Source organism: Kibdelosporangium banguiense (genome assembly GCF_017876405.1).
GTDB lineage: Bacteria > Actinomycetota > Actinomycetes > Mycobacteriales > Pseudonocardiaceae > Kibdelosporangium > Kibdelosporangium banguiense.
In genome coordinates this window covers 8893700-8950907 of the sequence record NZ_JAGINW010000001.1, presented here as the reverse complement: position 1 = coordinate 8950907, position 57208 = coordinate 8893700, and the positions used below count along the sequence as shown (strand labels likewise).

The 57208-nt window shown below is 66.2% G+C and carries 52 protein-coding genes (2 of these 52 cut by a window edge); 23 read left to right on the top strand and 29 right to left on the bottom strand.

Annotated features, from left to right (window positions below; translation table 11 throughout):
- Positions 1-526 carry the 3' portion of a CPBP family intramembrane glutamic endopeptidase gene (locus JOF56_RS40670; RefSeq protein WP_209644894.1) on the top strand. It extends 398 nt beyond the left edge of the window, so only the last 526 of its 924 coding nucleotides appear in the window; its start codon lies beyond the left edge, outside the window; the stop codon is at positions 524-526.
- Between the two features lie 261 nt (positions 527-787).
- Here the strand turns inward: JOF56_RS40670 and JOF56_RS40665 are convergent, their stop codons facing one another.
- Both JOF56_RS40665 and JOF56_RS40660 read right to left on the bottom strand, forming a co-directional pair.
- On the bottom strand, positions 788-1219 hold the full coding sequence (locus JOF56_RS40665; protein ID WP_245378579.1) for an MDR/zinc-dependent alcohol dehydrogenase-like family protein: 432 nt from the start codon (positions 1217-1219) through the stop codon (positions 788-790).
- 211 nt (positions 1220-1430) lie between these two features.
- Positions 1431-1865 (bottom strand): hypothetical protein, encoded by a 435-nt coding sequence (locus tag JOF56_RS40660; RefSeq protein ID WP_209644892.1) that lies wholly within the window; start codon positions 1863-1865, stop codon positions 1431-1433.
- A 518-nt stretch (positions 1866-2383) separates the two neighbouring features.
- Between JOF56_RS40660 and JOF56_RS40655 the strand changes: the two genes are divergently transcribed.
- The gene (locus JOF56_RS40655) at positions 2384-3349 is read left to right on the top strand and encodes an ArsR/SmtB family transcription factor (protein ID WP_209644890.1); all 966 of its coding nucleotides are present in this window, start codon (positions 2384-2386) and stop codon (positions 3347-3349) included.
- Between the two features lie 184 nt (positions 3350-3533).
- On the opposite strand, the gene JOF56_RS40650 is transcribed toward JOF56_RS40655, so the two are convergent.
- On the bottom strand, positions 3534-3989 hold the full coding sequence (locus tag JOF56_RS40650; protein ID WP_209644888.1) for a peptidase inhibitor family I36 protein: 456 nt from the start codon (positions 3987-3989) through the stop codon (positions 3534-3536).
- 210 nt (positions 3990-4199) lie between these two features.
- Here JOF56_RS40650 and JOF56_RS40645 point away from each other — a divergent pair, with 210 nt between their 5' ends.
- Together JOF56_RS40645 and JOF56_RS60870 are read left to right on the top strand one after the other, a co-directional pair.
- Positions 4200-5057: an ArsR family transcriptional regulator gene (locus tag JOF56_RS40645; RefSeq protein ID WP_209644886.1), complete on the top strand. Its 858-nt coding sequence runs from the start codon at positions 4200-4202 to the stop codon at positions 5055-5057.
- Complete coding sequence (locus JOF56_RS60870; RefSeq protein WP_209644884.1) at positions 5003-5200, top strand: ArsR/SmtB family transcription factor; 198 nt, start codon at positions 5003-5005, stop codon at positions 5198-5200. The genes JOF56_RS40645 and JOF56_RS60870 overlap by 55 nt, the downstream gene beginning before the upstream one ends.
- Positions 5201-5405: 205 nt before the next feature.
- On the opposite strand, the gene JOF56_RS40635 is transcribed toward JOF56_RS60870, so the two are convergent.
- Entirely contained in the window at positions 5406-6041 is a 636-nt protein-coding gene (locus JOF56_RS40635) for a TetR/AcrR family transcriptional regulator (RefSeq protein ID WP_209644883.1), read from the bottom strand.
- Positions 6042-6045: 4 nt separating this feature from the next.
- Positions 6046-6612, bottom strand: coding sequence for a D,D-peptidase/D,D-carboxypeptidase VanY-N (gene vanY-N, locus JOF56_RS40630; protein WP_209644882.1), 567 nt, complete (start codon positions 6610-6612; stop codon positions 6046-6048).
- Positions 6613-6808: 196 nt separating this feature from the next.
- Between vanY-N and JOF56_RS40625 the strand changes: the two genes are divergently transcribed.
- Both JOF56_RS40625 and JOF56_RS40620 read left to right on the top strand, forming a co-directional pair.
- Complete coding sequence (locus JOF56_RS40625) at positions 6809-7048, top strand: hypothetical protein (protein WP_209644880.1); 240 nt, start codon at positions 6809-6811, stop codon at positions 7046-7048.
- Positions 7049-7496: 448 nt separating this feature from the next.
- A complete protein-coding gene (locus tag JOF56_RS40620) occupies positions 7497-8270 on the top strand; it encodes a maleylpyruvate isomerase family mycothiol-dependent enzyme (RefSeq protein WP_209644878.1) in 774 nt (257 codons plus the stop codon).
- Positions 8271-8345: 75 nt separating this feature from the next.
- Here JOF56_RS40620 and JOF56_RS40615 read toward each other — a convergent pair whose 3' ends face one another.
- The 7 genes from JOF56_RS40615 to JOF56_RS40585 form a co-directional block, all read right to left on the bottom strand.
- A complete protein-coding gene (locus tag JOF56_RS40615; RefSeq protein WP_209644877.1) occupies positions 8346-8738 on the bottom strand; it encodes a hypothetical protein in 393 nt (130 codons plus the stop codon).
- A complete protein-coding gene (locus JOF56_RS40610) occupies positions 8738-9295 on the bottom strand; it encodes a MarR family winged helix-turn-helix transcriptional regulator (protein ID WP_209644875.1) in 558 nt (185 codons plus the stop codon). The genes JOF56_RS40615 and JOF56_RS40610 overlap by 1 nt, the downstream gene beginning before the upstream one ends.
- Positions 9296-9383: 88 nt before the next feature.
- Positions 9384-9521: a hypothetical protein gene (locus JOF56_RS40605; protein WP_209644873.1), complete on the bottom strand. Its 138-nt coding sequence runs from the start codon at positions 9519-9521 to the stop codon at positions 9384-9386.
- Between the two features lie 68 nt (positions 9522-9589).
- The gene (locus JOF56_RS40600; RefSeq protein WP_209644871.1) at positions 9590-10507 is read right to left on the bottom strand and encodes an alpha/beta hydrolase fold domain-containing protein; all 918 of its coding nucleotides are present in this window, start codon (positions 10505-10507) and stop codon (positions 9590-9592) included.
- A gap of 12 nt (positions 10508-10519) precedes the next feature.
- Positions 10520-11092 (bottom strand): TetR/AcrR family transcriptional regulator, encoded by a 573-nt coding sequence (locus JOF56_RS40595; protein ID WP_209644870.1) that lies wholly within the window; start codon positions 11090-11092, stop codon positions 10520-10522.
- A 102-nt stretch (positions 11093-11194) separates the two neighbouring features.
- Complete coding sequence (locus JOF56_RS40590; RefSeq protein ID WP_209644868.1) at positions 11195-11731, bottom strand: tyrosine-type recombinase/integrase; 537 nt, start codon at positions 11729-11731, stop codon at positions 11195-11197.
- A gap of 518 nt (positions 11732-12249) precedes the next feature.
- Positions 12250-12720 carry a nitroreductase/quinone reductase family protein gene (locus JOF56_RS40585; protein ID WP_209644866.1) on the bottom strand — a complete coding sequence of 157 codons (471 nt, stop codon included), beginning with the start codon at positions 12718-12720 and terminating at the stop codon, positions 12250-12252.
- An 82-nt stretch (positions 12721-12802) separates the two neighbouring features.
- Between JOF56_RS40585 and JOF56_RS40580 the strand changes: the two genes are divergently transcribed.
- On the top strand, positions 12803-13420 hold the full coding sequence (locus JOF56_RS40580) for a TetR family transcriptional regulator (RefSeq protein WP_209644864.1): 618 nt from the start codon (positions 12803-12805) through the stop codon (positions 13418-13420).
- A 184-nt stretch (positions 13421-13604) separates the two neighbouring features.
- Here JOF56_RS40580 and JOF56_RS40575 read toward each other — a convergent pair whose 3' ends face one another.
- Positions 13605-14462 carry a TIGR03619 family F420-dependent LLM class oxidoreductase gene (locus JOF56_RS40575; protein ID WP_209644862.1) on the bottom strand — a complete coding sequence of 286 codons (858 nt, stop codon included), beginning with the start codon at positions 14460-14462 and terminating at the stop codon, positions 13605-13607.
- A 79-nt stretch (positions 14463-14541) separates the two neighbouring features.
- Here JOF56_RS40575 and JOF56_RS40570 point away from each other — a divergent pair, with 79 nt between their 5' ends.
- Entirely contained in the window at positions 14542-14682 is a 141-nt protein-coding gene (locus tag JOF56_RS40570) for a hypothetical protein (protein WP_209644860.1), read from the top strand.
- A 164-nt stretch (positions 14683-14846) separates the two neighbouring features.
- Here the strand turns inward: JOF56_RS40570 and JOF56_RS40565 are convergent, their stop codons facing one another.
- Genes JOF56_RS40565 through JOF56_RS40555 form a run of 3 tightly spaced genes read right to left on the bottom strand, consistent with a single transcriptional unit; the run spans position 14847 to position 18060 of the window.
- Positions 14847-16331 (bottom strand): CoA-acylating methylmalonate-semialdehyde dehydrogenase, encoded by a 1485-nt coding sequence (locus JOF56_RS40565; protein WP_209644858.1) that lies wholly within the window; start codon positions 16329-16331, stop codon positions 14847-14849.
- An 8-nt stretch (positions 16332-16339) separates the two neighbouring features.
- Positions 16340-17194 carry a 5-deoxy-glucuronate isomerase gene (gene iolB, locus JOF56_RS40560; protein ID WP_209644856.1) on the bottom strand — a complete coding sequence of 285 codons (855 nt, stop codon included), beginning with the start codon at positions 17192-17194 and terminating at the stop codon, positions 16340-16342.
- Entirely contained in the window at positions 17191-18060 is an 870-nt protein-coding gene (locus tag JOF56_RS40555; protein ID WP_209644854.1) for a Cgl0159 family (beta/alpha)8-fold protein, read from the bottom strand. Before JOF56_RS40555 ends, iolB begins: the two co-directional genes overlap by 4 nt.
- A gap of 127 nt (positions 18061-18187) precedes the next feature.
- Here JOF56_RS40555 and JOF56_RS40550 point away from each other — a divergent pair, with 127 nt between their 5' ends.
- Complete coding sequence (locus tag JOF56_RS40550) at positions 18188-18952, top strand: GntR family transcriptional regulator (RefSeq protein ID WP_209644852.1); 765 nt, start codon at positions 18188-18190, stop codon at positions 18950-18952.
- Here the strand turns inward: JOF56_RS40550 and JOF56_RS40545 are convergent.
- From JOF56_RS40545 to JOF56_RS40535, 3 genes are all read right to left on the bottom strand, one after another.
- Positions 18949-20739: a fibronectin type III domain-containing protein gene (locus JOF56_RS40545; protein WP_209644850.1), complete on the bottom strand. Its 1791-nt coding sequence runs from the start codon at positions 20737-20739 to the stop codon at positions 18949-18951. The genes JOF56_RS40550 and JOF56_RS40545 overlap by 4 nt on opposite strands.
- Positions 20740-20827: 88 nt before the next feature.
- Positions 20828-23242, bottom strand: a complete 2415-nt coding sequence (locus JOF56_RS40540; protein WP_209644849.1) for a carbohydrate binding domain-containing protein — start codon at positions 23240-23242, stop codon at positions 20828-20830.
- A 15-nt stretch (positions 23243-23257) separates the two neighbouring features.
- Positions 23258-26758 carry an RICIN domain-containing protein gene (locus JOF56_RS40535; protein ID WP_209644847.1) on the bottom strand — a complete coding sequence of 1167 codons (3501 nt, stop codon included), beginning with the start codon at positions 26756-26758 and terminating at the stop codon, positions 23258-23260.
- A gap of 166 nt (positions 26759-26924) precedes the next feature.
- Here JOF56_RS40535 and JOF56_RS40530 point away from each other — a divergent pair, with 166 nt between their 5' ends.
- Positions 26925-33068, top strand: a complete 6144-nt coding sequence (locus JOF56_RS40530; RefSeq protein ID WP_209644845.1) for an RHS repeat domain-containing protein — start codon at positions 26925-26927, stop codon at positions 33066-33068.
- Between the two features lie 6 nt (positions 33069-33074).
- On the opposite strand, the gene JOF56_RS40525 is transcribed toward JOF56_RS40530, so the two are convergent.
- From JOF56_RS40525 to JOF56_RS40505, 5 genes are all read right to left on the bottom strand, one after another.
- Complete coding sequence (locus JOF56_RS40525; protein WP_209644843.1) at positions 33075-34043, bottom strand: ArsR/SmtB family transcription factor; 969 nt, start codon at positions 34041-34043, stop codon at positions 33075-33077.
- Positions 34044-34231: 188 nt separating this feature from the next.
- The gene (locus tag JOF56_RS40520; protein ID WP_209644841.1) at positions 34232-36493 is read right to left on the bottom strand and encodes a sialidase family protein; all 2262 of its coding nucleotides are present in this window, start codon (positions 36491-36493) and stop codon (positions 34232-34234) included.
- A 73-nt stretch (positions 36494-36566) separates the two neighbouring features.
- Positions 36567-38693 (bottom strand): MMPL family transporter, encoded by a 2127-nt coding sequence (locus JOF56_RS40515; protein WP_307855473.1) that lies wholly within the window; start codon positions 38691-38693, stop codon positions 36567-36569.
- A 17-nt stretch (positions 38694-38710) separates the two neighbouring features.
- Entirely contained in the window at positions 38711-39670 is a 960-nt protein-coding gene (gene sigJ / locus JOF56_RS40510; RefSeq protein ID WP_209644840.1) for an RNA polymerase sigma factor SigJ, read from the bottom strand.
- A gap of 112 nt (positions 39671-39782) precedes the next feature.
- Complete coding sequence (locus JOF56_RS40505; RefSeq protein ID WP_209644838.1) at positions 39783-41360, bottom strand: acyl-CoA synthetase; 1578 nt, start codon at positions 41358-41360, stop codon at positions 39783-39785.
- Between the two features lie 61 nt (positions 41361-41421).
- Between JOF56_RS40505 and JOF56_RS40500 the strand changes: the two genes are divergently transcribed.
- Both JOF56_RS40500 and JOF56_RS40495 read left to right on the top strand, forming a co-directional pair.
- The gene (locus JOF56_RS40500; RefSeq protein ID WP_209644836.1) at positions 41422-42030 is read left to right on the top strand and encodes a TetR family transcriptional regulator; all 609 of its coding nucleotides are present in this window, start codon (positions 41422-41424) and stop codon (positions 42028-42030) included.
- A gap of 279 nt (positions 42031-42309) precedes the next feature.
- Positions 42310-43122 (top strand): alpha/beta hydrolase family protein, encoded by an 813-nt coding sequence (locus JOF56_RS40495; RefSeq protein ID WP_209644835.1) that lies wholly within the window; start codon positions 42310-42312, stop codon positions 43120-43122.
- Here the strand turns inward: JOF56_RS40495 and JOF56_RS40490 are convergent.
- Positions 43117-43779, bottom strand: coding sequence for a GntR family transcriptional regulator (locus tag JOF56_RS40490; RefSeq protein WP_209644833.1), 663 nt, complete (start codon positions 43777-43779; stop codon positions 43117-43119). The genes JOF56_RS40495 and JOF56_RS40490 overlap by 6 nt on opposite strands.
- Positions 43780-43895: 116 nt before the next feature.
- On the opposite strand from JOF56_RS40490, the gene JOF56_RS40485 reads away from it, so the two are divergent.
- From JOF56_RS40485 to JOF56_RS40450, 8 genes are read left to right on the top strand one after another with little or no spacing between them, the layout of a single operon-like run.
- On the top strand, positions 43896-44678 hold the full coding sequence (locus JOF56_RS40485; RefSeq protein WP_209644831.1) for an FAD binding domain-containing protein: 783 nt from the start codon (positions 43896-43898) through the stop codon (positions 44676-44678).
- A 14-nt stretch (positions 44679-44692) separates the two neighbouring features.
- Positions 44693-45187: a (2Fe-2S)-binding protein gene (locus tag JOF56_RS40480; RefSeq protein WP_209644830.1), complete on the top strand. Its 495-nt coding sequence runs from the start codon at positions 44693-44695 to the stop codon at positions 45185-45187.
- Positions 45187-46572, top strand: a complete 1386-nt coding sequence (locus JOF56_RS59720; protein ID WP_209644828.1) for a xanthine dehydrogenase family protein molybdopterin-binding subunit — start codon at positions 45187-45189, stop codon at positions 46570-46572. The genes JOF56_RS40480 and JOF56_RS59720 overlap by 1 nt, the downstream gene beginning before the upstream one ends.
- Positions 46572-47576, top strand: coding sequence for a xanthine dehydrogenase family protein molybdopterin-binding subunit (locus tag JOF56_RS59715; RefSeq protein WP_209644826.1), 1005 nt, complete (start codon positions 46572-46574; stop codon positions 47574-47576). The genes JOF56_RS59720 and JOF56_RS59715 overlap by 1 nt, the downstream gene beginning before the upstream one ends.
- Positions 47573-48421: an AAA family ATPase gene (locus JOF56_RS40465; RefSeq protein WP_209644825.1), complete on the top strand. Its 849-nt coding sequence runs from the start codon at positions 47573-47575 to the stop codon at positions 48419-48421. The genes JOF56_RS59715 and JOF56_RS40465 overlap by 4 nt, the downstream gene beginning before the upstream one ends.
- A gap of 1 nt (position 48422) precedes the next feature.
- Positions 48423-49514 (top strand): vWA domain-containing protein, encoded by a 1092-nt coding sequence (locus tag JOF56_RS40460; protein ID WP_209644823.1) that lies wholly within the window; start codon positions 48423-48425, stop codon positions 49512-49514.
- Positions 49505-50383: an amidohydrolase family protein gene (locus tag JOF56_RS40455; RefSeq protein WP_209644821.1), complete on the top strand. Its 879-nt coding sequence runs from the start codon at positions 49505-49507 to the stop codon at positions 50381-50383. Before JOF56_RS40460 ends, JOF56_RS40455 begins: the two co-directional genes overlap by 10 nt.
- A gap of 17 nt (positions 50384-50400) precedes the next feature.
- Positions 50401-50679: a YciI family protein gene (locus JOF56_RS40450; RefSeq protein ID WP_209644819.1), complete on the top strand. Its 279-nt coding sequence runs from the start codon at positions 50401-50403 to the stop codon at positions 50677-50679.
- A 68-nt stretch (positions 50680-50747) separates the two neighbouring features.
- On the opposite strand, the gene JOF56_RS40445 is transcribed toward JOF56_RS40450, so the two are convergent.
- Positions 50748-51842: a hypothetical protein gene (locus JOF56_RS40445; protein WP_209644817.1), complete on the bottom strand. Its 1095-nt coding sequence runs from the start codon at positions 51840-51842 to the stop codon at positions 50748-50750.
- Between the two features lie 245 nt (positions 51843-52087).
- Between JOF56_RS40445 and JOF56_RS40440 the strand changes: the two genes are divergently transcribed.
- Positions 52088-52963, top strand: a complete 876-nt coding sequence (locus JOF56_RS40440) for a hypothetical protein (protein ID WP_209644815.1) — start codon at positions 52088-52090, stop codon at positions 52961-52963.
- 5 nt (positions 52964-52968) lie between these two features.
- Here JOF56_RS40440 and JOF56_RS40435 read toward each other — a convergent pair whose 3' ends face one another.
- Positions 52969-54066, bottom strand: coding sequence for an epoxide hydrolase family protein (locus JOF56_RS40435; protein WP_209644813.1), 1098 nt, complete (start codon positions 54064-54066; stop codon positions 52969-52971).
- 62 nt (positions 54067-54128) lie between these two features.
- Here JOF56_RS40435 and JOF56_RS40430 point away from each other — a divergent pair, with 62 nt between their 5' ends.
- Positions 54129-55094 (top strand): helix-turn-helix transcriptional regulator, encoded by a 966-nt coding sequence (locus tag JOF56_RS40430; RefSeq protein WP_209644811.1) that lies wholly within the window; start codon positions 54129-54131, stop codon positions 55092-55094.
- Here JOF56_RS40430 and JOF56_RS40425 read toward each other — a convergent pair.
- Together JOF56_RS40425 and JOF56_RS40420 are read right to left on the bottom strand one after the other, a co-directional pair.
- Positions 55091-55789, bottom strand: coding sequence for a transporter substrate-binding domain-containing protein (locus JOF56_RS40425; RefSeq protein WP_209644809.1), 699 nt, complete (start codon positions 55787-55789; stop codon positions 55091-55093). The two genes, JOF56_RS40430 and JOF56_RS40425, sit on opposite strands and share 4 nt — an antisense overlap.
- Before the next feature lie 586 nt (positions 55790-56375).
- Positions 56376-56738 carry a histone-like nucleoid-structuring protein Lsr2 gene (locus JOF56_RS40420; RefSeq protein WP_209644807.1) on the bottom strand — a complete coding sequence of 121 codons (363 nt, stop codon included), beginning with the start codon at positions 56736-56738 and terminating at the stop codon, positions 56376-56378.
- Between the two features lie 237 nt (positions 56739-56975).
- Between JOF56_RS40420 and JOF56_RS40415 the strand changes: the two genes are divergently transcribed.
- Positions 56976-57208, top strand: the beginning of a protein-coding gene (locus tag JOF56_RS40415) for a dienelactone hydrolase family protein (protein WP_209644805.1). The gene runs 628 nt beyond the window's last position; 233 of the gene's 861 nt are visible here — the first part of the coding sequence; the start codon lies at positions 56976-56978; its stop codon lies off the right edge, out of view.

The window sequence follows — 57208 nt, the reverse complement described above, 5'->3', positions numbered from 1 at the left end:
GGTCACCGGGTTGGCGTTCTCCGGTGGGCAGATCGCCGCGCCCTCGATGATGGCGCTCGCCGCCTACGTGCCTGCCCTGTTGCTCCAGATGATGACTACCGGCCTTGCCGAGGAACCGGGCTGGCGGGATTTCGCGCTGCCGCGCATGCAGCGCAAGTTCGGCCCGCTGGCCGGAACGATGATCCTCGGTCCATTGTGGGCGGTCTGGCACCTGCCGTTGTTCCTGACCGAGTGGGGTGGCTGGCCGGACGCGGACTGGACCCGCCCGGTCGCGTTCGCGGTGTTCTGCGTCGCGTTCAACGTGGTGATGACGTGGGTGTTCAATCGCACCGGGGAGAGCCTGCCGCTGGCGATGCTGCTGCACGTCAGTGCCAACAACTTCGCCTCGGTCATGTGGTCGGAGACGTTCCCCGGCATCGACACTGACAAGGCGATGCAGGCCATGGCCGCAGGCGCGGCCGTCACCGCGGTACTGGTCCTGATCGGCACCCGCGGACGGCTCGGCTACCGCCAGCCAGCGGAATAACCACCCGGGATGTCCGGTTCGGTCTTCGCTCGCGGCCCCTGCGGCGTGAGTGAGACATGGTCCGCCGCCCACGACGCGACGGGTGTGAGTACTGCCCGGCGACACGGAAACTCCGCTCGATGCCGCGGATCCGTTTGCGGTAGCCATTGCGCGGCCCGGTACCAGTCCGGATCCGGCCAGAAGTCCATGGCGAGCCTGGGTTTTGTTGTGCACATCCGTCTGTTGTGGACGGTTGACGGGCGTCGGGCGGCCGGGCGCTCCTCATGCCACCTTGATGATCACCTTGCCTGAGGTGTGGCCGTTCTCGACGGTGGCGAGGGCAGCCGGGGCGTCGGAGAGCGGGTGGACCGCGGTGATCACGGGGGGCGAGGAGTCCGCCGAGGGCCAGCCGGGCGGATCGCTCCAGGTTCTCGCGGACGAGGCAGCGCTCGACGAAACGCCCACCGAGATCGGGCACCGCATCTCACCCACGGCGATGACGTTACGGGGATCCCGGGCCAGCGGAGCGACCGTCCGCAGCGAGGTGCCGCCGACCAGGTCGACGATCCCGTCGAAGCCGTCGGCGGGTGTTGGTGGCCAGTTGGAACTCCCCGCCGGCGGCCAGTTGGCGGGGAGTTGTCTGGCCGCGCGCCCGGTTACGTAGCGTGGCCCTCGACAGACGTGGCCGTAGCCCGTGGAGAGCTGACCGCCCATCGGCTGGAGTGGCTTCGATCTGTCGTTTGATAAGACCGAGGGACCACCATGTCGCCAGTCGTGGGACCACCGACACCAGCGCAGACGTGAAACGGGTTATTACGCGGTTCGTTGGGCCGCTGCCGCGTTCCTGAACTACCGCTCGGCGGCATGAGCGGACATCTGGTGGAGACCTCCGGAGCGCGCCGCGTTCCTGCCCCTTGCCCGTGCGTCACCGCATGTACACCACCGGTTGGCGGCACCAGTCCGGCCCCCACGCCGACTCGCACACCGTGATGTACCTGTACGCCCCCTTCGAGCTGATGTTGTGGGTCGTGCAGCCCTTGGTGTTGTCGTAGAGGACATCGGCGTCCAGGTCGTTGCGGTGCCTCAGGTACGCGTAGACCGCGCGATCGTCGTTTTCTTTGTCGCAGACCTTCACCGTCTTTTTCTCAAAGTTGAAGTATGCCCAGTCGTCGCCCTGGAAGACGGTGGCGTGCTTCCCCTCGAGAACGTCCCTCTTGACGGTCGGTGCCTCTGATGCAGCCGGTCCGGTCGACGACGTCTCAGCAGGCGATGCCTGGGCGGCAGACATCGTCATCAGCCCTACCCCGGCCGTGCTGAGCGTGACGGCGGCGAGCATCGCGGCGGCTTTTGACTTTTTCATGTGCGCCTTCCCCTGTGAGAGTGATTTACGTTGCCGGGGAAGCTAAAAGCACAAGCCGGGGCCGGTCCACCAGTTTCGGAGCTGGCCGAAACTAGGTCTGGCTCCAGGTGCACGGGGTGCTTGACGACCGCGGTTCGGTCGCGGGCCAGCGCAGGCCCACACCAGGTCGAGCGCCCGCCATACGGACCTCGCCACCGTCCACGAGGCCACTGATAGAGAGCCAGCCGCCTCAGCGGCACCCCCGCTGTGTCGCGGCGTCACTGCGTGGACGCTATAGGTATAGAACAATGCATCGGGGACCGCGACCACATGAGCGCGTATTGGGTCAGGCATGGTCTTTCCTCGTCCAACACCCGTGTCTGGAAAACGGTTTCAGCATCCGCCTCGCCCACACCGCTTGAGAATTGCAGTTCTCACCACTATGGTCCCAGAAAAGGGGCAGTAATGCTCCGGCTCGTCAGAACGGCCGGGGCATGCATTGGTCGCAGAAACGCCGTGGCGGACAATAGGGGGAAGCCGTGCTGCGTATCCATTTCAGCGCCGGAGACTTGGCCCGCACCAGGGTCGCCGAGGACCCGGATCCATTGTGGGAAACCGTCTTGAGCCTGCACCAACTCCGCGAGACGAGGCGGGAACCGGTGCTCAACGAGTGGCGGCGCCGCAGGTGCGCGCGCGGTGCCCGCGTGCTGCGGATGCTGTCACCGCTGATGCCATCGCGCGGCTACTTCCCGGACTTCCTCACTCCCGCCGAGGCGTCGGGCGGGCTGGAGTGCGGGATCGACGCTGTGCTCGCCACTCCGCGTCGCCAACTGCGCACCGAACTCGGGCTGCTGTCGACCCACAATCGGTTGCCTCCCTGGGCCCGGCAACTGGCCGACGGCGAAGTGAGCATCCTGCACCGCTTGGGGCGGGCCCTGCGCGAATACCACGCTTCCGTCCTTGAGCCCGCCTGGCCGGACATCGCCTCCCGTATCGAGTGCGACCGGCGGCACCGGACCGAAACCCAGAGCCGCCTCGGCACCGAAGAGATGCTGCGTACTTACGCGCCCGTGCTGCGCTGGCAGTCCCCGGTCCTGTCCGCCGATTACCCCGTCGAACGAGACGTGCACCTGGAGGGGCGCGGACTGCTGCTCGTGCCTTCGTACTTCTGCCGCGACACGCCGGTGGCCCTTCTGGACGAGGACCTGTGGCCGGTCTTGGTCTACCCCGCCCGACTGCCCCGTCACGAGGCTCCCGCTGCACCGGGTGCCAGGCTGGCGCCGCTACTCGGCCACTCCCGGGCGGCAGTCCTGCAGGCACTCCTAGAGCCCCGTACCACCAGCGAGTTGGCACGCTGTGCAGGAGTGTCCCTGTCCTCCGCGAGCGAGCACGCCTCCGTGCTGCGCCGCGCCGGACTCATAGCCAGCACCAGGGAACGTCACCGCATGCACCACACGCTCACCCAACTTGGGAGCCATCTGCTCACCGGGCCGGTAATGGGCTGAGTTGGCGTCATACGCCTCTCGGCAGAAGAGTGCATCTTGATACGTAGCATGATCGACCTTCGGCGCACTCCGCTTCGAGACGGTTGATGTGATCCTGTAACCGCCGGGCTTGTGACGACTGCTCCACTGATCGCCACCCGCCGCGACCGGAGGTGCCAGCTCGCGGCGGGTGCAGTCACGGATGTCAGGGACCACAGGTGTTGGGGACCCAGTTGCCCCACTGGTGCGACCGTAGGAAGGTCCCGCCATCGAGTACGTTCCATGACGTTCCCTGCGGGGCGCAGTAAGCCAAGTCGTTGTGGTTGACGCTCAGGTACAGTTTGACGCCACGGAAACTGGTGTTGGTCCCACGGTTCCAGTAGGACTGCACACGCGATGTACCGGCCCACGAACACCTGACGGATCCACCAAGCCAGTCCGAATCCGCGTTTGTCCAGGCACAGCGGGAACCGGTCCCGTCCAGGCCAGTCCACGCACAGAAGTCACCGACACTGCACTCCCACGCCGCCGGCGCGACAACCTGAGTCGCGACGACCTGGACCGCGGCAGGCGGCTTCGAGTCTGCCGATGCGGTCCCCGCCGCCAGGACGAACGACCCCAGCAGCATGAGCACGGCAGCCATGAGTCTCTTCATTCGCATTGTTGCTCCTCCCCACAAGATTTGATGCGAACCTGGGCATCAGGATTCTTCACATGCCGACGCTGCCGGACATGCCCTTTGCGCACCAGCGAAAAAGTGCTGGTCTCGGCCCTGTTCCTCGATGTGGCAAACGAAAACACACGCCGGCCCGGAACGGCCGATTGCGCCACTGCGATGTCAGCAGCGGGAGAGCAGGTGCAAGGGGGCGCAGTGCTGCGAATTCACTTCAGCGCCGAGGATCTACGGCGCACATGTGTGGCCAGGTCGGCGGATCCGCTCTGGGAGATGGTGTTCAGCCGGCTCAGGCTGCGCGAGCGAGACAAAGCCCTGGTGTTCCTGCCGTGGGCACGACGGGTCCGGCACGACATCGCAGACCCGGCCATTGCATCCGGCTTACGAGTTCTCACGGTGCTCAGCCCGCTGGGTCCCTACTTCCCGGACTTCCTCACACCACCCGAGGGTGCGCTCGGACTCGTACCGGCCGTCGAGGCGATCCGCGCCACTCCATCCGGCAGGATCCGGCACGAACTTCACCTCCTGTCGCAGACCGCGCGTCTGCCCAGTTGGACTCGGTCTCTGGCCGAGGGGGATCGGGAGTTGTTGGGGGACATAGGACACTCGTTGATCGACTACTACCGGAACGCGATCGAGCCCTACACCGACACCATCGAGGCGGCTGTCGACATGGACTGCGCCTACCGGGCCAGAACAATGCTTGACAGCGGGGTGGACGGGCTACTGCACGGCATGCGACCGCTGATGCAGTGGCAGCCGCCTGTGCTCAAGGTCCAGTACGACGTCCACCGCGACCTGCACCTGCGCGGCCGTGGCCTGCGATTTGTGCCGTCCTACTTCTGTCGGCGAGTGCCCGTAGCGTTGGCCGACCCCGATCTGCCACCGACCCTGGTTTATCCGGTCAACCACGACTATGCGGGCAAGCGCCAGGTCGACGCTACAGTAACTGCATTCCCGGGAGGGCTCTATCAGCGCTGCTGGGAGGTACGCGCTTCGCTGTGCTCGCCGCGATCCGAGAAGGCGCGACGACCACTGAGCTCGCCAAGCGGCTAGGTGTCGCACCGTCGTCTGTCAGCCGTCATACCAATGTGTTGCGGGAAGCCGGAATCATCGCCACGTATCGGCAAGGAAGCTCAGTCCTGCACAGCGCGACGTCGCTGGGCATCGCGCTCCTGCGAGCAAATCGCCGCACCTGAGATCAACGACGTGATCCAAGAACGAGCTGCTTATCGATCACTTCGCGGCACGCGATCAGTGGCATGTGCGGATGTTGAGCGGACATGATCAATTCGAGCGCTCGATCAGCGGCATGTGCGGACGTTGTAGGTGATCAACAGCGGCATCACGAGCACTGATGGGGTGCTGCGAGGTCACGACGAAGTCTGTGGTCCTTTGCTCGCACTACCGCACGTTCGTCGTTGTTCTGCGGAGTTTGCTGCGCAGTGCGCGGCGTGCGACCGGCCCGAGGTCGTCTACCACCTCGATGAGTGCGGCCAGCCGGTCGAGTGCGTCCAGGGCAGCGTGGGCCCCGTCCGGGTCGACGCCCTCGTAAAGTTCCAGTCCGACGAACCCGGCACTCGCCGCACGTGCGAGGCCCGCCGTGTCGATCACCTCGGCCACCGGGGAGTCGGCCAACAACCTCGTCAGGGCGTGCTCGACCGGGTTGATCCACAGCTGCAGGGCCGCCGCGGTGGCTTCGGCGAGCTTGGGGTCGGCTTGGGCGCTGGCAAGCATCTGGGCCAGCACGGTGACGTTGCCCTCGGCGCGTTCCTCGGTGTGCAGGGTACGGCCGAGCGCGAGCAACTGCCGCAGGTCGGTGATCTGGTCGAGGCGTTCGACAAACGGTGCGACCCTGGCCTGGGTCGCGGCGAGGCACGCGGCCTGGAGCAGGTCATGGACGGTGCCGGAGTGGTAGAAGACCAGCGCCTGGTTGACCCCGGCGGTGGCCGCGATACTCCGCGCTGAGGTGCCGGTGAAGCCGTGTGTGCGGATCGTCTCGATCGCGCCGTCGATCAGGCGTTGTCGGGTGTCGGCCACGGCATCACCGTAGAGGCTCCTGGTGGTCGGCGAGCACCGCGCCGGGATGAGGCAGGCGCTGCGGCGGGCCGTCGGGCCGATACTCGAAATGCCACCACTCGTTGTCGTACACCCGGTAGAGGTGATATCGCGGCCCGTGGTTCTCCAGCCAGCGCGCGCCCTCGGCTGGCCGCACGTCAAGTGCGGTCCCCGTGACGTGCCGGGACTCGTGTGGCGGCAGCGCCCGCAACCTGGCCGCCGCTGGTGATCCGCTCCGGCGGACTTCCTCGGCGAACAGACGTTCCTGCTCCCCGGTGTTCCGGTATCCGGAGGTGAGCCCGATCAACTCACCGCCCCGCCACAACGCCTGGGTACGCGCTGCCGTGAACGCCGCACGGGTCGCCGGCGTCAGACCGGTGAGATCTTCGGCGGGGAAACGCGCCGCCAGAGCCCACTGACAGGCCGCATGCCGAGCTCGACGCGGCGCGATCACGAAGGCCACCGGTAACAGCGCCACTGCCAGCATCCGGGTGACCACCTTGTACCCGCGGTCACGAAGGCGACGGAGACGATTGGGAAGGACGGCGGTCATGACACCCCCACTCTCTCTTGAGCACTCGCTCAAATCCGAGGATAGTCCAGAGATTGAGCAGCCGCTCAAGAGGTGTCGCGCAGGCTCATAGACCTGCGATCAACGACATCACAACGTCATCGGCATGTGAGGACGTTCGCTGAATTCCACAAGTGCCAGTGTTGGCTACCTGTCTGATGGGGTGGAGGATGGAGCCATGGACGGAGACGATGCAAGCCCGTCCACGGCTGAGGACCTGCCGGACCGTCAACGCGAACGCGCCCGCCGGTCGCATCGCACCGAACCGGACGTCGTCGTGGAGATCGAGATCGTCGACGGTGAAGACGCCGCTCGCCTCGCCCGACAACAGACAAAAGCGATCTTGGACATCCTGACCTGGCAACAAGCACAGCCGTCTTCTGGCCGCCACGGAGACCCGCCGCGCACCGTCAATTAGAACGCGATCGACCAGTGGCCGCGACCACGAATCCGGCCTCCACAACCAACGTCCCTGTAGAAAACCGCTGGTTAGCCCAGTTCCCATCCTTTGGTGCTCCCGCCGGGGGCACTCACCTGATCAAGCATTTCCGCAGGTCAGGCCAGGTCCTCTCGTGAGGTCGACCTGAGCACAGAACACCAATCCCCAGGTCAGTCCAGGTCCGGTACGTGCCCTACGGGTGCTCCGGAGGGTTCGCGAGGTTGCCACAGGTGCCGGGTCAGCTGTAGCCGAGCACATCCTCATCACCCGCATATCAAGCATGAGCGCGCGTCGACCGCGACCGTCGACGCATCCGGTGGAGACATCTGGCCGCTCTGGAGATCGGCGGCGATGCGACCTGCGCTGGACGGGCCAGTGAGGCATTGATCAGGGGAACAGATGCGTCCGTTCGGAAGTTGGCCGTGGCATGAGCCAACTCGTAGACCGCACGATCACCGCACTCCGCTCTGAGCATGACACGCTTGCCGATCTCGTCCGCACCCTGACCGACGACCAGCTGGCCACCACGAGCGGCGCCGCGGAATGGACCGTCGCCCAGGCCCTTTCCCACCTTGGTAGCGGCGCGGAGATCGGCCGCGCGCCGATTGCCCGGGCGGCCGGAGAGACCGTGGCGGCCGAGGACAACCAGACGATCTGGGCACGGTGGGACGCGTCCGCGCCGCAAGCGCAGGCCGAGGGCTTCCTGGAGTACAACAGCCGCTGGCTCGACACCGTTGAGGCGCTCACGCCCGAGCAGCGCCCGTCGCTGACCGTCGATCTCGGCTTCCTGCCGGAGCCGGTTCCGTTGGTGACCGCCCTGGGCATGCGGCTCAACGAGGTGGCCAACCATTCGTGGGACGTGCGCGTGGCCTTCGACGCCCACGCCGGAGTGGACGCCGACTCGGCCGCGGTGCTCGTCGACCTGCTGACCGGGCCGGTGAGTTTCATGCTGGGTTTCCTCGCGAAGCCGGCCGAACTCGCCGGCCCGGTGTCCGTCGCGATCCCAGGCGCCGGTCTGGTGATCGACGACGCGGTCACCGTGGTCGACCACCTGGAGTCACCTTCCGCGACGTTCAACGGGCCGCCAGAAGCGTTTGTCCGGCTGATCAGCGGCCGTCTCAAGGCCCCTTACGACAGCGGCGTCACCATCGACGGCAGCATCACGCTCGACGATCTGCGTCGCGTTTTCGCCGGCTTCTGACGGAATTATTCCTCGTCGATGTGGTTGTCGCAGCGAGCGCTCTATGCGGCAGAAGAGGATGTGTCACCAACTTGATCAGGATGCGGACTCTGCTTGTGCGGCTGCCGCCATGATCGGGTGCCAGCGTGTGGCATCGAAGATCAGAGTGATGGACTCGATCCGGCCGTCCCGCAGCCGGAAGTGTTCGGCGGTGCGCTGGATACCCACCGGCGTGGCGGTGTGCACGTCATAGACGAGCGTGGCCTCCGACTCGCCGTACAACTCGCTGATCATCTCCACGCCGGTGACCACCTGGAGGAACCCGGTGAGCCCGGCCAAGTGGCCGTTGGCGTCGCCAGAGCTGATCAGCGGGCTCTGGAAGGTGAACGTGCCGGCGAGTCGGACAGCCGCGGCGGCTACGTCCCCGGCGAACCTCGCCTGGTGATAGGCCTGGACGGCCTCCCGAGTCCGGGTTGTCGCGCTGGTCATCATGTCTGTTCCTCCACATAGCGGGCCAACTGGTGCTGGTTTTCCACAACACGCAGGCACAGGTGCCGCAGCAGGGTCGTCTCTGCGGGGGTGAACCCACGGAAGACGGCCGCCATGGCCGCCTGGGTGGGCCGTCGGAACTCCTCGAGCCACGTCCGCCCGGACGGTGTGATCCGGGCGAGCACGGAACGCCGGTCCTGTGGGTCGGGGACCCGTACGGCGAGCCCCCCTCGTTCCAGGGTGTCAACCAGGCCGGTCACATTCCTCGAGCTCACCCCGGCGGAGCCGGCCAGGTCCTTGATACTGATTCCGTCCTCGGTCCCACTGAGGCGAATCAGGATGTCCAGCGCGCCCGGACTGAGCCCACGACTGTCCGTCCCCCGAGACCGCAGCCGTTCCAGGCCCCGGGCGGCTGCACGGATGGCCGCGGCCGCCTCCAGCACGCCGGTGTCATCGCCGAGGGCGAACTGGGCAAGCGCGTTCCTGACCCGCGGGTCGAACAGGAGGTCGTCCGGATCCCGACCGAACTCCTCCGCATCGTTGTCTACGTGCTTCATAATGAAGCATGACTTTAGTACGTACTTCTCTATCTGTCATTAGAGCAGTGATGCGGACGTTCAACGTGCACGACGCGAGTGGCCAGTCTCACGCGCGGCTGACGGTGAACTGCGGCACGTAGTGCCCTGGAGTCTCGACGGCGTCCCCGTCGGCGACAGCCCGAAGCAGGCGCGGACCTTTGACGGACGCCGAACACACGCTCGTCGGCAGAAGAGTGCGTTCCATAACCAGCGTAGAACCATGGAAGCATCTGCTGATCGGCGGACCGGTTGCCTGGCCGGGCCGGTGGCCACCTACGGCTGGATGCTTGTCTCGGCTGGCTCGGTGATGAAGGTGGTGATCTGATCGAGGGCGCGGGATGCCTCCGGCAGCGGGAACAACGGCCAGACGTGGAGCATGCCTGGGTACTCGTGCCAGATCAGCGGGATGCCTGACTCGGCTGCAAGCTGCTTCAGCCGATGGGCGTCGGCGTTGAGGATGTCTCGGGTGCCGGTGAAGATCGCGATCGGTGCCAGGCCGTCCAGCGATCCGAACAACGGACTGACCACCGGGTCGCTCAGGTCGTAGTCTCCGGCGTACATGCGACCCAGTTCTCGTGCACCGCGGGCGGGCGAGATCGGGTCCTTGCGGTCCAGCGCGTCGGTGGCGGGATCGGTGAAGCCGACGTCCAGGCAGGGCGAAATCAAAACGAGCCGGTCGGGCTGGGGAAGTCCTTGCGCCCTGGCTTGCATCACCAAGGAGAGGGCCAGATTGCCACCGGTCGAGTCGCCCATCACGGTCAGGCCGCCCACGCTCGCCTCGGCTACGAGCTTGGCGTAGAGCGGCAGCAGCATGGCGAACATCTCGCGGGCATGATGCTCGGGCGCCAACGGGAACATCGGCACGGTGACCGAGCAGTCCAGCCGCTCGGCCAGTTTTCCCACCATGCCCCAGTGCGGGTCGGAGATCGACAGCACCCAGCCGCCGCCGTGGAGGTAGAGCACTCGCCGACGGACATGGCCGCTGCGGGGACCGACGACGTGGACCCGGCGGCCGGCGAACTCGGTTTCCCGCACCGAGAAACGCGCCATGAACTTCGCAGATGGTGTGGCTGGGCCCTTCGTGCGATCGGAGGCGACGGACCGGCCGATCCGTTCGGCGCCGTCGAACGTGTTGCGCACACGACCCATCCTGACCAAGACCGACAGCAGATGCGCTCTCACACTGGGCATACCGACAGCTCCTCAGTCATGCTCGAAACGGCGGGTCAACAACGGAACAAGCAGGTCATCCACCAGACCGGCCAGGTAGTCGTCGTCCAGGGGCTCGCCCAGCAGCATTCGTCGCAGGAGCTGTCCCTCGGCTACCTGGTGCGCCAAGTGCGAGGTGGTGCCGGCAGGCAGTTCGCCACGCCCCACAGCCCGGTCGACGATCGTCTTGAGCGGGGACAGCTCCTCGTCAGCCACGTGCGCCCGCAGGAGATCGGCCAGTTCCGGTTCGACTCGCATGGCATGCAGCAAGCCGGTCATCATGACCGCGTACCGGTCATCCACCCGCGCGCCGGACGCCTGCAGCGCCGTCAGTAGGTCACCGCGCAGTGTGCCGGTGTCCGGCGCGTCGGCCGGACCGGTGTCATAGGCGTCCAAAGCTGCTCTGACCAGTTCGGGTTTGCCGCTCCACCGACGGTAGATCGTGGTCTTGCTGGCACAGGCCCGCGCGGCCACCGCATCCATGGTCAGCGCCGCGTACCCGACCTCGCCGAGCAACGCGATCGTCGCGTCCAGGATCGCCTGCTCCCGCTCGATACCGCGAACCATCGGACCTCCTCAAGGTACGATACAGTATCGTACATATCCTCCTATGAACACCCACCGTCGTCATCGCAATGTGGGCTCATCGGCAGGACAGTGCATCGGGTGTCAGGTTGCAGATGCCATGTATGCCGCGAGGATGTAGTTCGGGTATCGGTCAAGGTTCTTGCGTGCTCGGTCGTAGCGCATGGTCGTGCGCGGGTCGACATGCTGAGCCGCAATCTGCATGTCCCGCAGGTCGACGCCCGCGTCGAGCATGGTGGTCACGAAGGTATGGCGCAGCATGTGCGGATGCATCCGCGGATGCATCCGCGGCAGCCGCACCACCGACACCTCGGCCAGTCTGCGTAGCCGCCGGGTTGCGCAGTGCCGGTCCATCCGCACGCCTCGCCGGTTGAGCAGGATCGGGCCGTGATCGCGTTTGCCGACGGCCCGGTCGATCGCCCGCCCGACCGCCGCACATACTCCGCCGGCGAGTGCTCGAGCACTGTGTCGATGACGCAGGTGCGGTAGAAGCCGGTAACGACCGATATCCTGCGCGACACCGTGGAAGGCTTGAACCGCCGGACTTCCTGCATCCAGCGCACGTACAGCTCGATCTGCGCTCGCTCTGCTGCCAGCGGTGTGAGCTCGCGCTCCTGGCACCAGGCGAAGAAGATCCGCAGGTCCGATTCCGAATGCGTCCGCGAGACACCGGTGTAGCGGCCGAGGTATGCCAGGGCCGCCAGTCGCAACACCGTGTCGTTCAGGTCTGAGGGCTTCATGGCCTCTCAGGCTGGGCACGGACGCGCCGAACACCAACCCAGATGGCGGAGTGGGGACGGCGTTGTGCGCGTCTCCAACGACCGGACAGGCTTGCTGACATGACGGACACGGACCGGCTGCACGAGATGATCGACGACCTAGCCAAAGAGAACCGAGCCTGAATCCATTCGAGGTGACGGATTCAGTCACACCGCCCGTCGCGGCATGAGAGCGCGTTCACGGTGTGGTGTGTGAGTATGTGGCGAAGCTCGTCGAGGTGAGCGCGGAGGGGCACCCAGTGCTCGACGTCGCCTTCGGGCTGTTCGCCGTGGCGGGGTCGGGCTTGCGGTAGGTGCATCAGAGCCCGTTGGTGTTGGTGCGGGATGGCCGGTTCGGTGATCGACGTGGCCGGGGCGTGCCTATTCGGTCGGCGTGGCCTCGGCGAGTTCGAGTACGACTACGGGAATCGTCCGCTCGGTGTAGGTCGCATAGGTCGCGTAAGGCTTGTAGATCGCCACCGCTCGCTCCCACAAGCGGGCCCGCTCCGCGCCCTCGGCGACGCGCGGACGGACCCGCCGACGTTCGCCGCCGGGCAGCTCCACCTCGGTGGTCGCCATCGCCATCAGATTGTGGAACCACGCCGGATGTGCGTCCACGCCGCCTTTCGATGCGACGACGACCAGCCGTGGCGAGTCGTCGAGGTAGATCAAGGGGCTGATCCGGGCCTCGCCGGACTTGCGGCCGACATGGTGGAGCAGCAGCACGGGTGCGCCGCCGAAGAACGAGCCGCCCACCTTGCCGCCGGTTTTGTGGAACAGGAACGTGTTGAGCCGCGTCAGCTGTCGCTGCAGCTGCCAGTAACGAGACGTCGGCGGGGGAGGCTTTGGCATGACCAAAATACTGTCAAACAGTGACAACTGTCGTCAACTGACAAATGCCTGCCGATGACGTGATTGCCGTATGCTGGCCGGCATGGAGAAGCTTGGCCTGCGGGAACGGAAGAAGCAGCGGACGCGGGAGGCGCTGATCGACGCGGCCCAGGCGCTGTTCTGCACCCACGGCTTCGAGGCCACGACCATCGACCAGATCGCCGAATCGGTCGAAGTCTCATCGCGAACCTTCTTCCGGTACTTCACTTCGAAGGAGGACGTCGCGCTGGCCCTCGCGGACGAACAGATCACGGCGGTGCTCGAGGCGTTCGCCGCGCAACCGGCTGACCTGCCGGTGCTGACCGCGATGCAGACGGCCGCGGTCGAAGTCATGCGGACGTACGAGACCGACACGCGCTTCCATAGCCTGCAGAACGTGATCTCGGTCAACCCCGCGCTGACGGCCGCGCGTATCGAGCGGGCGACCACCCGGTTCGACGAGGTGGCACGCCTGATCGGCGCCCGAATGGGAGTCGACCCGGCCGCGGACCCCCGGCCCTACCTGGTGGCCTCGGTAGCGCTTTGCGCGGTACAGACGGCAGTCGTCGCTTGGCGAGCGGCCGGCCAACAAGCACCGGAATCCGAGCTGACCAGGCAAGCGTTCGACCTGCTGACCATCGGCCTCGACTACCCCGCGGGGCCGACGGCCACCGGTCACTAGTCAGCGGCGGCACCACGCTGTCGCCAGCCGCTGAGTTCCAGCTCCGTCCAGCATCGTCCGCTCATCAAGCATGACAGTGTGGGTCGAGCACGCCGCTGCAGGATCGACATCTCCGCACGTGGCCGGCTCCGGGTTCGGCTGGATCAGTACGTCAGACCGGGGGTTCGTGCGATCTGCCTGGTAGTCATCGAGTCAGGGCGAATCGCTCGGCGAACGCGGACATCTCATCGCGCTGCCGGTCGCGGTCGGCGGTGGTGGCGCTCACGACGATGCGTGTGACGCCCTGCTCGGCGAGTGCCTCGACTGCGTCGGTGGACATGTCGATGGATCCCCAACGGGTGTACTCCAGTGTGTCCGCGCTATTGCCTGCCTCGGTCGCGGTCGCCCTGGCAAGTTCGATCTGGATGCGGCGTTCGTCCGGGGCGAGCGCCCCGCCTGGGAAGTAGCCGTTGCCGCGTCGCCCGGCACGGCGCGCGGCTGCCCGGCTCGAACCGCCAACGTGGATCGGAAGGTGTGCGACCCCGTAGGGCTTCGGGAAGCTGTATAGACCGTCAAAACTGAAGAACTCCCCGTCGAAGCTGACGCCGTCTTCGCCACCTGCCCACAGCAGCCGCATCACGTCGATCGCCTCGTCGGCACGACGGCCGCGTGTGCTGAAGTCGACCCCCACCGCCTGAGCCTCGCCAGGCAGGGCGCCGACACCCACGGTCAGCAGCCGCATGCGTCCCTTGGACAGCACATCGATGGTCGCCAGGCGCTTGGCCAGGACCACCGGGTGGTGGTAAGGCAGGAGCAACACCGCGGTTCCAAGCAGGATGCGTTGCGTGGAAGCAGCGACGAAGTTCAGACAATCCAGCGGATCACCGTACGGCAGCGACGGAGGCAGCTCCATGGGCCCGATTTTCGCGCCGCGGTACAGCGCGATGTGTTCTGGCATGTACAACGACTCGAAGCCACAGTCCTCGGCGTGCTGCGCATAGGCCACGACTTTGTCGGGGTCGACGCCGAAATAGGGCGTGCTGTAACTGATCCCGAACTTCATTGTGATTGCTCCTGCCGACTGGTGACCGACGTGCTGTTGACCCGACGGGCCGCCGTGGCCACGCTAGCCCTTGACGTCGATGTCAAGGCAACGTTTGCGAATCGCCCACTCCGTGCCGTTGTCGATTCTCGGCGGCGACTTCAACATTGCCAGCACCAGCACGCTCTATCCGCACATCATCGACCATGGCGCGTGGCAGGAACCCGTTCGCGTGCACTGATCGCCCGACCTATCGAGCCGAGTATCTGCCCGCCGGACGGCCGGCCAACCGCATCGACTACCTGCTGGTGTCCGGCCATCCGGTGACAAGTGCCGACCTGATACTCGCCGAACCGGCACACGGCGGCATCGGCTTCTTATCCGATCATCTCGCGCTGTGGATTCCTAGTTCGAGGTGGGGAAGTTGAAGGCGGCTTCGGTGTGGGGCCAGCGGGTGGTGACGACTTTGGCGCGGGTGTAGAAGCGGACGCCTTCGGGGCCGTGGATGGGGGAGTCGCCGATGAGACTGTCCTTCCAGCCGCCGAAGGAGTAGTAGGACATCGGCACCGGGATGGGCACGTTGACGCCGATCATGCCGACCTTGACCTCGCGCTGGAATTTGCGGGCGGCTTCGCCGCTGGAGGTGAAGACGGCGGTGCCGTTGCCGTAGGGGTTGGCGTTGATGACGGCGATTGCCTCGTCGATGGTGTCCACTCGGACGATGGCGAGGACGGGGCCGAAGATCTCTTCCCGGTAGGCGTCCATCTCAGTGGTCACATTGTCCAGAAGGGACGGTCCGACGAAGAAGCCGTTCTCGTGGCCGTCGACTGTCAGGCCGCGGCCGTCGACCACGACTGTGGCGCCTTGGTCCGCGCCGGATGCGACGGCCTTGATGACGCGTTCACGTGCGGCTTCGGTGACGACGGGGCCCATGTCGTTGGTTGCGTCGTCGCCGGGGCCGACCTTGACCTCGTTGGCCTTGCGTTCCAGGGTTTTGACCAGTTTGTCGGCGGCTGTGCCGACTGCGACGCCGACGGAGATTGCCATGCAGCGCTGGCCGGCGGAGCCGAACGCGGCCGCGGTGAGGTGGTTTGCGGCGTATTCGATGTCGGCGTCGGGCAGGACGACGGCGTGGTTCTTCGCGCCGCCGAGGGCCTGGACGCGTTTGCCGGATGCGGTGCCGCGCTCGTGCACGTAGCGGGCGATGGGGGTGGAGCCGACGAAGGACACGGCTGCGATGTCGGGGTGGTCGAGGATCGCGTCTACTGCAACCTTGTCGCCGTTGACCACGTTGAACACGCCGTCGGGCAGTCCGGCCTTGGCATAGAGCTCGGCGACCAGGCGAGAGGCGGACGGGTCACGCTCGCTGGGCTTGAGCACGAATGTGTTGCCGGTGGCGATGGCGATGGGGTGCATCCACAGCGGCACCATGATCGGGAAGTTGAACGGGGTGATGCCCGCGACCACACCGAGCGGCTGGCGGAAGTTGTGCACGTCCACGTCGCGGGAGACCTGGTCGGAGAAGCTGCCTTTGAGCGCGTCGGCGATGCCGCAGGCGTACTCGACGACCTCACGGCCGCGCACGATCTCGCCGCGGGCGTCGTCGATGACCTTGCCGTGCTCGCTGGAGATGATGCGGGCCAGCTCGTCCTCGTGTGCCACGAGCAACTCGCGGAAGGCGAACATCACCTTGACGCGCTGGGACAGTGAGGATTCTCCCCAGGCTTCGAACGCCTTGGCCGCGGCCGCCACCGCGATGTCCACATCGGACGTCTCGGCGAGCAGTACCCGAGCCTGCTCCTGGCCGGTGGCCGGGTTGAAGACCGGTGCGGTCCGGGTGGATCCGGCCGGGGTGGCGGCGCCGTTGATCCAGTGTTCGACCGTGTACACGCCTGCTCCTAGAGGTAGTGCCGCTGGGTCCGCCCGAGCGGGAGGCGGGGGTCGATGTCCTGGGACTCCCAGGTCTGGCGGACCCAGCCGTGAGCGGGGTCGTCGCAGATCAGCCAGGCACGCTCCTGACCAGGACCAGCCATGACGTTGAGGTAGTACAAGTCGTAGCCCGGGACAGCCATGGACGGCCCATGCCAGCCGTGCGGGATCAGCACGACATCGCCACTGCGGACCTCGGCGAGCACGTCGATCGGACGCTGTTCGGTGCCGTAGACCCGCTGATAGCCCATGCCGCCGTCGGCGACCTCGAAGTAGTAGATCTCCTCGAGTTCGGACTCGCCGTCTCGTGCCTCGTCATGCTTGTGCGGTGGGTAGGACGACCAGTTCCCGCCCGGCGTGAGGACCTCGCACACCAGCAGCTGGTCGGCGTCGAAGGTGTGCGGCAGGCAGTAGTTGTGGATCTGACGGCTGCAGTTGCCCGCGCCACGCAGCTCCAGCGGCACATTCTCTGCAGGGCCGTACCGGGCAGGAAGCCGTTTCCCGGTTTTCGCGGAAGGCAGCGCGAACCGGCCTGTGCCGGTGATCGTCACCTCCGCATCCCTTGGCAGATAAGCGAAATCAGTGATGCCGTCGAACACGCCGGTACGGCCGGTGAGCTCGAACGTCTCACCGTCGACCTCGACTGTGCAGCTGCCGGAGAGCGGCAGGACCAGGGCTTCACTATCCCCTGTGGACAGTTGCTGGGTGCTGCCGTCAAGGGACAGCACGCGCAGACCGGAGAAACCCCAGCCCGCGGACTCCGGCGTGACCACGAGATCGAACGGTCCTTCGGCGGTGCTGCCCGCCGGTCGATAGAGATTCACATTAACCCCACTGCGGTGTTGACGGCCTTGGCGACGTCTCCGTCGTGCGGATACAGCAAGGAACGGCCTACTACCAGCCCTTGCACGGTCGGCAGCGCAAGAGCCTCCTGCCAGGCGGCGAAGGCGGCGTCGGGATCTTTGACCTCGCCGCCCAGCAGGACTGCCGGCAGGGTCGATGAGGCGAGTACGCGTTCCATGTCGGCCACCACGGGCAGCTTCAGCCAGGTGTAGGCCGAGGTACGGCCTAGTCCGGAGGCGATCGTGATGGACTTGATGACGGCCTCGGGGGAGAGGTCGTTCTTCAAGCGGCCGTCGTCCCAGGTCGACAGGAACGGTTCGACCATCGCGATCAGCTTGCGCTCGGCCAGTTCGTTGACCGCCTTCGCGGAGTTCTCCAGCACGCTCGGGGTGGCTGGGTCGGAGAGCGCGATGCGGGTGAGCATCTTGCCGCCGTCGAAACCCATGCGGGCGATGGATTCGGCGTCGTAGCAGGCGAACCGGTCGTCGATCTCGAATGCCGAGCCCGCGAGCCCGGTGCGGTTCATCGAGCCGAACACGGTCTTGCCGTCGAGCACACCGAGCAACAGCAGGTCGTCGATGATGTCCGCGGTCGCCAGCACTCCGGTCACACCCGGGTGTTCCAGGGCGATGCAGAGACGGTCGAGCAGCCGGCCGCGGTCGGCCATTGCCAGCGGGTCGCCGCCGACGGCGTTCGCGCCGCGGGCCGGGTGATCCGCGGCGATGATCATCGTGCGGCCCTTGCTGTTGAACAGTGATTTCGCCCGTACCCGGTTCGCGGCCGCCTCGGCGATCGCCTCGGGGTCCCGTACCCGCTTGTCGACGATTCGCCGCACTGTGTCAGACACTCTGTGGTTCTCCCAGCTTGCGCAGTCCTCCCCGCCGGTACGACTCCGACGCTGCCACCCGCGAGCGAGTATGTCAAGACATATGGACATTAGGTCATTGTTGCTGGATGGCGGTAGGCTGCCCGGGATGAGCGCCAGCCCCGCCTGGGATCCGGCCCGCGAGATCGTGGTCGATCCGGGCAGTCCCGAGCCGATGTACTTCCAGGTCGCCAGGCAACTGCACGCCGCGATCGAGGACGGCAGGCTGCCCGCGGGCACGCGGCTGGACAACGAGGTGGATCTCGCGGCCAGCCTGCGGATGTCGCGCCCGACCGTCCGGCAGGCGATTCAGTCCCTGGTCAACCAGGGGCTGCTGGTGCGCAAACGCGGAGTCGGCACCCAGGTCGTGCGGACCAAGGTCTCCCGGCCGCTGCGGCTGAGCAGCCTGTTCGACGACCTCGCCACACTCGGCGGCACGCCGGAGTCCGTCGTTCTGCTCAACCAGGTCGAGCACGCCGGCTCCGACGTGGCAGACCTGCTCGAAGCACCCGGCCTCACGAGTGTCAGGAGACTCAAGAGGGTGCGATCGAGCGACGGCGAGCCGCTCGCGGTGATGAACAACTACCTACCCGACGGCATCATCGACCCGACTGACGACGAGTTGCGCGAAAAGGGCCTGTACCAGCTGTTGCGGTCCGCAGGCGTGCGGTTGCACGCGGCCCAGCAGAACATTGGTGCACGGCTGGCCACCGAACAAGACGCGGAACTGCTCGACGAGAAGCCAGGAGCGGCACTGCTGACAATGCAGCGCACCACCTACGACGACACCGGCCGAGTGGTCGAACACGGGTGGCACGTCTACCGGGCGTCGCGCTACTCGTTCAACCTGCCGCTGACCAACGGTCCGGCTTAGCCCGGGACTGACCACGTTGTGGTGGTGTAGCCCGGTGCGGCGTTCGGGTCTGTGCTGAAGGCCTTGACCTCGAGTTTGTGCGGGCCTGGCGCGAACGCGCCGCTGTTCAGCGCGATCCGCCACTGACCGGCGATGCCCGGGCCGTCGGCTGCGGTCGGGATGCCCGCAATGCGCTGGGTGTCCACGAAGATCTCGATCCCGGCGAGGCCTGCCTGCATGGCTGTGCCTGTGGCGGTGACTTCGACCACGACGCGGGCGCGGGACGCGAGCTGGTTGTTCTCGATCTTGTGGCCGGCTGCGTCCAGGAACGTCGTGCTCAGCGCTGCCACAATCAACCGGGGCCGTTCGGCGGGTTCGTCTGTCGGCTGGGCCTGGTCCGGGGACTGCCGCCCGGCTGGGTCCGGGATCAGTTCGACCTCGGCGTGCTGCACGACCGGGGAGATCGCCGGATTGGCACCGCGCACGGTCAGCCGTAGTTCCCGGCGATCGTCGGACAGGACAAGGGCGTCGGCCGGCAGGTCGGCGACGATCGGGAAGCGGAACGTCGGCGCGAAGGCGTGTCCGTCGACGGCGGGCCTTGCCGGGAAGACGCGCCCGGCGATCTCGACCGTGAACGGCATCATGGGTTCTCGCACGGTCGTGCGGACGGTCATCCGTAGCTGGCCGCCGAGCACTCCGGCCATCAGTTCGGTTTTCGGGCTCTGGCCCGGGTTGGTCGCGGTGATCCGGGGCGGCGCGACGAACACGGGTGTGTCCGCACTGGAAAGCCCGATCGCGTCCACTCCGATGTAGCTCATCCCGTTGGCCGGCCCGGTGAAACCGAACAGCGGGGTCGCGGAAGTCCACGTGGGCACATGAGCGCTTCCGGCGACTTTGGTGCCGTCACGCCACAACGACAGGCCGTCAGTGCGCAGGACGAGCTCCCACCTTGAGCTCAGGCTGGTCCGGTGCGGGATCGCGACCGGTTCGGCGCCGGGCAGCGTGACCGACTCCGGCGTGATCTTCACGCGCAGCGTCCCGGGTGGCAGGTTGTCGTCGATCAGGTCGGCTGGGCCGGGCACGAGATCCAGCAGCAACTCGCCCTCGACGGCCGGGCAGTCGGTCTCGATCATCACCCGGCCGAGCTCGCCGCCGATGTCCTTGAGCTGCAACGGAGTGCGTGACCGCAGGGCGACCGAGTCGTTGCCGCACGCGGCACTGATCACCAGCCTGCTGCTGTCGTCGCCGACACCACGCGACATTCGTGCGCACGAAGCGTTGTTCGCCAGTCGCCACCGCGCGGGATCGGGCACCACCCCGCCGTCGAAGTGATCGATCAGGGCGTATTTGCTTTCGTCCGGCCGGTTGTCCGAAGGGCGCTGCCGCGAGGTCGACGGGTCCGACCGTTGCCCGAAGGAATCCACCGCGCGCACTTGCACCTGATACTCGACGGAGTCCTCCAGGCCGTCGAACTGCACCGCGTTGTCGGCGATCAGCTGGTCGCGGATCACGCCGCCCTCGCCGCGCAACTGCACTTCGTAGCCGGGAGCTGTGTCAGCCCAGGTGACCTGCAACCGCTGTGGGCCCGGGACAAGCGTGAGATCCGCCGGTTTCTCCGGCCGGGGCCCTGGTTTCGGTATCAGTGCGCTCTCGCCGGCGAACTCGTTCACGGTGGTCTGGACCGGCGTGGGCGGGGGTGGTTTCCGCTCGTCCGGAGTGTCGGTGCTACGCAGCGCGATCACGGCACCGGCGACCAGCAACAGGCCCCCGGCGGCGAATCCCGCTCGACGCAGCAGTCGACGCTCCACCCGGCCACGCTAGGCGGAATGTGCCCCCGTGCACGGTTTCGTTGCCTTGTCGATATGCAATACGACCGGCAGCGGGGGCACAACCTTGCTAGCTGATCGAGTACGAGTACAGATCTCCTGCGGTGAGGTGGAATTTCAGCCGGAAGGGACCGCCGGTGGCGGGCAGTGTTGTGGTGGTCGCCCAACGGGCTGTCGTGCCGAGGGTGTCACCTGTGATCGGCGTGGCGTCCGCTGCCTGGTAGCCGGGCACTGGGACACCGTTGGCGTCAAGCAGTTCGACGCGAAGCTCGCCGGAGCCGGGATTGGCGTTCACCGTGACCTGTTTGCCCGTGGGAGTCAGCGTGCGGGTGGTGACGCTGCCGCCGCCGGGCGCGGCGTGGAAGGCCACGAACCGGTCCCGTTTCCACGTCAGCAGGCCGACCTTGCTGTTGCCGTTGTCCTTGCGGCACAGGCTCGGCACCTGGGCGGCCGAGCACGAATGCTCGCCCGCGAACGATCCATAGTAGAACCGGACCTCGTCGCCGGTGGTCACCAACGACGTCCCGCCCATCTGGAATCCCCAGTCCCACGAGTCGATGCCCCGGTCGGTGACCAGCGAGTCGCGCACCGGCCGGCTCCAGTTGACCAGATCCTGGGAAGCCACCAGTTCCAGGTGGGCGCGGCCGATGTCGACGCCGGGATTGCCGTTCGGGGCCGGTACCTGGGTGATGTCGAACATCCACGGCACACCGAGATACTGCTCGCCGTACCGGATCCCGGGCATGCCGTAGATCTCGGACACCGCGTCCGGCCTGCCCGGGTTCGCGGCCGCGACCTTCTCGTTGTCCAGCACATCGGTGCCGAGCACGTACCGCGGTGACGTCCAGTGCACGAAGTCTGTGCTGTACGACAGCCAGATGGTGCGGGGACCGTACGGCGCCTTGTCAGGGTAGTTCTTGGTCATCGCGACGTAACGGTTGCTGACCGGGTCGTAGGTCGCGTTGGCGACGTCGTAGCCGGGTAGCACCGAGGCGCCTGAGTTCAGGGTCTGCCAGGTGATGCCGTCCCGGGAACCAGCGGCGTAGTAGTCACCGTCGGTACCGACAGCCTTGGGGTAGAGCATGTAGTACCGAAGGCTCGACGGGACTGCCGGGTTGAACTTCGGGTTCTCCACCACGCCGCCCGGCCCGTAGTCGAACACCTGCTTGGTGCCGTACCGGGTCCATTTCACGCCGTCGGTGCTGGTCGCGTATCCCGTTCCGGGTGCGGCGGCGTACCACATCTTCCACGTGCCGTCGGGGTCACGCAGCACGGTCCCGCTGACTCGTGGGTTGGCGTCCCAGGTTCCGCGGCCCAATACGACCCCATTGTCCCCATCCGGCAGTGCGGGATCGCCCTTCGGTGTGCCCTTGATGCCCTGGCGGGTCATGCCTGTGTAGGACTCGACTCGGTGATCACCAACAAAGAGAACGCTTCCGGTTCCCACTGGTGTCGCATAGGGAGTGTCGCGATCGGACTTGATGGCCACGTCATCCCAGACCGTGCTGCCGGTCGCCTCGATGGCGCTGTAGATCCGGATGGTCGCCGAGGTGGCGTCCGCCGGTGCCTTCTTGGCCACCGCCAGCGGCCGCCAGCCGGAACCCGCGGTCAGATCCTTGTGTGTTTTGTACGATTCCTCAGTGGATCCGTCCGCCCGGCGGTATTCCAGGTACAGCGATCCGGCTAGGCCGTCGACAATCCGGGTCTGGACAGTGACTGTCAGCGTTTCCCCACCCGAGATCGGCACGGCCTTGCTGAGCGCGGTCACCGCGTCGTCGTCGCTGTTGTCGTCTGTGCGCAGTGCCCGATTACCCGTGTGTACGGGTGAACTCACGAGTTTCGCGGCACCGGTCACGGCCCAGGAGGTTGGTTTCGGGGTTTCCCGTAAGGCCTCGAAGTCACCGTTGGGCACCTTGTGGATCGGCAGTGGCGCCGAGTCCAGAGTGATATCGTCCCAAACGGTGCTGCCCACGCCGCCTTGCTTGCTGTAGAGCAAAACCGTTGCGGTCACCGCGTCGGACGGTGTGATGCCGCTGACTGTGACAGCTTGCCAGCCGGTGCCCGCAGCGAGATCCTGGCTGGTGGTCGCGTCGTCGATCCGCGAGCCGTCCGCGCGCCAGTACTCCAGGTACAGCGTTCCACTGTTCTGGTCGACCCGCTGCGCCCACGCACGCGCGGTGAGCATTTCGCCGGGGACGACGGCCACTGAACGCGCACGGACAGAGATCCCGTCAGTCGCGCTGCTGTCGGTGACCTTGAGAGCCTGACCACCGCTGTGCACGGGTGTGGTGACCAGCGACGCGGCCCCGGCTGGTCCGTCACTCGCCCATGCGGCAAGGCCGGGTTCCTCGAATCCCGGATTGGCTATGAGTCGTGCGGTGCTCCAGTCGGCCGCCAGTGCGACCGGCGGGGCTGACTGCACTGCGATCAGCCCGCCGGCCAGCAGGCTGGTGGCGAGCAGACCGCGTTTGAACAGATCGGGCAAATCCGGCTCCTTGTGTCAGGCTTCGGGACGTAGGTAGAACTGCTGACTCGCTTTGCCTGTGACACAGGCGTTCTGGTTGATCGCGGCCCCGGCGGCCGTGCTCGCGGATGCTACATCGAGACATTTCTCGCTGTGCACGATCCTCGGCTGCACGACCACGTCGACTCCGCTTCCCTCCACATAGTCCAGCCGGAACTGCTGGTTGGGCTGAGGAGTGCCCGGCGGCCCGCAGGTCCACTGGTGCACGACCGTGTTGTCGGCCTGCTTGCTGCTCTGGACGTCCAGGCACTTCGAGCTGTGCTGGGCCTGGACGGTGAAGTAGTCCGAAGCGCCGACCCGCACGATGGTGAACTGCTGGTATTTCGCGCCGGTGACACAGTCGGCCTGGTGTAGCGGTGAGCCATTGGTCGTGTTGTTCGCGATCTCCGCGCATTTCTCGCTGTGCTTGGGATACAGCCGGTACGCGCGGCCGGGCTCGATCACGAACGGTGTCTTCGTGTCGCCGATCTGGCCCTGCCAGCCTGCCTGCTTGTCAGTGAATGCGGTTCCGGTCGACACGAAGGTGTACATCCGGCGGTTGCCGTTGCCGGTCGCGGACAGGGCGGCGACATCCGCCTTGCCGTCCCCGGAGAAGTCCCCGGCGGCGAGAACCGCCTGAGTGGCGTCGAACGAACTTCCCGACCACCACACGGAGTTCGTCCAGGTGCCGGCGTTCGCGGTGAGCACGCTCAACTGGGCGGTCGCGCTGCCCTTATCAGTCATGACAACGATCTCGTCATGCGCGTCACCGTTCACGTCCGCAGCAAGGAAAGTCGCTTTTGCCTGGTCCAGGTTCCCGGCCCCGCTGTCCCATTGCTGGACCGGCGCGGCGAATCCCGTTGCGGTGGCGTAGTGCACCCAGAGCTTGGTCTGCGCGGCGGTTCCGCGTAGCTGACCGATATCCGCACGGCCGTCGCCGTCGAAGTCACCAGCGACGTAGCTCGCGGTGGTCACGTTGAGTCCACCAGCGCCACTGTCCCATTGCAACACTGGTTCGCTGAATCGTCCGCCGTTGGCCGTGTGCACCCAGAGCTTGGTCTGATTCCCCGGATATCCTTGGAAAACACCGATGTCGTCGTCCGCGTCGCCGTCGAAGTCACCTGAGACCACCCGCATGTAAGACAAGTGGTACGCCGTTGTGGTCCACTCCGGATCGCCCAGCGCGATGAACCTGTTCCCGTCCGACTGCAGGAAGTACAGGCGTACCTTGCGATCCGGGTCCTCACGGAACACGGCCAGATCACCGCGGCCGTCGCCGTCGAAGTCACCCCGGACCGACGCGGTGCGATACGCCGGGAAACCGCCGTTCGCCCCACTGTCCCAGCCGATGTACCCGCTGGTCAGCCCGGATCCCGTGGCAAGGAAGTTCCACGCGGCGGTGCGGCCGTCGCCTTGGTCGAGCATGACAGTGACGTCGGAGCGGCGGTCGCCGTTGGTGTCCCCGGGCACGGGTGCGGTCGTGATCGCTCGCGGTATCGCGGTGATGCTGCGGGATGCCGAGTTCAGGCTGGAATTGCCGGCCCGGTCCATGGCCCGTACGTACAGCGTCCGGCTGATCCCCAGCGTGCCGCCGGGGGAGTCGGGCCACAAGGTCACCGGGACTGTCGCGTGACCATCAGCCTCGGCACCGGCCCACATGGACAACCGATCCTGCTGGAAGCCGTATTGATACCCGGCGACGTCGGTGTCCGCAGTGCTGCGGGTGAACGTCACTGTCCCGGTTTCACCAACCGAGCGAACCGCTGTGCCGTCCGGATAGTCGGTAGACGTGATCGACGGTGTGCCAGGCCTGGCCATGTCGACGGTGAAATAACATCGGGTGCTGTCGGTCCCGTTGAGCGCGGCATCCTTGGCTCTGGCCCGATAGTTGAACACCGTGCCGGGCTGGTCGCCGGGCAGCACTCCGGACGGCAGTTGGGGCCAGGCGAACGCCGCCCCGGAACCGATCGGCGGGGTGGTCAGCGTCCTGATCACCTTGTCCCCGTTGAGGATCTCCAGCGTTCCGGACACGTTGTCCCCATCCGGGTCGGAGATCACGGCGGAGAACGCGGGTGTGTTGGTTCCCAACGCAATCGGCTCGGTCGTGGTGCCGCACGGGCTGGCGGGCACGGTGGTCACCTTGGCCGGTGTCCGCGGCTTGGTGTTGTACTCGACGTTGATCCTGGCCGTACTCGGGTAGAAGTACTTCCAGTAGTTCTGATCTGTCTCGTGTGCGCTGGGAATCCTCAGGCCGAGCGTGATGGTGTCGCCGCGGTTGGTGGCCACGGACTGGACCGCGTTGGTCAGCGCGGCGGAGGAGAACTCCATCGGCATGTCGGGCTGCGGGCATGAGGCCTCGTTGGCCTTCCCGCTTGAGGTGGCCAGGTTGGTCAGCCAGTGGCCCGCGGAGTTGCTCCAGGTCAAGGCGTTGGCCGGGTTGATCGCCTTGGTGTGCCAGAGCTCGACCGCGGTCGCGGCACAGGCCGCCGAATGGTCCAGCGTGACCGAGAACCAGGCCCGGGTGACTTGCGAGCCGGCGATCTGCCCGGCGGCCATCTGGAAGAACGACCGGTAGCGTCCGGTCACGCTGCCGTAGACCTCACCGACCTTGGCGCGTTTGGAATCCTTGCTCGTCCAGTACGAGGCGTTCACGTCTGCGCCGTTGACGTAGGTCCACGTGTTCTGCAGGGCGCTGTACGAGGGATCGATGTACACCGGGAAGACCGTGTCGGGCGCGGTCAGCAGCTGCCGGTCCGGCACGATCTCCAGCTCGTCCTTCCGAACGGTGAGAGCCATCGCGCGGTGCTTCGGCGTGACCCGGATGCCCGGCGGCACATCCCTGGGCTCGGACTCCCACATGCTCGGCGCGCCCGAGTTGAAGACGACCCGGCCGGTGTCGTCGACCGCGGTGGTCGACCCTTCGGGCCCGGCCACGATCATCAGGCCGTCGGCCGACGTGCCGTACTTGATCGATCCCAGCGCCGGATTCGCCGCCGCGGCGGCGTTCTTGACCACCAGAAGCTGCGAGAATCCGTCCGAGTCGGCCCGGACTTGAAGGTCCACACCGGACAGAGCCTCGGGATACGTCGCGGTGTTCCCATCCAGGACAGGGATCGGCAGGGCGCTGGGCCACGCAAGCGACAGCCGTTTTCCGTTTCGTTCCAACCTCACCAGGGGATCGGTGCCGCCGCCGGACAGTCGTAGTCCGGTGACGGTGGCCGCCGGGCTGATCGAGCCGTCGGGGGCGCGGGTCAACGTGGTGTCGATCGGTACCCAGCCCGCGCCTTTGCGTGCCCGCACTGGGCGTGCGTACTGCTCCATGGTCTTCGTGCCGGACGGGTTCGCGAAGACCTGTGTGGTCTCGGTACGCAACTCGGTGAGCTCGACCGGCTCTGGCGGGTCATCCGGCGGAACCGGTTGCGCCACCGCCGTCCCGCCGAGCGAGGCCATGAAGGCGCAGGTCAACAGGACGGACAAGGCGGATCTGGGAAAAGGCATGCGAAACCTCACTCACCGGGCGGCCGCCTGAACGGTAGGACCGCCGATGATCCATCCGGAAGCATTTGCACTGACGCGAGAATGCTGTCGGGCCTGGGATTGCTGGCCATAGCCTCCGCAACCGCCCGCTATGAGCGCGCGTTGGTCGATGCCCAGGAGGCACCGAATGAGACCCTTACCGCCCACCCGGCTGATCGCTGGGGTCGTCGGCCTCGCGCTGGCGATCAGTCCGATCGTGGTCACCCCGGCATCGGCCGCGGCCGCGCCGGCTTTCCAGCCGCACCGCGAGAGCCCGGTTTCCGGTGAGAACATCCAGCCGATGCAGCCCGGCCCGAACGCCGCCGCAGCGGCTTCACAGACCGGTACATCATCGGTCATCTGGCCGAAGCCCGCCGCGGCCGAGGTGACGCTGACGTCGACCGCGGCGCTGGCGGGCAGCAGTGTCCGCGCGGGTGACCTGCCCGTGTGGATCGGCCGGTCGGCAACAGCGCCGGACAAGGTCAACGTCGAAGTGCTGCCACAGCGCCTCGAAGGACCGGTCCTGCGGATCAATCGCACTGACGGCGCCAAACAGGCCGGGGCAGTGTCGGTGGAAGTCGACTACTCCGGTTTCGCCAAGGCCTACGGCGGCGACTGGGCTCTTCGCCTGAAGCTGGCTTCGGTGCCCGAGTGCGCGTTGACCACGCCAGAACGTGACGAGTGCGCTGCGGTTCCGTTGCCAACAAAGAACAACGGATCCGGCAAGCTCACTGCGCAAGCCACCGCGTCCGGCCTTTACACCCTGCTGGCAGCCGAATCTTCCGGTGGCGGGGACTACAAGTCGTCGTCGCTGGCACCGTCGGCGACGTGGGCTGCCGGCGGTTCGTCCGGCGACTTCACCTGGAACTACCCGATGACAGTGCCACCGGCAGTCGGCGGACCAACGCCCGACCTGGCCTTGTCGTACTCCTCGGGCTCCATGGACGGCCGCACCTCGGCCACCAACAACCAGCCGTCCTGGGTCGGTGAGGGCTTCGAGTTCAGCCCCGGCGGCTACATCGAACGGCGGTACGTCGCGTGTTCGTCCGACATGGGTGCTGGCGCCAACAACACCAAGAAGACCGGCGACATGTGCTGGCGCACCGACAATGCCACGTTCTCGCTCAACGGCAAGGGCGGCGAGCTGATCCTGGACACCGCAACCGGCGTGTGGAAGCCGAAGAACGACGACGGCACCAAGGTCGAGCGGCTGACCGGCGCGGACAACGGCGACCAGGGCACCGCGGGCAAGGACGTCGGCGAGTACTGGAAGATGACCAGCCGCGACGGCACCGAATTCTACTTTGGACTCAACAAGCTGCCCGGCTGGACCACGAACGCCGAGCAGACCAAGTCTGCGTGGACGATGCCGGTGTACGGCAACAACGCCAACGAGCCGTGCCACAAGACCGCGTTCGCCGACTCGTACTGCAACCAGGCGTGGCGCTGGAACCTGGACTACGTCGTCGACCGGCACAACAGCACGATGAGCTACTTCTACAATACCGAGACCAACAACTATGCCCGGGAGCTGACCGCGAGCAAGGTCTCCGGTTACGTCCGTGCGGGCAACCTGGCACGGATCGACTACGGCCAGTTCGACGGGCAGGCCTACACCACCAAGCCCGTCGGTCAGGTCGTGCTGACCACCGCGGACCGGTGCAGGCCTGGAACCGCAGCTGCGGACTGCGTTTCGTCCAAACCGGACAACTGGCCAGACACGCCATTGAACCAGGCCTGCACGAGCACCACCAGTTGTCCCAACAAGTTCTCGCCGACCTTCTGGACCCAGAAGCGGCTCGCCGAGGTCAAGACGCGGGTCATCGTCAACGGCACCACCAGGGACGTCAACAAGTGGACGCTCGCGCAGAGCTACCCGTCCACCGGTGACGGCACCCGCGACGGCATGTGGCTCGCCTCGGTCCAGCACACTGGCCTGGCTGCGGGCTCGGTGGCGTTGCCTCCCACCACGTTCGACGGCGCCCAGATGGCCAACCGCGTGGACGCCACCAACGACTCGGTCCCGCCGATGAACTGGTGGCGGGTCAACAAGATCATCTCGGAGAGTGGTGGCCAGATCGCGGTCACCTACGAACTGCCGGAGTGCCTCCCGACCGGCGTGCGTCCGGCACCGGACACCAACGAGATGCGATGCCAGCCGCTTAAGTGGACTCCGGACACCCCGGACAACGCAGGCAAGGAACGCACCGACTGGTTCCACAAGTACGTCGTCAAGACGGTCACCGAGACCGACCTGACCACCGGCGTGGTCGCGGAGAGCACTGAGGTCGAGTATCCGCGCAAGCCGGCCTGGCACTACGACCAGGAGGACGGCCTCGTCCCGGCCGAACGCAAGACGTGGTCGCAGTGGCGAGGGTATGACCTGGTGCGGGTGCGTAAGGGCAACGCGGCCGGCTCGCAGTCGATGACCGACACGCGGTACTTCCGTGGCATGGACGGTGACAAGCTCACCAGCGGCACGAAGCAGGTCGACGTCATCGACTCGAAGAACGGCAAGTGGCGCGACAGTGATCCACTGACCGGCACCGAGCGCGAGGAGATGACCTACGACAAATCGGGCGGCATCCTGATGTCCCGCTCGATCTCAGACCCGTGGCTGTCGGCCGCGACCGCGACCCGAATCGCCACCTGGGGCACCACTCAGGCCTTCCGGACCGGCGAACAGCGCTCGCGTCAAGGACAGCTGCTGTCGGACGGAACCTGGCGGGAGACCGGCAGCGACAACATCTACGACGACCGTGGTGTGCTGGAGAAGTCCTTCGACTTCAAGAACATCGCCACAGCCGACGACGACCAGTGCACCACCTACAGCTATGCGGCCAAGGGCTCGACCGATCTGGTGGAGTTGCCGTACCGCAAGCAGGTCGCCAAGGTCGGCTGTGACAAGCCGGTGACACAGAACGACATCAAGAGCGACGACCGCACCTACTACGACGGCAACGACACGCTCGGAGCGCCGCCCACCAAGGGCGACGTGACCAGGGTCGAAGAGCTGACCGGGTTCGACAACGGCACCCCGAAGTACGTCACGACGAAAACCGCGACCCACGACGCCTACGGCCGCGCCCGGGATGTGTACGACGTCGACAAGCGGTTGAGCAGAACGACATACACCCCGGAAACCGGTGCGCCGACGACCATCTCGGCCACCAACCCGCTCAACCAGACGACGGTCACCGACGTGGATCCGGCCTGGGGCGCGGATCTCGCCATCTCGCTGCCAGGCAACCGCAGGACCAAGAAGGTCTACGACGCGCTGGGCCGGGAGACGCAGGAATGGAAGCCCGGTGCGGATCCGGCCACCCGGCCGGCCGACGAGATCACCGAGTACCTGTTCCGCAACAACGGCGCGAACGTGGTGATGAGCAAGGACCTGCAGGCCGACGGCAGCTACGACACCGACTACGAGCTGTACGACGGCAACATGCAGCTGCGGCAGACCCAGGCGCCCGCGCCGGGTGGTGGCCGTACGATCATCGACCACATCTACGACGCCAAGGGCCTGGAGGTCAAGCGGAACGGGCCGTACATCAACGACGCGCCGCCCGGGTTCGAGATCTTCAAGCCGGTCGAGAGCGAGCTGCCGGCCCAGACCGTCACCGAGTACGACGGTGCCGACCGGCCGACCGCGTCGATCTTCAAGGTCAAGGGTGCCGAGAAATGGCGGACCACCTACCGGACGACCGCCGACCGGTACGACGTCGACCCGCCCGACGGAGAGACGCCGACGACCCAGCTGCTGGACGCCGACGGCCGGGTCACCGAACTGCGCCAGTACAAGGGAAACACCTTCGACGGCGACTACGACAAGACGAGTTACACCTATGACGACGACGGCAACCTGCTGAGCATCACTGACCCGGCCGACAACGTCTGGCGCTACAGCTACGACCTGCGCGGCCGGAAGATCACCAGCGATGACCCGGATCTCGGGCACGTCGAGTACAGCTATGACGACGCCGACCGCGTGACATCCACAAAGGATGCTCGCGGCACGGTTCTGGTCAACACCTACGACAACCTCGGCCGGAAGACCGCGGTGTACGAGGGATCAGTCACCGGGACCAAGCGTGCCGAATGGACATTCGACACCGTCTCGGCTGGAATGCCGGCCTCGTCGACACGCTACTTGAACGGCGCGGCGTACAAGACCGAGGTCACCGGGTACGACCCGACTGGCAAACCGACGGGCAACCGGATCACGATTCCGGCGTCCGAGGGCAAGCTGGCCGGAACGTACGACTTCGCCACGACCTACACCCCGCACGGTGAACTCAAGACGCAGACCCTGCCCGCGGTGGCCGGGTTCGCTGAGGAGACGCTGACCTACGGGTACAACGGTTTCGGTCTGCCGACCACTTTGGACGGTAAGACTTCCTATGTGAAGGGGACGACGTACACACCGTACGGTGAGATGGAGAGCGCCACGCTGTCCACCGGCGGCAAGGCGGTCAAGCAGACCTTCGAGTACGAAGACGGCACGCGAAGGCTGAAGAAGTCGGTGGTGCAGAGCGACTCGAGCGCGACCGACCTGTCCAACGCGACCTATAGCTACGACGCCGCCGGCAACGTCCTGAAGGTCGCGGACACAGCCGAGAACGACACCCAGTGCTTCGGCTATGACTACCTGCGCCGGCTGACCAGCGCGTTCACGCCGCAGAACGGCGATTGCGCCTCAGCGGTCCAGGGCGGTCCGGCCCCATACGCGCTGAACTGGACGTTCGACAAGACCGGCAACAGGTCCAGCGAGGTCAAGACCACCGCGGACGGCAAGTCGACCACGTCGGTCTACGCCTACCCGCCCGCAGGCCAGCCGCAGCCGCACACCCTGCGTTCGGTCACCACGGGCAACAAGGTGGATTCCTACGCCTACGACAAGTCCGGGAACACCATCGCCCGCAAGGGACAGGCCCTCGAGTGGGACGCGGAAGGCAAGCTGGCCAAGGTCACCGAGAACGGCAAGACCACGTCCTACGTCTACGACGCCACCGGTGAGCGGATCATCCGGCGTGACGACACCGGCACGACCCTGTACCTCGGCGCCACCGAGGTACGTCTTGGCTCCAGCAACACACTGTCCGCGGTCCGGTACTACAGCCATTCCGGCCACGTGGTGGCTGTGCGTAACGCGGACGGGAAGGTCAACTGGATCACGGCGGACCGGAACAACACTGGTCAGCTCGCGATCGACGCGGACACGCAAGCGGTGCAGCGCCGTCGGATCACTCCGTACGGTGACCTGCGCGGTGCCGCACCGTCGAACTGGCCTGGCGAGCGAGGGTTCGTCAACGGCGTCAACGATCCGAGCACCGGGCTGGTGCATCTGGGCTCCAGGGAATACGACCGGTCCACGGGCCGGTTCATCTCGGTCGACCCGGTGATCGACGAGATGGACCCGCAGCAGCTCAACGGGTACGCCTACAGCAACAACAGCCCGGTCACCTACGCGGACCCGGACGGCGAGTGGGGCTTCAGCCTCAAGACCATCACCAAGGTCGTGTTCCAGCCGATCGTGAAGACGATCATCCAGCCGGTCACCGTGATGATCACCAGGTACACCCCGGTCGTGATCGACTCGGTCCGCAAGTTCATCGCCGACCCGATCGCGGTGACCAAGAGCGTGCTCAAGAAGATTCCGTCGATCAAGAAGATCGTGCAGACCATCCGCAAGGTCGTGCACAACGCCGGCAACTCGGTGCGCAAGTTCTACAAGAAACACATCGAGCCGAGGATCGAGGCGACCAAGAAGAAGTGGGACCGCTTCAGGAAGGCCGCCGCGACCAACCTGAAGAAGGCGGCCAAGGCCACCTGGGAGGGCACCAAGAAGGCAGCCAAGTGGGTCGGCAAGGAGAGCATGCCCGGCGGCAAGGTCTGGGGTGCGGTGAAACTCGGTGTCGGCGTGGGCGCCATGTTCGGGTGCGTGCCGTGTGGTGCGGTCGCCGCGGGTATGAGCGCGGTCGACATGGTGGTGGCGCTCGCGGATCCCAAGGGGCCGCAGTGGGGCACCGCCGCGATCGAAGGTGCCGGTGTGCTGACCTTCGGGATGTCGAAGAAGTTCGAGATGGGTCTGAAGGCGGCCCGCGCGGGTCAGTTCAGCAGTGCGGCCGAGTTCGGCCAACGCGGCAGATCGACCCAGCGGTTCTATCAATCCGTGGTCAAGAACGAGCTGGGGCTGAGCATGCTCAGGATCCCCGACGCGACGCTGCTCGCCTACGACGCGATCAAGTACAACCTCAAGGGCTTCTCGCCGACCGTGGCCAAGCTCCCCTGAGGCCGTTCAGGCGGACGGATCCGCAAGCAGCAGATGGCCTTGTGAGGTAAGCGAATGCAGCACTGACTGGCCATTGCGCCGGCTCGTGACCAGGCCGGCAGACCGCAACACCGCGGTCTGCCGGCTGGCCGTCGATACGGTCGTCCCCGTCCGTCGAGCCAGATCGCTTGTGGTGCAAGGACTCTTGGCGATCGCCTCGAACACCTTGGCTCTGGTCGGGCCAAGCAGAACCGACAGCGGGCGGGGTGTCTCCGCAGACCGCGACCAGCCCATCTCGTGACTGATCGGATACACCAGGGCGGGTTCGAACGCATCGTCGCGGAACGTCGTCGGCGTGCCCATGCAGAAGAACGAAGGCACCAGACGCAGGCCTCTGCCCTTCAGATGCAGCTCGCGGTCGACCGAGTACGCGATCTCCAGGACCGGGTACTGCCAGCGAGCCGACGGGTGCAGCCCGCGCAGCACCGCCTCCAGGCCACCGTTGGCGAGCAGTGCGGTCTGCCTGGCACGTTCCCGTTCCACCGCGGTCCGCACTTGCGGCCAGTACGCGGCCAGACAGACATCGAAGTAGTTCACGACGGCCTTGCCGAGCTGCCGCATCGTGTCGGGCCGTCCAGCGCTGAGATCCGCGGTCCACGTCGGCAGCCGCCGCTCGTCCGCCAGCGTGGCCACATCGGTGAGCAGCCGCCGCCTCGGCGTGCTGAGCACGGCGGATACCCCCTCGTTGAGGGAGATCACGTCAGGCATCGGGGTGAGGAAGTCCGCGTAGTACCCGGACATGGGCACCAGATCGGTCAGCATCCGCGTGGACGAGGGCACCTTGGCCACGGTCGCACGCCGCCACTCGTCGAAGACCATACCGCTGTCACGTTTACGCAGCCGATGCAGGCTCAGCACGGTCTCCCACATCGGCTGCGGCGCTGCGGAGATCCTGGTTCTCGTCAGATCGTCAGGAGTGAAGAAGATTTTCAGCACGACACCCGCCAGTACCGGTCAGAGGAACCACTGCCAGCCTGCCCCCAGGCTTCGTTCGTCCCAAAGACTAGGCCGTCGGTCAAGACTCGATCAACAACAGGTGATCTCAGGTTCGCTGAGCTGCAAGTACCTGTGGGCGTCGTGGCGATCCGTGGAAGAGCCAGGCCCTTCCACGGATCGGATCATCCTCAGCTGTTGCTTGTGTAGACGTCGTCCACGATGAATGTCTCGTCGGCGTCAGGTGTGCTGCTGGCGGAGAACTCGTGCCCGGTCAGGTTGCTGGTCGCGCCGTCGGTGCGGGGCGCGGTCCCGATCGTCACGCCGTTGACTGTGACGGTGGCCTGAGTCGTGGTGGCCCTGACCTTGATGGTCGACCACAGGGCGGTGGACGGATCGAACGCCCGTCCGGTGCCGACCTGCTTCCATCCGTTGGAGTAGTAGCGGATCGTGCCGTCGGACCAGAGTGCGAAGTGGTAGGCCTGTTGCCGCACACCGTTGACCGGTGTGCCCAGCAGGTCGAACAGCATGCTCGAGGCAGGGCCGGCCGTCCGCCACTGCTGCGGACGGAACCGGAATTCCACCGTCTTGACGGCGCTGGACGAGTCGACCCGGCGCACTGCGGGCCGGTGCTGGGAGGTGTCGTCCCTGATGAACAGCGCACGGCTGCTGCCGCTGCCACCCGTCGCGGTCGTGACCCACACGCCCTGGTGGCCCTTGCCCTGATCGTCCACTGTGTAGTCCAGGGAGTACCCGCGGGGAATGCCGTTGACCGGGTCGTTCTCGAACGAGTCCACGTCGTTGGCGAACAGTTCGACCTCGTTGAGCATGCTGCACGGCGCGGCCACCCCAGGCGGGCAGTACGACGCGGCACCGGTCACCACCCGCACGTACTGGGCTTTCCTTGGCGTGACGGAGGCATACCGCAGTGCCTGGCTTTCCTGGTTGTTCACTGTGTACCAGTCCTGCCAGGCGTCGCCCGCGTCCAATTTGGTCTGTACGGTCGCACTCTGCGTACCGCCGAGCGCCAGGCTCAGACCGACCTTGGACAGCGTGTACTGACGGTCGAGGGCCATGTCGAACGTGCCCGAATCGCCTTGTTTGATCGCGCTCGACCACAGTTCGGTGCTGCCGTCGACCGCGCCGCGCAGGCCTGTCCTGCTGTGCCCCGCGACCGCGGCCAGATCACCGCTCAGCTGCGCCTTCCCGGCGAGGTCGATCTTGCCCGTGTCGGCGGTCAGGATGTCGGCCATGACGCGTTTGATCTGGAACTCCGTGGTACCACCGGACATCGGGGCGTTGTGCCAGGTGCACTTGTTGTAGTGCGCGCCCTGGAAGGTGATGGCGTGACAGCTGTCGGCCAGCAGTACGGCGCGGTTGGCCTCCGTCCAGGCGAAGTCCGCGTTGCCGCTGGTGCCCTCGTTCAGGTTCTGCGGGTCGTTCTTCGAATGGTTGTCGTAGAACATTTTCTTGATGTTCCACGAGGTGCCTTTGCCGTCGTAGGACAACGCGATGTGGTTGTCCGGCCGGCCGGCGACCAGGGCCAGGATCCCGTTCGGCAGCAGCGCGAGCCGGGGGTTGATCCGGCCGAAGGGGCGGTTGCCCGCGGAGTCGGCGGCGAACTCGGGGATCGCCCGCAGCGCACCGGTCCAGTTCTCCCCGAGGTCGGTGGACCGCTGTATCCACAGGTTGTCGTAGGTGGACGACCGGCTCACCGCCAGCAGGTCCCCGTCGGAGTTCAGGGCGATGGTCGTCTCGGAGTAGGTACGAGCGGACGTGCCCTGGGCGATCGTGTTGCGTAACGTCCAGGACTGCCCGGCGTCGGTGCTCTGCATGAGCAGCGCGGAAATGCCGCCGGTCTGCAGGTTCGCGTACCCCGCCATCAGCAGCGGCCCGTTGGGCACCTGGATCATCGACGTGGGATAGAAGTTGGCGCTGTCGGCGAGGAACCTCTGCGGCGCGATGTTGACCGGCGCGGTCACCGTGGCCGGGAACGTCGCACCGTCATTGCTCGAGTAGCGCATGACAAGACGGCGCTGCTGCAACGAATCCGAGGTCTGGCCAAGGAACTGTGCGTCGATGACCCGGCCGTCCATGAGCCTCGCGCTGGCTTCGAACCCCTGCTGCGTGGATGTGCTGAATGTCTGGCCGCCGTCGGTCGAGACCAGTTGACCGTTCTGCGAGGAACCGTCAGCGTCGTAGTGGTTGACGTACCCGCCGAACACGGATCTCGTCGGAGACGCGGCGGTCCCCGAGTCGTAGGCTTCCGCGGTCGCGTACCACGTCGGCGGGTCCCCGGCCGGGTTGTAGGCGACGGAGTCCCCGCTCAGGAGCAACGCCGGCGAGGTCGGTGACGCCCCGGCTATCTCCGTCCTGGTCGCCCCCGCCGCCTGCGGCACTTGGCTGACGGTGCCCAGCATGACCACTGCCACAAGCAGTGTTCTCTTGCGCATCTACGCATCCCCGTTCTTGGTGGAATAGCCGCCCCTCCCGGCGAACGGAGATTTCACGGAGCACCGTCGCATGTCAATGACTTGCACGATCATGCAAACGTGCGGAAGCCGGTTCGTGATCGGGCCTGCCCGCCTGCGGCCGGGGATCGTCGTGCTGCCTGAACAGTTTGCCGGGCCACCACATCCATCGGCCCACATCCAGGGTCAGCGCGGTGACCAGCACGGAGCGGACGACCATGGTGTCCAGCAGGACGCCGAACGCCACCGCGAACCCGAGTTCAGCCGCGAACACCAGCGGTAGCGAGGCCATCGCCGCGAAGGTGCCGGCCAGCACCAGACCCGCCGAGGTGATCACACCCCCGGTGGCGGACAGGCCTGTCAGCGCACCGCGCCGGGTGCCGTGCAGCAGCGCGTCTTCCCGTACCCGGGTGACCAGGAAGATGTTGTAGTCGACGCCGAGTGCGACCAGGAACACGAACGTCAGCAGCGGGAACGAGGCCTCCGCCCCGGCGAACTGGAACACGTGGTCGAACACCAGGCTGCTCACACCGAGGGCTGCTCCGAACGACAGCACCACTGTGGCCATGAGCAGCAGCGGCGCGACGATCGCGCGCAACAGCAGCGCGAGGATGAGGAACACCACGAGCAGCACGATGGGGATGATCACCTCGGCGTCGCGGGTGGCCGCTTGCTGCGTATCGAGCAGGATTGCCGTGTTGCCGCCGACCTCGGCGTCCGCGCCCTCGATCTTGTGGACCGCGGTTCTGGCCTGCTCGACAGTGCTTATGGCGGCCGTGCTGCTGGGAGCGTCCTTGAGCTCCCCGAGCATGATGGCCTCGCCGTTCTTGACCATCGGCGGCGAGACGCCGGCGATTCCGGGCACGCCGGACAGTGCGATCCGCACCTGCTCGGCCGAGGCGGCCTTGGCCACGACGTAGATGGGGTCACCCGCACCGGCTGGGAAATGCCTGGAGTGGATCTCCTCACCGACGGCCATCTGCGGCTTGCCGGTGAACTGGTCCTTCGCCGACAGCCCGTCGGCCTTGAGCCCCAATGCCCCGAGCACCATGACGCCGAGAACGAGCGCGGTGCCGATCCACACGATCCGGGGCCGGTCGGAGACAGCGGCGCCGACCTTGGTCCAGATGCCCTGCTTTGCAGGGCCGGCCGATCCGTACGCCGGCTTCACCGGCCAGAAGACCCAGCGGTCGCAGATGACCAGCAGGGCCGGCATCAGAGTGACCATGGCGAGCAGCCCGACGAGGATGCCGATGGCACTGGCCGGGCCGAGCCCCTGCGTGGAGTTGAGGGTGGCCAGCATCAGCAGCATCAGGCTGACCGCGACGGTCGCGGCGCTGGCGATGATCGCGGGACCGGAGCGGCGCAGGGCCTCCGCCATCGCCTTGTGCCGGTCCTCGTGGCGCCGTAGCTCCTCCCGATACCGTGAGGTGAGCAGCAACGCGTAGTCAGTGGCGGCGCCGAACACCAGCACGGTCAGGATGAAGCTGGTCTGCTTGTTGACGGTGAGCCCGGCGTTCTCCGCCAGCAGATAGATCACTGCCTCCGACGTCATCAGGGCGGCGCCTGCGGTCACCAGCGGTAGCAGTGGCAGCCATGGGCTGCGGTAGGTGAGCAGCAGAATGGCGACCACCACCAACGCGGTGATCACGGTCAGGTCGCCTCCCGAGCTGAAGGCCTTGATCGAGTCGGACGCGTGACCGGCCGGTCCGGTGATGTGGAACCCGAGGCCGTCGGCGTTGCGCTGACCGACCTCGGTCATCGCGTCGACCACCCGGCCGATCCCTTCCCAGCCTTCCTTGTCCTTGCGTACCTGGACCACGGTCTGGATGGCCTTGCCGTCCTCGGCCGTCGTGGGACCCTGCGGCTGCCCCACGACGCCTTCGACACCCTCGAAGGCCTCAGCGTCGGCTTGGGCCTTGGTCATGTCGGCGGGGGTGATGCCCGCCGGCCGGTCGTAGACCACGATCGCGGGCACGGTGTCGGCGGGCTGGAACCTCGTGGCCCGGTCGACGACCTTGGTCGACTCCGCGTTGCCGGGCAGCCAGGCCGAATTGTCGTTCTCCTCGACGTCACCGAGCCTGCCGGCCAGCATGACGGCCGGGATCAGCAGAGCGATCCAGAGGGCGACGACGACCCATTTCGCCACCCTGCCACTGGGCAGGGACGCAATTTTCCGCACTTGATTGTCCTTGATGGTCAGTCGACGTGAGAGAGCTTGTCCGGATCGGACACGGCGTAGATCCCGCACACCTGGTCGCCGTCCGGAGTGAGATCGAGGACGATGACGGCGTAGGGGGTGCCACCGGCGAACAGCAACGCTGACGGGTCGCCGTTGACGCTGCGGTAGGCGATGTCGAGGCCCTTGCCCGTGCTGGGGCCGATATCGGCGATCAGGCGAGCCACCTCGTCCCGGCCCCGCAGCGGCCCCCCGGCTGCCTGAACCTGGCCGCCGCCGTCGCCCCACAGGGTCACGTCGGGCGCCAGGATCTCCAGGAGGGCGTCCAGGTCACCGCCGATCGCGGCGGCCATGAACCGTTCGGTCACCTGCTGCCGGACGTGCGGGTCGGGCTCGTAGCGAGGACGCCGGGCATGGACGTGCTCGCGGGCGCGATGGGCGAGCTGGCGAATCGCCGCGGGGCTGCGGCCGAGGATTTCCGCGATCTCGGTGTGGGCGTAGCCGAACACCTCGTGCAGGACGAACACTCCGCGTTCAAGCGGCGTAAGGGTTTCCAGGATCACCAGCAGCGCCATCGACACTGACTCGGCGCGCAGTGCCGCATCGGCGCCGTCGTGGGGGACCGGAGCGTCGGTGAGGGGACTGACGAGCGGTTCAGGCAGCCATGACCCGACGTAGGTCTCGCGGCGGCGGTTGAGGATGGCCTGGTGCGCCAGCGCCCGGTTCACCGCGATCCGCACCAGGTAGGCGCGTGGGTGGTCGATCCGTTCCGCGCCCGGTCCCTGGTTTCGGGCCGTCCACGACAGCCAGGTCTCCTGCAGTACATCCTCGGTGTCGGCGACAGTGCCGAGCATGTTGTAGACAATGGAGAAAAGCAGCTCACGGTGGTCGTTGAACACCTGTGTCGCGGTGCCGGTCACCGGATCCGGCGGCTCGCCTCCGCAAGAGGCCGCCGCCGAGTCCGGCAAGGGGTTGTCCATCGTAGAGCCTTCCGTCGCGGATGCGTTCGGAAAGGAGAGCGATCCAGGCACTCGGAGTGTGATGCCGGTTCCCTGAATGTGACCTGAATCTCACGGCCCTGGATGGACAGGGTCAAGGCTGGTCCAGGCCGGCGGCCTGGGTGAGGGTTTCGGTGGCCCATCTGTAGTCAGGTTTGCCGGAGGGGGAGCGTTGGATGCGGGGGACGACGTGGGTGAAGCGGGGGAGTTTGTAGCGCGCGACGAGCGGGGCGAGGTGGGTTTCGAGGTCTTGCGGGCTCGGGGCGGCCGCGGTGGGGTGGAACTGGAGCACCGCCGCGACTTTCTGGCCCCAGCGGGCATCGGGGATGCCGGCGACGACGGCATCGGTGATCGCGGGGTGGGTTTTGAGCGCGGCCTCGACCTCCTCGGGGTAGATCTTCTCGCCGCCGGAGTTGATGCAGATGGAGCTGCGCCCGAGGAAGTGGACGGAGCCGTCGGCGTCCACAGTGGCCAGATCGCCGGACAGGACCCAACGGACGCCATCGACCTCGACGAACGTGCGCGCCGTCTTGTCGGGATCGCCGTAGTAGCCCTGTGCGATGTGCCCGCGACGAGCCACCTGACCGACTACGCCACTGCCAGGGGCGACAGGTTTGAACGTGTCGTCGAGAACCGTGGTGCTGTCGTTGACGGTGAAGTGTCGTCCCGAAGTCACACCGGCTCCACTATGGCCGGTTTCGGTGGACCCGAAACTGTCCACTATGAACAGATTCGGCAGGTGCGCCTGGAGCCGGTCCCGCACGGGTTGGGTGAGCAGGGCACCCGCGCTGGCGATGATCTGCAGCGACGGCAGGGCCTGGGGCGCGGCGTCCAGGGCTTCGATGATCGGCATGGCCATCGCGTCACCGACGATCATCATGGTCTGGCAGCCCTGCTCCTGGATGATGCGGACCGCTCCCTCGCCGGAGTACTTGCGAATGAGGCAGACCTTGCCGCCGGCCAGGAAAGCGATGAACGCGGCCAGGACGGCCGTGCCGTGCATGAGGGGCGGCGCGGCGAACATCACCAAAGGAGCGGTGGCCGCCGCGCGAGGGCCGGCGTCCTCAGGTTTGGCAAGGGGTTCCGACCCGCCGCTCATACCGCCGAACAGCAGATCCTCGTGCCGCCACACGACGCCCTTGGGCATGCCGGTGGTGCCGCCGGTGTAGATGATCATCAGGTCGTCGGCGGAACGTTCGGGGAATCCCGCGCGGTCGTCGGGTTGGGTCCTCAGCGCATCTTCGTACCGAAGGGCGCCGCCAGGCAGCCCGTCACCGGAGCCGACGGCCAGTAAGTGCCGTAACCGCGGCACGTCCGGCAGAACGGCGGCCACACGGTCGGCGAATTCGGTGTCGTACACCAGTCCGACGAGGTCCGCGTTGTCGTAGAGGTATCGCAACTCGTCGCGGACGTACCGGAAGTTCACGTTGATGGGCACAGCGCGGATCTTCAACAGCGCGATCATGGTCTCCAGGTACTCGGCGCCATTGGTCATGTGGCAGCCGACGTGATCACCGGCGCGGACACCGGCCGCGGTGAAGTGGTGGGCCAGCCGGTTGGCGCGCTGGTCAAGCTGCCGGTAGGTCAGCGTCCGTCCCTCGGTGTACAGGGCATCCCGGTCAGGGATCGCGTCGGCGATGTCCTCGAACAGGTCGGCGAGGTTGAACTCCATCAGCAGCCGCCTTTCCTGGAAAGGGGTGAGACCAGGGTGAGACATCGTCTAGAATGAGACTATGTCTCACCCTGGGTCTCACAGTGAACCGGAGGGTCTCGCAGTCCGCAAGAGGCGGGCGACAAACGCCCGGATCGCCGCTTCGGCAGCCCGGCTCGCCGGTCTGCATGGCGTCGCCAGCACCACCGTGGAGCAGATCGCGGCGGACGCCGAAGTCGCGCGGGCGACCTTCTTCCGCTACTACGACACCAAGGAAAGCGCGGTCGCGGAAGGCATCACCGGTCCCTGGCTCACCCTCGTCGCCGAGGCGATAGCCCACCAGCCCGACCACCTGTCCGCGCAGGAAACGCTGGTCGTGGCCTTCGCCGAACTCGCCGACGAGTTCCCCGCACACCACGACCAGATCCGCGAACTCGCTCGGCTCACCCGCTCCTCAGCGACCCTCAGCGCCTGGACCGCGCAGACCTACCAGCGTTACGAACACGCCATCGCCGAACTGCTGACCCCGCGTTTCTCTGCCCTCACCGAACGTGACCCCCGGCCGCGCCTGCTCGCTGCCCTCGCGATGACCGCCGTCCGTATCTCCCTGGACGACTGGCTCGACCACGGCGGCGCACTTCCCGATCTCATCCGCCGCGCCCTCGACTCGATCTCCATCGACCCGCGGTAGGGATCTGGCTTCAATCGAAGGCGTCCATGTTGTGGAAGATCTTCCAGAGTTCGAGCCGTCAGCCGGCTGAATTCATGAGATCCAGCGCGCTCTGTTGCCGGGCCCCGTCGCTGCGCTGGAACGGACCGGCCCAAGGCTTGCGTCTCCGTGGTCAACGCTTCTGGCGGGTCAGGTTTTTGTCATGCGCCCGGATTGCCTCTTGTTAGCCCCGGTGGACCCAGGTTACCGTGGGCATACTCTACTGACACGAGTCAGTGAACGGCCAGTTTTGGGGATGGTGTGATCCGGTACCACGACTTCGAGCACGACGGCCTGACGTTACGGTCCACCGTGCACATTCCGGACGGTTCGCCGGGAACGCGGTGGCCGGTGGTGGTCTTCGTGCACGGCTTCACCTCCAACCGGTTCGAGCTTCCTTCGTTCGTCGGGATGTCGCGGTTGCTGGCCGACAACGGCATCGCGTCGGTGCGAGTGGACCTTTCCGGGCATGGTGAAAGCGACGGTGACTTCTTCGACGTCACGATCTCGGGCGAGATCGCGGAAGCGCGGTCGGTGGTGCGGTCGGTCCGTGCCTTCGACGTCGTTGATCCCGACCGGGTCGGTCTGGTCGGGATGAGCATGGGCGGTGTGGTCGCGGGCATTGTCGCCGCCGAGGAGCCCGGAATCCGGGCGCTGTGCCTGTGGTCGCCTGCGGCTGTGGCTCCGTTCGAGGTCGGCGGCGGGTACCTCAAAGGGCGCAGCCTTGCCGCGGAGATCGCGGAAAAGGGGTACTTCGACGCTGACGGCCACCGCGTGAGCCAGGCTCTCGTCGATGACATCGCCGGGCTTGACGTCTACGGGCGCTCAGCGGGCTACGGCGGGCCTGTCCGCATCATTCACGGCGACAAGGACGACATCACCCCGGTCGAGTACGCACGCCGATATCTCGAGTACTACGCCGGCAATGCCGAGTTGGAGGTCGTCGCGGGCGCCGACCATGCGTGGGGAACCGTTCCACACCGGGCCCGGCTGCATCAGTCCACCTTGGACTTCCTGACGGCTAACGGGTGCTGCCGCTCGAAGCCGTCAGCCCGTGCACAGCGTCCTTCATAGGCGGGTCCGTCCGTGGGCGTCGTGCGGTAGGTCGGCGTAGTGCCATTGATGGTCGCGGGTGAGCTGGCATGCGGCGTCGAGATCGCCCGACAGCAGGACGTTCAGCAGTTCTTCATGCTCGTTGGCGACCTCGTCGAGGTCAGGTTCGACGGCGACGAGGGTGGCCGCGGTGCGTGCCTCGATCTGAAGCGCCTCCCAGGCGTTCTTGAGTAGCTCGTTGTGCGCGGCGTCGATGACGTGCCGATGGAAGGACACGCTGGCGGCCCCGACTGCCTGCACGTCACCGCGGCGTGCTGCGTCGTGCAGGGCGGCGACATCGGCGCGTAGGGCGTCGAAGGGGAGGGTGCCTGAGGGGAGCGCCAACCGCGTCGCGGCCTCCTCGAGCGCGGCGCGTACGACGTAGCTTTCCCGCAGGGTTTGTTGGATGAAATGGCGGACGAACGTGCCGCGCCGCGGCTTGGTCTCGACCAGGCCGATCGTCTCCAGCTCGCGCAGGGCCTCGCGGACCGGGGCCTGACTCGTGCCGTAGCTCTCCGCGATGCGCGTCTCGATGAGCCGTTCGCCTGGCTGGAGTTCGCCGGAGACGATGCGCCGGACGAGCGCGTCGCGGATCTGCCGGCTCAGCGTGAGCCGGGGGAGCGGCTGGGTCTCGGTCATGCGGTCCTTCTGGAGGTCTTGACGGTGTCCTGGGTGAACCGTACCGTCGGACTCAGGTTATCAATTATCGATAATCGAGCAAAGTGGCCTCACTGGGAGGTTCTGTGCTATCGAGCGTGCTCCTGCCATCGTCTGCGGCAGAGGCGGTTGACCTGCTCCGGCAAGGCGGATGGATCGTCAGCGGCGGCACTGTGGTGATGCCCCGGGTGAACACCGGCGCGATCCCGGTTGATCGGTTGGTTTCGCTGCGCAAGGCAGGCCTCGACGAGATCCATGTCGATCACACGACGGCGACACTCGGTGCCGCGACCACTCTGGCGAAGATCGGCGCGTACGACGGCCTGCGCTTCCTGCACCCGGTGATCCGGTCGATCGCCTCACCGCCAGTACGCAACCTGGCCACAGTGGGCGGCAACCTCTTCGTCGCCCAGCCCCACGGCGATCTCGCCGTGGCACTCCTGGCTCTTGATGCGCGTGTCGAGATCGTCGGCCGTGACGGCACACGCGAGGTCTCGGTCGGCGAACTGAGCGCAAACCCGGGGGAGATCGTCTCCACTGTGCACTTCGAACTGCCCCGGAAAGGAACCTGGTTCTACCGCAAGGCCATGCGGCGTAAGCACAACTCCGCGTCGATCGTCACCGTCGCCGCAGTGGTGGCCGTCGAGGACGGCGTGGTCCGCAGTGTGCGGATCGCGCTCGGCGGGGTTGCCCCACGTCCGATTCGGGCGCATGCCGCCGAACAGGCGTTACTCGGGGGAGTATTCGACAGGTCCACTGTGGAATCTGCTGCCGAGGCGGCCCGCGAAGGCATCGAACCCTTCGACGACGCCTACGCGTCCGCCTGGTACCGCGCCCGCGTTCTCCCCGTCCACGTCCGCAGGGCCCTGCTCGGCGAGTAGCGAAAGGTACGCACATGGCTTCCCGGATCGTGTCCCTGGCTGTCAACGACCGGCAGCAGGAGTTCATCGCCCAGCCTGGAACCTCGCTGCTGACCGCGCTGCGCGACGCTCTCGGGCTCACCGCCGCCAAGAGGGGCTGCGCACAGGGAGCGTGCGGATCCTGCACGGTACTGCTGGATGATCAGCCTGTCCCGTCGTGCCTGGTCGCGGTGGAGACGGTCGACGGATCGTCGGTGCGGACGCTGGAAGGCGTTGCGACCGACGGCGAACTCGACGAGGTCCAAAGTGCCTTCCTGGAGGACTTCGCCACCCAGTGCGGGTTCTGCACCGCGGGGATGATCATGACCGCTGAGGCGCTGCTGGCCGAGAACCCAGACCCGACCAGGGCTGACGTCGTCGAGGCGATCTCCGGCAACGTCTGTCGCTGCACGGGGTATGAGCCGATCGTGACAGCGGTGCTGGACGCCGCCGATCGTCGCAAGGCGGCGCGGAACGGGGGACAGGCCTGATGTCCTACCGTCGCACTCCGATCGACAGCACGTACTTCGCCGACGAGCGCGAAGATGATCCCGACTTCACCGCGATCGGTAAGGTCGTCGACCGGGTCGACGCTCGTGGGCATGTGACCGGGCGTACCGAGTTCTTCGAGGACGTGCGCCCAGCCGGCCTGCTGCACCTGAAGATGCGCCGCTCGGATCGGCACCATGCCCGGATCACGTCGGTGGACACGTCCGGTGCGCTCGCTGTGCCCGGAGTCGTGAAAGTGCTGACCTACAAGGATATTCCGAACAATCTCTACACCCCGTTGAAGCTGATCGGGGTCACCCCTGACGACGAACCGATCCTGGCCGAGGGCAAGGTCCGCTACCTCGGTGAGCCGATCTGTGCGGTCGTGGCCGAGACCGAAGCCGCGGCCTACGCGGGCGCCACGGCGATCACGGTCGAGTACGAAGACCTGACCCCGGTATTCGACGTGGAGGAGGCGCTGGCTGAGGGCGCTCCTGTGGTCAACGAGTACCACGGCCGAAACTACTTCACCTACGAGGGGCACCACTGCCGCCGGGTCCGGCTCGGCGACGTGGCGGCGGGATTCGCCGAGGCAGACCATATCTTCGAGTGGCGCTACCAGTCGTCGCCGATCGAGCAGGCGCCGGTCGAGACCACCGGGTGCGTGGTGGTTCCCCAGCCGGACGGGCGGCTGCGGATCCACTCCGACACCCAGGCGTGCTTCTTCACCCTGGACAACACCGCTCTGATCCTGGAGACGGAGTTCAACAAGCTGCGCATCGTGGGTGGCACTGTCGGCGGGGGTTTCGGCGGCAAGGTCGATGTTGTCGTCGAGCCGGTGGCCTGTGCGGCCGCGATGGTCACGCACAGGCCGGTGAAGTTCGTCTACGGCCGGTACGAGGAAATGCAGATCTCCTCGCCGCGTGCTGCGGAACGTATCTACATCAAGGACGGCGTGCTCAACGATGGCAAGATCGTGGCCCGTCAGGTGACCGCGTACATCGACGCCGGCGCCTACTCACGGCACACCCCCTACGGCACAACCAAAGCAGCGGCACACTTTCCCGGCCCGTACACGATTCCAAACGTGCGGATCGACTGTCACTGCGTGTACACCAACAGAACTCCCTCAAGCGCGATGCGCGGATTCGGCGTCACGATCGCTGACTTCGCGCTGGAGTCCCAAATGGACAGAATCGCGCGAGCGCTGGACATCGACCCGCTGCAGTTGCGTCTGCGCAATGCCTACCGGGACGGCGATATGAAGGCACACCGCAAACTCGCCGAGGGCACCGCGCTCATCGAGGTCATGCAGCGGGCTGCCGAGCTGGTGGGGCACGAGCTGCCCGAGTCCTACCGGTCGATGTCCTCGAAGGGAGGACGGTGATGGCCAAGCTGCTCGGGCGGGGCTACGCGGCGGTCAACTACCCGACCGGGATGAACCTCGGTGGTGACCCGTCACAGGCGCTGATCCACGCCACCACCACAGGTACCTTTGTGATCTCGCTGTCCTCAGTGGACCTCGGTCAGGGGCTCACCACCGTTGTGGCCCAGTGCGCCGCCGAGACGTTGGGACTGCCGGTCGAGAACGTTCTGGTCGACACCGCGGACACCGACACGGGCCCGCACTGCATGGGCACGTTCGCCAGCCGTGGCACGCACCGGATCGGCAACGCGGTGATCATGGCGGCCACCGAGGCACGAGCCGTGATGCTGGACGTGGCCGCCGAGGAGCTCGAAGTCGATGCGGCAGACCTGGAGACCGACGGCTCGGGGTACGTCAAGCTCAAGGGCTCCGAGCTGAAGAAGATCCACATCACCGATCTGGCGATGGCGGCGCACTTCAAGCACGGCCGCACCATCTCCGGCCGAGGCATCTTCATGAAGGAGAAGAGCGATCTCGTGCCGGAGACCGGCGAGATGGACCCCGACTCCTGTCACGCGCACGCGTGCACAGTCGCCGAGGTCGAGGTGGACGACGAGACCGGGGTCGTGGAAGTGCTGCGGATGTACAGCGTCTACGAGATCGGCCGCGCCCTGCACCCGGTGATGGCCACCCAGCAGGTGGAAGGCGGCGCGTGGATGGGCATGTCGCACGCGCTGTTCGAGGCCACCGAGCCGTACTACCCGGTCCGCGACCACGGGCCGACGGACTTCACCGAGTACCTGATGCCGGGCGCCGCGGACATCCCGGAGCAGCACAGTGTCCTGATCGAACGCCCGGCGGCCAACGGGCCGTACGGCGCCAAAGGCATCGGCGAGATGACCGCGAACGGCCCGATCCCGGCCATCGCGAACGCGATCTTCGACGCGTGCGGCGTCCGGCTGGAGCACATGCCGTTCACCCCGGAACGAGTGCTGCGGGGTCTCGACGCGCTGCATGGCTCATGAACGAAGCCGAGCTGGCGCAACGGATGCGGGAAGAGCGGTACTTCGCCGACGAGGGCCTGCTCACCGCCGTGTACCTGGCATTGACCCTTGGCCGCCCGCTGTTGCTGGAGGGCGAGCCAGGGGTGGGCAAGACCGAGATTGCGTCTGTGCTCGCCCGTGTTCTGGGGCGTGAACTGGTCCGGTTGCAGTGCTACGAGGGCCTGGACGCCGGACAGGCACTGTATGAGTGGGATTATCCGAAACAGCTGTTGCATCTGCGTGCCGCTGAGGCGCGTAACGCTGACGTCGGCGATGTGTATGACGCTGCCTTCCTGCTGGAACGGCCGCTGCTGAAGAGTTTGCGGTGCGCGGAAGGCGCTGTGTTGCTGGTCGACGAGATCGACCGGGCGGACAGCGAGTTCGAGGCCTTCCTGCTGGAGTTCCTCAGTGACTTCCAGATCACCATTCCCGAGCTGGGCACGGTCACTGCGGCGAAGGCGCCGGTGGTGGTGCTGACCTCGAACCGTACCCGTGAACTGCACGACGCCCTTAAACGCCGATGTCTGTATCACTGGATTCCGTTGCCGGATGCCGAACGCGAGCGCGCCATCGTGCGCGCACATGTGCCTGGTATTGAGGAAGAGGCTGCGGAAACGCTGGTGCGCGCGGTGTCCAGGGCTCGTCAGCTGGACCTGCTCAAGCGACCGGGGATCGCCGAATCGGTCGAGTGGGCACGCGGCGCGGCCGCGCTGGCCGATACCGGCGACTCGTGGCCGGTCGCGCTGCGCCGGGCACTGGGCCTGCTGATCAAGGACGAGCAGGACATGGCGCTGGTCCATGGCCACATCGAGGAGCTGATCGGCTGACATGGGCGCCGCCGACCACATGCGTGGGTTCCTGCGGGACCTGCGCCGCCACGGCCTGCCGGTGCCGATACCCAAACAGCAGGATTTCTTGCGCGCGATCGCGTTGTTGCCGCCGCGAGACGTCTCACACCTCTACTGGATCGCCCGTACGACGCTGACGACCTCAAGCCGTGATCCGGAGATCTTCGATCCTGTCTTCGATCTCTGGTTCCGGGGCGGACCGGGTGTGTCCGAAGTGGACGCTGGTGAACAACCTGCGCCCGATACCGGCGGCCACTGCGTCGATCCACCCGACCGGGCCGTTGGGGAGGGCTCTGGCCTGGCGGCCAGTGCGTCGCGGTTGAACCGGCGAGCGTCCTTCGCCCGGACACCGGATGAGGAACGCCGGATCTTGGCTCAGCTAAGCAGGATTGTTCCAGCGGCGGTTCCCGTGGTTCGATCCCGGCGACGTAGGCCTGCCCGGCGCGGCGACCGGCTGGACGTCCGGGAGGTGCATCGGGCGGCCTGGCGGTCCGGGGGAGAGATCGTCAGCCTGCGGTGGCGGCGCCGTTTCGAGCGGCAGCGGCCTGTGCTGGTGCTCATCGACATCTCCGGCTCGATGAAGCAACACAGTCCGGACTACCTGCGGTTCGCGCATGCTGTTGTGGGCACGTGTTCCCGCGCCGAGGTGTTCACGTTCGGCACCACGCTGACCCATGTCACCAAGGCATTGCGGGCGCGGGACGTCGATGCCGCCTTGGCCGGGCTGGCAGACGTGGTTCGCGACGCCGATGGCGGGACACGGATCGGGCCGTCACTTCAGGAGTTTCTGGGAAACGCCCGGCATCTCAGGATGGCGCGCGGTGCGCTCATCCTCGTGCTGTCCGACGGTCTGGAGCGGGGCGACTGCGTGCCACTGACAACGGCTGTGCGGAGGCTGTCGATGCTGGGGCACCGGCTCGTCTGGTGGTCTCCGCTGGCTTGCGACCCGGCCTACCGGCCCATCACCCGGGGCATGGCGGCTGTCGTCGGCCACGTGGACGCCCTCGGCGGTGTCCGTGACCTTGAGACCGCCCGTGACCAGCTGCTGAGAGGAACGCACGCGTGGACATAGTGGACTCGCATCACCACGTCTGGCGGAAAGCGGACATGCCGTGGCTGTCCGGCCCGATGGTTCCGCGGATCTTCGGGCCGTACGAGCCGATCAAGCGGGACTACCTGATCGAGGAGTACATCGCCGACGCACGGTCGGGCGGGATCACGCAATCGGTGTACGTGCAGGCGAACTGGCCGCTGGACCAGGTGCTGGCCGAGGTCCAGTGGCTCAACGAACTGCACCTCTCGACCGGCTGGCCGACGGCCGTGGTCGGGTCGGCAGACCTGTTCAGCCCTGACGCCGCCGAGGTGATGAAGAAGCAGGCGGAGCTGCCCATCGTTCGTGGCACCAGGCTTCAGTTGCACTGGCACGAACGGGAGGAGTTCCGCTACGCGCCGGCCCCGGACACCATGAAGGATCCGGTGTTCCGTCGCAATCTCGGTGCACTGGCGGATCTCGGCTGGGTGTTCGAACTGCAGGTGTTCGCAGGCCAGATGGCCGACGCCGCCGCGCTGGTGGCCGACTTCCCGGACATGACCTTCGTGCTCGTCCACGCCGGGATGCTGACCAGCCGTGACGAAACCTCGTTGCGCGGGTGGCGGGAAGGCATGGCACAGCTGGCTGCCCTGCCGAACGTCGTGGTCAAGCTGACCGGCCAGGGCACATTCGTACGTCGCCTGGATCCCGAGTTCATCTCGTTCGTGGCCACCGAGACACTCGGCTGGTTCGGGCCGGACCGAGCCATGTTCGGGACCAACTTCCCGGTGGAGAAGCTCTGGACCACCATGCCGGAGCTCGTCACGGCATGGCGAAACGCACTGTCCACAACAGACCAATCTGCTGTGTTCGCCGGTACTGCCCGGCGCGTCTACGGACTGTCGAACTGACCGAAAAGGAGAACCAAGTGGCACTGTTCCTGCTGACCTACGGCTACAACGACTCCGACCTGCGCGCGCAGCGCCGGGACGACCACGTCGCATACCTGAACAAGCTGAAGGACGCCGGCTCACTGGTCGTCGCGGGCCCGTACAACGACCTGACCGGCGGAGCCATCCTCTACCAGGCCGACTCCGAGCAGGATGTCGAGGCCCTGATCGCCGGCGACCCGTACACGCAGGCCGACGTGACCAAGGACCGCTACCTCCGCGAATGGAGGATCACTGTAGGCGCGATCACCGGCTGAGGAGAAAACGCCGGCGAGACTGGCGGCCGATGGTTGTCGGCCGCCAGCCTGCGTTTTGTGCTGCCCGTTTAGACGGTCTGAACCCAGGTGACCAGCACATTCAGGTCGGCCTTCACCTGGTCCCAGGTCTTGTAGTGACCGCCCATTGTGCGAAGCTCGAAAACGGCCAGATTGTCGCCGTTCTCGACAGTCGGCGGAATGAGGGTCATTTTCCCGTACATACTCGACTGGAACACTTGCGGAGCTCCGGTGAGCGCGGATTTCAGGTAGTCACTGAGTGAGAACGCGGGCAGGCCGGGGATTTGCCGGACGACGTTCTCGTTGAAACTCGCCGTTTTCCCGGGGGTCTCCGTCGTGTCCTGGTATTTCGCGATCCGGTCGAGCATCGTCTCGCTCTTCCAGCTGAGCCCGAGGTACGTCAGCACGTCCTGCGGCAATGCCGGGAAGATCTCGTGGAACGAGGTCCGGCACAGGGCGACGGTGGTGTTCTTGACCTGCCCCGACTCCTGCACCTCGCTGGTGTAGTCGGCGATCCCGGCGATCTGCGTGTACACCAGTTGCATGTAGGCGTGCATGACCTGGACGCTCTGCTGGCTGGTGGCGCCGTTGACCGCGAAGTCGTTGGCCACCTCGGTGGCGATCTGCGCCGCCTGGCTGGTGCGGAACCGCGCGCGGTTCAGGAAAGCCGGGTGACCAGGGGTGAACGGGGCGATTGTGGTGCGCAGCAGGTCGAAGAATCCCGCGAGCGCCCTGACCGGCACACCGACCGAGTAGTGCAGGAAAAGCCCATCGGTCCCGTCGTGCTCGGCCGGCGTGTAGTCGCCGGGGAAGTTGATGATCCGTGCCTTGAGACCATGTTCGACCGGGTTGCCGTACGGAGCGATCGCGGCGGCGAAGGAACCCGGCTTGGTCCCGTAGAGCGCGTCCCGCATCGTCCTGATGCCGTCGACCTGGTTCATCAGGAAGGCCGGCCCCGTCGTGCTGCTCGCGCCGGTCACCGGGACCGGTTCGGTGACGAATTCGATGTTGGAGTAACCGCCACGCTTGTCACTGACAATTTTGAGATTGTGCGCCGGGCACTTCGCGAGATTGCTCTCCCCGTCCAGCTTGGTGCCCTTCCCGTCGTCGACCAACAGGCTTATCTCGATCTCGAACCCGATCATGGCGTACCCCTTCGGTGAATGTGCCGTTCCGCACCACTCGTCTGTCAAATGTCCGAGACCGTTTCTGTCTGTGTCTGAACCGTTATCGAACACATCGTTTCAAGAATTGTCCACGTCGGACTTCCTTAACAAAACCTCAAGCCGGGGAAATGTCTTCGGAATGAAATCGCAGCGGACGGAGCGGCCGGAAGATCAACTCATGTTCACCCTGGTGTGGGGACGGCAGGCGCGGTAGAACCGGAGGTATGTCCGAGCGCGGCGGCAGGCCGCATCTCGCGGTCAAGCGTGAGGTGCTCGTGCGGTATCTCGATGCGTGGACTCCGGTCGCGCTGCGGTCGCATCGCGGGGCCACCTATGTGGAGGCCGGCGGTGGAAGTTTTGCGGGGGACGCGTTTCGGGTTTTCGGTGAGTTCGCTGACCGGCTTGAGGGGCATCGCCTGGATATGGTGATGGCAGGGGCTTCCGGCCCGGCGGTGCTGGGTGAGGCACCGGCGGGGCTGGCGGTGCGGTCGGTCGCTGATGCTGAGGATCTTGCGGTGGCCGGGCCGGTGCTGCTGCATTTGGATGTGGTTGAGGATGGGGCATTCGGCGAGTCGGACGTGTGGCGGTTGGTGGATTCGTTGGGGCGGGGCAAGTCCCGGGAGGTTCTGCTCACGTTGCCTGTGCGGGAGCCGGTGACGGAGTACCGGGAGCGGCTGCGCGCAGTGGGGCTGGGATGCGCGGTCACTGTTGAGCTGGTTGCCGAGGGCGGTGGGGCGCAGCTGCTGGTGTTCGCCACTGGGGACAGCAAGCATCTCGCGATATTCAAGAACGAGCTGTGGGCAGCGGACGAGTTCGCGGGGATTCGTTATCGCGATCCGCGCGATGCCGAGCGCGCCTTGGTCGATATCTCGCTCACACCTCAGCTTCTGCCGTTGCGCCGGGCGTTGCTGGCGGAGCTGGCTCGGCGGCGGAGCTGCACCGTCGCCGAGTTGCAGCAGTATGCCCTGCTGGAGACGATCTACCGGCCTGCTGATGCTGTTGGGGCGTTGACGTCTGCGGCTTCAGCAGGTGCTGTCACTCGCGAGCCTTCGAAGGGGCGTCTCACTCCGCGTACCGTCGTCGGTCACCTCGAAGGGTAATTGCTTCACCGGACTTTGGCGAAGAACTCCCGGATGTCCGCGGCGAAGGCCGACGGCTCGTCCATCGCGACGAAGTGGTGGCCGGCCGGATTGTTCTCCGGCCAGTGCACGATCTTGTTGGTGCGCTCGGCGAATCGCCGGATCCCGGGCGGTCCGTTGTAGACACCGGTGGGCACCGTCGGCTGGCCTTCGGGCCAGCCGATCTCCGTGCTGTCGAAGTACGGCCAGGCCGACGTGCCGAACGTGCCGGTGAACCAGTACAGGCTCAGGTTGGTCAGGAACGCGTCCCGGCTGATGGCCTCTTCCAGGGGTTTGCCGCTGGCGTTGAACTCGTGGAACTTCTGCGTCATCCAGGCGAGCGCGGCCACCGGCGAGTCGTTCCAGCCGTACGCGAACGTCTGAGGCGCCGACCGCAGCAGAGCGTGATGGTCCACGCCCTTGATCCAGTCCTGGTCCATCATCCAGGCGAACCCCGCCCGCTCCTCTTCGGTCATCTCCGGCAGGTCGGCCTCGGTGGGAAAGCCCAGCCCGCCGATGATGTACACACCTGCCACGCGGTCCGGCGCGATCTTGGCCATCTCAGGCGCGACATAGGCACCGAAGTCCCCGCCCTCCACGCCGTAACGGTCGTAGCCGAGCCGTTGCATGAGTTTCACCCACATGTCCGCCACCTCAGGCGCGCCGAAGCTGGTCTTCGGGGCGTCGGAGAAGCCGAAACCCGGCACCGACGGGACGACGACGTGGAAGTCCCGCAGCAGCCCGATGAGGTCGGCGAACTCCACGAACGTGTTCGGCCAGCCGTGCGTGAGCACCAACGGCAGCGCGTCCGGCTCCGGCGAACGCACGTGCAGGAAATGCACGCCCAGCCCGTCGATCTCGGTGATGTACTGCGGGAACTCGTTCAGCCGCGCCTCGTGCGCACGCCAGTCGTAAGTCGTCCGCCAGTACTCGGCCACCTCGCGGAGATGGCTCACCGGCACACCCCGGCTCCAGCCGTCGCCACGCAGCTGGTTCGGGAAGCGGGCCATGGCCAGGCGAGTGTGCAGGTCGTCCAGGTCGGCCTGCGGGATGTCGATACGGAACGGGCGGATGTCGTTGCTCATGGGACTTACGTTAGAGACGATGTAGGTCAGATCATGTCCTAGTTGTGCGGCATCCTGAACATGTGACTGACACCGCGGCCCGGCTGCTGAAACTGCTGTCCCTGTTGCAGACTCCCCGCGAGTGGCCGGGCAGCGAACTGGCCGAGCGGCTGGACGTCAGCGCGCGGACTGTCCGCCGTGACATCGAGCGCCTGCGTGACCTCGGCTACCCAGTCGAGGCGACCATGGGCGCCGAAGGTGGCTACCGTCTCGTCGCCGGCACCGCAATCCCGCCGTTGCTGCTCGATGAAGAGGAAGCCGTAGCGATCACGGTCGGCCTGCGCATCGCGTCCGGCCACGCCGTCAACGGAATCGACGAAGCATCTGTGCGCGCGTTGACGAAGCTGGAACGCGTACTGCCGACGCGACTACGGCGTCGGGTTGCTGCGTTGGGCTCAGCGACCGTGCCACTGCTCACCGGGGACAGCCCGACCGTTCAGCCGGAGACCCTGACGGGAGTTGCCACCGCGATCGCCAACCACGAGCGGCTGCGTTTCGCCTACCAGGACAACACCGGCGCGGAGACCAAGCGGCTGGCAGAACCGCACAGCCTGGTGTCGGCCAGTCGCCGCTGGTACCTGGTCGCCTTCGACAACGACCGCGACGACTGGCGCATCTTCCGGCTCGACCGGATGGACGCATTGTGGCCGACCGGCGCCCGGTTCGTGCCCCGGGAACTGCCTGCCACGGACGCGGCCAGTTACGTCACCAGCAAGCTCTACTCGATCATTCCGACCTATCAGGCTGTCGCGACACTGCACGCGCCGATGGACAAGATCGCGCACAAGGTAGGCACGTCACTCGGCGAGCTGACCCCGATCGACGACCGCACCTGCAGCCTGCGCAGCCACACGGACACATTGGAGTGGCTGGCATTCCGGCTGACGATGCTCGGCTGCGAGTTCGAAGTGCACGGGCCACCTGAACTCGCCGAGTACCTACGCGCTTTCGGTGCCCGCGCGACCCGTGCGGCGGGACAACGGTCCTAAGCCGGGGGAGCGACAGCGGCGTCCGCCTGGTGGGAGCGCTTGAGGGACTCGGCGATGAAGCCGTTGGCCTTCAACTCTTCGATGAGGCCACACAGGAACGGGACAGTTTTCGGATCGCGGGACTTCGTGGTGCCGACGGCCTGCTGGATCTGCATGAACCGCTCGTCGATCAGGCGGGTGCCAGGGTTGGCGGCGACGAACTTGGTGATGGGCTGCCTGATACCAGCGGCCGCGTCGAGGCGTTCGGCCTGGAAGACGAACGTGCCCTCAAGGCCGCGGACAACAGTCGCATGCTGGAGAGTGCGCGTGAGAAACAGGTCGTAGGCAGAACCCTGCTTGACGCCGATGCGCGTACCCGGACTGTCGACCTCGGCGGGCGTGGTGAAGGGGGAGTCCTCCGGCACGGCGTAAACACCCTCGATCACGACGTAGGGCGCGGTGAAGGCGACCTCAGCCTCGCGCGCAGGATCAATGGCCAGGAAGCAGATGTCAGCCTTACCCTCGGTCATCGCCTCGAAGGACTTACGGGCGGCATCGAAACACAGGAACTCGACGGGCACATCCAGCCGGCCAGCGATCTCCCGGGCGATGTCCACTGTGACACCGGCCGGTTCATCAGCGGTACCCTGCGCAAGAACAGGATTGCCCAGGTTGATCGAGGCCCGCAGAACGCCGGTCGGCGCAAGATCCATCATGGATTCGACCGTATAGCATCAGCCATCCGAGTCCAGGGCGCCGCAAGCAGCGGCGACCAGCCCAAGCCCGGCACGCCCCAGCGAAACCCGGCCCACACCCAAGTCGCCTCTCAGCGAAGTGCATCAACAAAGAGATGGCGCCGGCGGACGAGAGCGAGCGCTGTCCTGGGCTCGTGTGGTCACCCTGGGGGCAGGCCGACCGAGGAGGAGAGCGCGAACCGCTCTTCCGTCCTCATCTGAGGGAGGTTTGCCCGCCCGGCGAGGGCACGTCTTGCAAACAATCACAGCACCAACACAATCAGCGGGATCGCCACCGACCAAACCGGCCCAATTCCCAGGAAATAGTCTTTTAGTGACTATCCATAAAGAGGCTGATGGCGAGAATGTGCCTATCGAGTGGTGATTGATTCGGGCCTCGGGTACACCCAGCCGGCATCAACGCGGGAACGCGGTGATACGGGCTGGGTGCCGGTCTGGTGGATCATCCCCGCCGCCGGCCTCCTCTCGTGCGATCGATGTAGGGAGAATCGATACGCAGAGAAGGGCTACCCGAGGCGACGGCCGTCACTCACCCATTCAGGGGGAGTTACTTCTTCTTGCCGTTGGTGGCGTGTGCCTGCTCGAAGGCCTCGAGCACGTTGCCGGGGATGCGACCGCGGTCGGACAGCTCGTAGCCGTTCTGACGTGCCCAGTCCCGGATTGCCTTGGTCTGCTCACGGTTGGCCGTGGGCGTGGTGGCACCGGGTGTGGTGCCGCGCTTGACCCGGCCGCCGGTGCGGCGTGCGGAACTGACGAAGTCGCCGAGCTGGTTGCGCAGCTTGGCGGCGTTGTTCGCGGTCAGGTCGATCTCGTAGGTGGCGCCGTCCAGCCCGAAGGTAACGGTGGTGATGTCGTCGGACGCCGTGCCGTCCAGGTCGTCGACCAGCTGGACAGTGACTTTCTGGGCCATAAGGATGCCTGCTTCTTTCTCGGCCGCTTCGGGTGAATGCCTAGAGCGGAATTCGGATAGCTGGAATAAGCATAGATTCCCGAAGTCGGAATCGATCACTACGGGTATGAGTTCGGCGTGGCGTGTGCTGAATCACCTCGTGCGGGGCGTAGGCAGATTGTCGCTTTCGGTGAAGCCTACCGGCTAGTAACGTGTTGGGGGCAAGGTCTCCCTGCGACCTATGAGGTGTACAAAGCTGTGCATACTCGCAACCTGTTCGTCCTGCTCGCAATCACCGCGACCGCACTCGCCGGCCCGTCACCCGCGCTGGCGGCCGACAATCCCTACGAACGGGGCCCGGCCCCGACCGTCGCCAGTATCGAAGCCGCCCGCGGCCCATTCGCCATCGCGCAGACCACGGTCTCCGCGAGCGCGGTAAGCGGGTTCCGCGGCGGGACGATCTACTATCCGACATCCACCAGCGAGGGCAC

Coding starts and splice junctions, on each gene's coding strand:
- JOF56_RS40435 (WP_209644813.1), bottom strand. CDS start 54,066: ATGAGCAACGACATCCGCCCGTTCCGTATCGACATCCCGCAGGCCGAC.
- JOF56_RS40660 (WP_209644892.1), bottom strand. CDS start 1,865: ATGAAAAAGTCAAAAGCCGCCGCGATGCTCGCCGCCGTCACGCTCAGC.
- JOF56_RS40615 (WP_209644877.1), bottom strand. CDS start 8,738: ATGACCAGCGCGACAACCCGGACTCGGGAGGCCGTCCAGGCCTATCAC.
- JOF56_RS40445 (WP_209644817.1), bottom strand. CDS start 51,842: ATGATCGGGTTCGAGATCGAGATAAGCCTGTTGGTCGACGACGGGAAG.
- JOF56_RS40460 (WP_209644823.1), top strand. CDS start 48,423: ATGGGCGCCGCCGACCACATGCGTGGGTTCCTGCGGGACCTGCGCCGC.
- JOF56_RS40580 (WP_209644864.1), top strand. CDS start 12,803: ATGGAGAAGCTTGGCCTGCGGGAACGGAAGAAGCAGCGGACGCGGGAG.
- JOF56_RS40570 (WP_209644860.1), top strand. CDS start 14,542: ATGTCAAGGCAACGTTTGCGAATCGCCCACTCCGTGCCGTTGTCGATT.
- JOF56_RS40480 (WP_209644830.1), top strand. CDS start 44,693: ATGGCTTCCCGGATCGTGTCCCTGGCTGTCAACGACCGGCAGCAGGAG.
- JOF56_RS40605 (WP_209644873.1), bottom strand. CDS start 9,521: ATGGAACGCACTCTTCTGCCGACGAGCGTGTGTTCGGCGTCCGTCAAA.
- JOF56_RS40500 (WP_209644836.1), top strand. CDS start 41,422: ATGTCTCACCCTGGGTCTCACAGTGAACCGGAGGGTCTCGCAGTCCGC.
- JOF56_RS40425 (WP_209644809.1), bottom strand. CDS start 55,789: ATGATGGATCTTGCGCCGACCGGCGTTCTGCGGGCCTCGATCAACCTG.
- JOF56_RS40585 (WP_209644866.1), bottom strand. CDS start 12,720: ATGCCAAAGCCTCCCCCGCCGACGTCTCGTTACTGGCAGCTGCAGCGA.
- sigJ (WP_209644840.1), bottom strand. CDS start 39,670: ATGGACAACCCCTTGCCGGACTCGGCGGCGGCCTCTTGCGGAGGCGAG.
- JOF56_RS40650 (WP_209644888.1), bottom strand. CDS start 3,989: ATGCGAATGAAGAGACTCATGGCTGCCGTGCTCATGCTGCTGGGGTCG.
- JOF56_RS40520 (WP_209644841.1), bottom strand. CDS start 36,493: ATGCGCAAGAGAACACTGCTTGTGGCAGTGGTCATGCTGGGCACCGTC.
- JOF56_RS59715 (WP_209644826.1), top strand. CDS start 46,572: ATGGCCAAGCTGCTCGGGCGGGGCTACGCGGCGGTCAACTACCCGACC.
- JOF56_RS40440 (WP_209644815.1), top strand. CDS start 52,088: ATGTCCGAGCGCGGCGGCAGGCCGCATCTCGCGGTCAAGCGTGAGGTG.
- JOF56_RS40535 (WP_209644847.1), bottom strand. CDS start 26,758: ATGCCTTTTCCCAGATCCGCCTTGTCCGTCCTGTTGACCTGCGCCTTC.
- JOF56_RS40600 (WP_209644871.1), bottom strand. CDS start 10,507: ATGCCCAGTGTGAGAGCGCATCTGCTGTCGGTCTTGGTCAGGATGGGT.
- JOF56_RS40575 (WP_209644862.1), bottom strand. CDS start 14,462: ATGAAGTTCGGGATCAGTTACAGCACGCCCTATTTCGGCGTCGACCCC.
- JOF56_RS40505 (WP_209644838.1), bottom strand. CDS start 41,360: ATGGAGTTCAACCTCGCCGACCTGTTCGAGGACATCGCCGACGCGATC.
- JOF56_RS40530 (WP_209644845.1), top strand. CDS start 26,925: ATGAGACCCTTACCGCCCACCCGGCTGATCGCTGGGGTCGTCGGCCTC.
- JOF56_RS40595 (WP_209644870.1), bottom strand. CDS start 11,092: ATGGTTCGCGGTATCGAGCGGGAGCAGGCGATCCTGGACGCGACGATC.
- JOF56_RS40490 (WP_209644833.1), bottom strand. CDS start 43,779: ATGACCGAGACCCAGCCGCTCCCCCGGCTCACGCTGAGCCGGCAGATC.
- JOF56_RS40420 (WP_209644807.1), bottom strand. CDS start 56,738: ATGGCCCAGAAAGTCACTGTCCAGCTGGTCGACGACCTGGACGGCACG.
- JOF56_RS59720 (WP_209644828.1), top strand. CDS start 45,187: ATGTCCTACCGTCGCACTCCGATCGACAGCACGTACTTCGCCGACGAG.
- JOF56_RS40625 (WP_209644880.1), top strand. CDS start 6,809: ATGGACGGAGACGATGCAAGCCCGTCCACGGCTGAGGACCTGCCGGAC.
- vanY-N (WP_209644882.1), bottom strand. CDS start 6,612: ATGACCGCCGTCCTTCCCAATCGTCTCCGTCGCCTTCGTGACCGCGGG.
- JOF56_RS40610 (WP_209644875.1), bottom strand. CDS start 9,295: ATGAAGCACGTAGACAACGATGCGGAGGAGTTCGGTCGGGATCCGGAC.
- JOF56_RS40465 (WP_209644825.1), top strand. CDS start 47,573: ATGAACGAAGCCGAGCTGGCGCAACGGATGCGGGAAGAGCGGTACTTC.
- JOF56_RS40550 (WP_209644852.1), top strand. CDS start 18,188: ATGAGCGCCAGCCCCGCCTGGGATCCGGCCCGCGAGATCGTGGTCGAT.
- JOF56_RS40665 (WP_245378579.1), bottom strand. CDS start 1,219: ATGGGCGGTCAGCTCTCCACGGGCTACGGCCACGTCTGTCGAGGGCCA.
- JOF56_RS40620 (WP_209644878.1), top strand. CDS start 7,497: ATGAGCCAACTCGTAGACCGCACGATCACCGCACTCCGCTCTGAGCAT.